This window comes from Micromonospora arborensis, assembly GCF_003205615.1.
GTDB lineage: Bacteria > Actinomycetota > Actinomycetes > Mycobacteriales > Micromonosporaceae > Micromonospora > Micromonospora arborensis.
On record NZ_PYBV01000030.1, the window covers coordinates 199,499 to 239,942 of the forward strand.

General features: G+C 69.2%; 42 protein-coding genes (1 of these 42 only partly in view). 23 read left to right on the plus strand and 19 right to left on the minus strand.

Annotated features, from left to right (window positions below; genetic code table 11):
* Positions 1-747: the 5' portion of an NmrA/HSCARG family protein gene (locus tag C7C45_RS23610; protein ID WP_110565884.1), read on the minus strand. It extends 141 nt beyond the left edge of the window; only the first 747 of its 888 coding nucleotides appear in the window; it begins with the start codon at positions 745-747; its stop codon lies off the left edge, out of view.
* 102 nt (positions 748-849) lie between these two features.
* On the opposite strand from C7C45_RS23610, the gene C7C45_RS23615 reads away from it, so the two are divergent.
* Positions 850-1,329, plus strand: coding sequence for a MarR family winged helix-turn-helix transcriptional regulator (locus tag C7C45_RS23615; protein ID WP_110565934.1), 480 nt, complete (start codon positions 850-852; stop codon positions 1,327-1,329).
* Between the two features lie 84 nt (positions 1,330-1,413).
* Here the strand turns inward: C7C45_RS23615 and C7C45_RS23620 are convergent, their stop codons facing one another.
* Positions 1,414-1,965, minus strand: a complete 552-nt coding sequence (locus tag C7C45_RS23620; protein ID WP_280101390.1) for a LuxR C-terminal-related transcriptional regulator — start codon at positions 1,963-1,965, stop codon at positions 1,414-1,416.
* A gap of 85 nt (positions 1,966-2,050) precedes the next feature.
* Between C7C45_RS23620 and C7C45_RS23625 the strand changes: the two genes are divergently transcribed.
* Positions 2,051-2,758 (plus strand): alpha/beta fold hydrolase, encoded by a 708-nt coding sequence (locus tag C7C45_RS23625; RefSeq protein ID WP_110565885.1) that lies wholly within the window; start codon positions 2,051-2,053, stop codon positions 2,756-2,758.
* 97 nt (positions 2,759-2,855) lie between these two features.
* Here the strand turns inward: C7C45_RS23625 and C7C45_RS23630 are convergent, their stop codons facing one another.
* Positions 2,856-4,424, minus strand: a complete 1,569-nt coding sequence (locus C7C45_RS23630; RefSeq protein WP_167454808.1) for an alpha/beta hydrolase-fold protein — start codon at positions 4,422-4,424, stop codon at positions 2,856-2,858.
* A gap of 700 nt (positions 4,425-5,124) precedes the next feature.
* On the opposite strand from C7C45_RS23630, the gene rph reads away from it, so the two are divergent.
* Positions 5,125-7,722: a rifamycin-inactivating phosphotransferase gene (gene rph / locus C7C45_RS23635; protein ID WP_110565887.1), complete on the plus strand. Its 2,598-nt coding sequence runs from the start codon at positions 5,125-5,127 to the stop codon at positions 7,720-7,722.
* Here the strand turns inward: rph and C7C45_RS23640 are convergent.
* From C7C45_RS23640 to C7C45_RS23650, 3 genes are read right to left on the minus strand one after another with little or no spacing between them, the layout of a single operon-like run.
* A complete protein-coding gene (locus C7C45_RS23640; protein WP_110565888.1) occupies positions 7,714-9,018 on the minus strand; it encodes a glycosyltransferase in 1,305 nt (434 codons plus the stop codon). The genes rph and C7C45_RS23640 overlap by 9 nt on opposite strands.
* A 10-nt stretch (positions 9,019-9,028) precedes the next feature.
* Entirely contained in the window at positions 9,029-9,946 is a 918-nt protein-coding gene (locus C7C45_RS23645) for an NADP-dependent oxidoreductase (protein ID WP_110565889.1), read from the minus strand.
* Positions 9,947-10,005: 59 nt separating this feature from the next.
* Positions 10,006-10,644 carry an HD domain-containing protein gene (locus C7C45_RS23650; protein WP_110565890.1) on the minus strand — a complete coding sequence of 213 codons (639 nt, stop codon included), beginning with the start codon at positions 10,642-10,644 and terminating at the stop codon, positions 10,006-10,008.
* 191 nt (positions 10,645-10,835) lie between these two features.
* On the opposite strand from C7C45_RS23650, the gene C7C45_RS23655 reads away from it, so the two are divergent.
* Complete coding sequence (locus C7C45_RS23655) at positions 10,836-11,813, plus strand: GlxA family transcriptional regulator (RefSeq protein ID WP_208641274.1); 978 nt, start codon at positions 10,836-10,838, stop codon at positions 11,811-11,813.
* 352 nt (positions 11,814-12,165) lie between these two features.
* Positions 12,166-12,663 (plus strand): YcxB family protein, encoded by a 498-nt coding sequence (locus C7C45_RS23665; RefSeq protein ID WP_110565892.1) that lies wholly within the window; start codon positions 12,166-12,168, stop codon positions 12,661-12,663.
* A 33-nt stretch (positions 12,664-12,696) separates the two neighbouring features.
* On the opposite strand, the gene C7C45_RS23670 is transcribed toward C7C45_RS23665, so the two are convergent.
* The 4 genes from C7C45_RS23670 to C7C45_RS23685 all read right to left on the minus strand — a co-directional run bounded on the left by C7C45_RS23670 (position 12,697) and on the right by C7C45_RS23685 (position 16,403).
* Positions 12,697-13,518 (minus strand): hypothetical protein, encoded by an 822-nt coding sequence (locus C7C45_RS23670; protein ID WP_110565893.1) that lies wholly within the window; start codon positions 13,516-13,518, stop codon positions 12,697-12,699.
* A gap of 14 nt (positions 13,519-13,532) precedes the next feature.
* Positions 13,533-14,024: a SigE family RNA polymerase sigma factor gene (locus tag C7C45_RS23675; RefSeq protein ID WP_244200527.1), complete on the minus strand. Its 492-nt coding sequence runs from the start codon at positions 14,022-14,024 to the stop codon at positions 13,533-13,535.
* Positions 14,025-14,179: 155 nt separating this feature from the next.
* A complete protein-coding gene (locus C7C45_RS23680; RefSeq protein ID WP_110565894.1) occupies positions 14,180-15,469 on the minus strand; it encodes a vanadium-dependent haloperoxidase in 1,290 nt (429 codons plus the stop codon).
* Positions 15,470-15,584: 115 nt separating this feature from the next.
* Positions 15,585-16,403 carry an MOSC domain-containing protein gene (locus C7C45_RS23685; protein ID WP_110565937.1) on the minus strand — a complete coding sequence of 273 codons (819 nt, stop codon included), beginning with the start codon at positions 16,401-16,403 and terminating at the stop codon, positions 15,585-15,587.
* Here C7C45_RS23685 and C7C45_RS23690 point away from each other — a divergent pair.
* The 4 genes from C7C45_RS23690 (at position 16,402) to C7C45_RS23705 (ending at position 18,181) form a co-directional block, all read left to right on the plus strand.
* Complete coding sequence (locus tag C7C45_RS23690; RefSeq protein WP_110565895.1) at positions 16,402-16,836, plus strand: hypothetical protein; 435 nt, start codon at positions 16,402-16,404, stop codon at positions 16,834-16,836. The genes C7C45_RS23685 and C7C45_RS23690 overlap by 2 nt on opposite strands.
* A gap of 43 nt (positions 16,837-16,879) precedes the next feature.
* Entirely contained in the window at positions 16,880-17,236 is a 357-nt protein-coding gene (locus C7C45_RS23695) for a PadR family transcriptional regulator (RefSeq protein ID WP_110565896.1), read from the plus strand.
* Between the two features lie 89 nt (positions 17,237-17,325).
* A complete protein-coding gene (locus C7C45_RS23700) occupies positions 17,326-17,715 on the plus strand; it encodes a hypothetical protein (RefSeq protein ID WP_110565897.1) in 390 nt (129 codons plus the stop codon).
* Between the two features lie 58 nt (positions 17,716-17,773).
* Positions 17,774-18,181: a hypothetical protein gene (locus C7C45_RS23705; protein WP_110565898.1), complete on the plus strand. Its 408-nt coding sequence runs from the start codon at positions 17,774-17,776 to the stop codon at positions 18,179-18,181.
* Positions 18,182-18,231: 50 nt separating this feature from the next.
* Here the strand turns inward: C7C45_RS23705 and C7C45_RS23710 are convergent, their stop codons facing one another.
* The 6 genes from C7C45_RS23710 to C7C45_RS23735 form a co-directional block, all read right to left on the minus strand.
* Positions 18,232-18,882 carry a response regulator transcription factor gene (locus tag C7C45_RS23710; protein WP_110565899.1) on the minus strand — a complete coding sequence of 217 codons (651 nt, stop codon included), beginning with the start codon at positions 18,880-18,882 and terminating at the stop codon, positions 18,232-18,234.
* Entirely contained in the window at positions 18,873-20,090 is a 1,218-nt protein-coding gene (locus C7C45_RS23715; RefSeq protein WP_110565900.1) for a sensor histidine kinase, read from the minus strand. The genes C7C45_RS23710 and C7C45_RS23715 overlap by 10 nt, the downstream gene beginning before the upstream one ends.
* The gene (locus C7C45_RS23720) at positions 20,087-21,427 is read right to left on the minus strand and encodes an FtsX-like permease family protein (RefSeq protein WP_110565901.1); all 1,341 of its coding nucleotides are present in this window, start codon (positions 21,425-21,427) and stop codon (positions 20,087-20,089) included. The genes C7C45_RS23715 and C7C45_RS23720 overlap by 4 nt, the downstream gene beginning before the upstream one ends.
* Entirely contained in the window at positions 21,424-22,161 is a 738-nt protein-coding gene (locus tag C7C45_RS23725) for an ABC transporter ATP-binding protein (RefSeq protein ID WP_208641275.1), read from the minus strand. Before C7C45_RS23725 ends, C7C45_RS23720 begins: the two co-directional genes overlap by 4 nt.
* Positions 22,162-22,267: 106 nt before the next feature.
* Positions 22,268-22,951, minus strand: a complete 684-nt coding sequence (locus tag C7C45_RS23730) for an NAD(P)-dependent oxidoreductase (protein ID WP_110565903.1) — start codon at positions 22,949-22,951, stop codon at positions 22,268-22,270.
* Between the two features lie 5 nt (positions 22,952-22,956).
* Positions 22,957-23,895, minus strand: coding sequence for an EamA family transporter (locus tag C7C45_RS23735; RefSeq protein ID WP_110565904.1), 939 nt, complete (start codon positions 23,893-23,895; stop codon positions 22,957-22,959).
* A gap of 88 nt (positions 23,896-23,983) precedes the next feature.
* Here C7C45_RS23735 and C7C45_RS23740 point away from each other — a divergent pair, with 88 nt between their 5' ends.
* On the plus strand, positions 23,984-24,517 hold the full coding sequence (locus C7C45_RS23740) for a MarR family winged helix-turn-helix transcriptional regulator (protein WP_110565905.1): 534 nt from the start codon (positions 23,984-23,986) through the stop codon (positions 24,515-24,517).
* Between the two features lie 44 nt (positions 24,518-24,561).
* Here C7C45_RS23740 and C7C45_RS23745 read toward each other — a convergent pair whose 3' ends face one another.
* A complete protein-coding gene (locus C7C45_RS23745; RefSeq protein ID WP_208641276.1) occupies positions 24,562-25,215 on the minus strand; it encodes a DNA alkylation repair protein in 654 nt (217 codons plus the stop codon).
* Between the two features lie 193 nt (positions 25,216-25,408).
* Between C7C45_RS23745 and aroA the strand changes: the two genes are divergently transcribed.
* Positions 25,409-26,692, plus strand: coding sequence for a 3-phosphoshikimate 1-carboxyvinyltransferase (gene aroA, locus C7C45_RS23750; protein ID WP_110565907.1), 1,284 nt, complete (start codon positions 25,409-25,411; stop codon positions 26,690-26,692).
* Positions 26,693-26,874: 182 nt separating this feature from the next.
* On the plus strand, positions 26,875-27,294 hold the full coding sequence (locus C7C45_RS23755; RefSeq protein ID WP_146247391.1) for a permease-like cell division protein FtsX: 420 nt from the start codon (positions 26,875-26,877) through the stop codon (positions 27,292-27,294).
* A 117-nt stretch (positions 27,295-27,411) separates the two neighbouring features.
* Here the strand turns inward: C7C45_RS23755 and C7C45_RS23760 are convergent, their stop codons facing one another.
* Positions 27,412-28,023, minus strand: coding sequence for a hypothetical protein (locus C7C45_RS23760; protein WP_110565909.1), 612 nt, complete (start codon positions 28,021-28,023; stop codon positions 27,412-27,414).
* A gap of 158 nt (positions 28,024-28,181) precedes the next feature.
* On the opposite strand from C7C45_RS23760, the gene C7C45_RS23765 reads away from it, so the two are divergent.
* From C7C45_RS23765 to C7C45_RS23780, 4 genes are all read left to right on the plus strand, one after another.
* The gene (locus C7C45_RS23765) at positions 28,182-28,805 is read left to right on the plus strand and encodes an HIT family protein (RefSeq protein ID WP_110565910.1); all 624 of its coding nucleotides are present in this window, start codon (positions 28,182-28,184) and stop codon (positions 28,803-28,805) included.
* Positions 28,802-29,098 (plus strand): chorismate mutase, encoded by a 297-nt coding sequence (locus C7C45_RS23770; RefSeq protein ID WP_110565911.1) that lies wholly within the window; start codon positions 28,802-28,804, stop codon positions 29,096-29,098. The genes C7C45_RS23765 and C7C45_RS23770 overlap by 4 nt, the downstream gene beginning before the upstream one ends.
* A 32-nt stretch (positions 29,099-29,130) precedes the next feature.
* Positions 29,131-29,514, plus strand: a complete 384-nt coding sequence (locus C7C45_RS23775) for a VOC family protein (protein ID WP_110565912.1) — start codon at positions 29,131-29,133, stop codon at positions 29,512-29,514.
* Between the two features lie 236 nt (positions 29,515-29,750).
* On the plus strand, positions 29,751-30,236 hold the full coding sequence (locus C7C45_RS23780; protein ID WP_280101391.1) for a GNAT family N-acetyltransferase: 486 nt from the start codon (positions 29,751-29,753) through the stop codon (positions 30,234-30,236).
* Between the two features lie 8 nt (positions 30,237-30,244).
* Here C7C45_RS23780 and C7C45_RS23785 read toward each other — a convergent pair whose 3' ends face one another.
* On the minus strand, positions 30,245-31,183 hold the full coding sequence (locus C7C45_RS23785) for an IclR family transcriptional regulator (protein WP_110565914.1): 939 nt from the start codon (positions 31,181-31,183) through the stop codon (positions 30,245-30,247).
* Positions 31,184-31,242: 59 nt separating this feature from the next.
* Here C7C45_RS23785 and C7C45_RS23790 point away from each other — a divergent pair, with 59 nt between their 5' ends.
* From C7C45_RS23790 to C7C45_RS23820, 7 genes are all read left to right on the plus strand, one after another.
* A complete protein-coding gene (locus C7C45_RS23790) occupies positions 31,243-32,490 on the plus strand; it encodes an ABC transporter substrate-binding protein (protein ID WP_167454809.1) in 1,248 nt (415 codons plus the stop codon).
* 76 nt (positions 32,491-32,566) lie between these two features.
* A complete protein-coding gene (locus tag C7C45_RS23795) occupies positions 32,567-33,520 on the plus strand; it encodes a carbohydrate ABC transporter permease (RefSeq protein WP_110565916.1) in 954 nt (317 codons plus the stop codon).
* Complete coding sequence (locus tag C7C45_RS23800; RefSeq protein ID WP_110565917.1) at positions 33,517-34,347, plus strand: carbohydrate ABC transporter permease; 831 nt, start codon at positions 33,517-33,519, stop codon at positions 34,345-34,347. The genes C7C45_RS23795 and C7C45_RS23800 overlap by 4 nt, the downstream gene beginning before the upstream one ends.
* Positions 34,348-34,355: 8 nt before the next feature.
* Positions 34,356-35,537 carry a mandelate racemase/muconate lactonizing enzyme family protein gene (locus C7C45_RS23805; protein ID WP_110565918.1) on the plus strand — a complete coding sequence of 394 codons (1,182 nt, stop codon included), beginning with the start codon at positions 34,356-34,358 and terminating at the stop codon, positions 35,535-35,537.
* Positions 35,534-36,745, plus strand: coding sequence for a fumarylacetoacetate hydrolase family protein (locus tag C7C45_RS23810; protein ID WP_110565919.1), 1,212 nt, complete (start codon positions 35,534-35,536; stop codon positions 36,743-36,745). Before C7C45_RS23805 ends, C7C45_RS23810 begins: the two co-directional genes overlap by 4 nt.
* Positions 36,742-38,259, plus strand: a complete 1,518-nt coding sequence (locus C7C45_RS23815; protein ID WP_110565920.1) for an aldehyde dehydrogenase (NADP(+)) — start codon at positions 36,742-36,744, stop codon at positions 38,257-38,259. Before C7C45_RS23810 ends, C7C45_RS23815 begins: the two co-directional genes overlap by 4 nt.
* Before the next feature lie 324 nt (positions 38,260-38,583).
* Entirely contained in the window at positions 38,584-40,167 is a 1,584-nt protein-coding gene (locus C7C45_RS23820; RefSeq protein ID WP_146247393.1) for an alpha/beta hydrolase-fold protein, read from the plus strand.
* Positions 40,168-40,444: the final 277 nt, after the last annotated feature.

Here is a 40,444-nt window from a genome sequence, read left to right on the forward strand (position 1 = left end):
GAAGTAATCGAACATGGCCGCCAGGTCGGTGGACCGCTGTCGGACCTGGACCAGGGGCACCTGCTGGTGGGTGATCGCGCAGCCGATGGCGGCGGCGAGGACTTCGGCCATCTGGGCGGGGGTGCGCTCGTCGGAGGCGATGTCGATGCGACGGCTGGCGAACTCGGCGGAGCGCTGTAGGACGAGCGCGGCGAACGCGCCGATGTCGGCCGCCGGGATGAGGGTGAGCGGCCGGTGGGCCGGCATTGGCCAGGCGAAGGTGCCCGTGCGCAGGCCGTCGAGGGTCCAGCCGGTGGCGTAGTTGTCCATGAAAGCGGCCGGCGCGATGACCGTCCAGGGCACGCCGGAGGCGCCCAGGTGCTGTTCGACCAGGTGCTTGCTCTCGTAGTGGGGGACGCCGGTGCCGCGGTCGGCGTGCGCGACGGTGGTCAGCACGATGTGGCCGAGGCCAGCGCCTGCTGCGGCGTCGACAAGAGCCTTGCCCTGCCGGACCTCGGTGGCAAGGTCGGTGCCGAACGGTGTGGTGACCGCGAACAACGAGTCCGATCCGGCGAGGGCGTTGTCGAGGGAGGCGCGATCGTCGAAGTCGGCCTGGCGCACCTCGGCGCCGAGGTCGCGCAGGGCTTCGGCGGCTGGCGAGGTGGGCTGGCGGGTGAGTGCGCGTACCCGGTGGCCGGCCTTCAGCAGGGCGCGGGCGGTGGCCCCGCCCTGCGCGCCGGTGGCTCCGGTGACGGCAACGGTGAGCATGAGTTCTCCAGGAGGTAGGATAGCTGCGTGACGCATTAACTGCGTCACGCAGCAGATTAGGTGAAATTGCTGCGTCGCGCAACTAGTTGGGATGTGCCGCGGATGACCGCAACGCGCCGGACCCGGTTGTACGAGGAGTTGTCGATGGCGTCCCGCCGCTATCTCGCCTCGTACGTGCTCTTCAACCAGGCCATCGCCGACCACCTCGGGCTGCACCCGACCGACGTGCAGTTTCTGAGCCTGCTCTCGGCAGCGCCCGAGCCCCGCACGGTGCGAGAGATCGCCGACATGACCGGCCTCACCACGGGATCGGCCACCCGCCTGGTCGACCGCCTCGAACGTGGGGGCTATGTGAAACGCACACCCGACCAGGAGGACCGGCGCCGGGTGCTGGTCACCCCGGTGCCAGAACGCCTCGACCGTGTCACCGCGGTCTGGGACGACCTGGGCCAGTCCTGGCAGGCGATCCTCGAGGACCACACCGAGGAGGAGCTTGAAGTGATCACCCGTCACATGCAGCGAGCCGATGACCTCAGCCACGCCCAGATGCGTCGCCTGCGGTCCCGACCGAAGCCCGCCTGAGGCCACGGCCCGCCAGGGTGCTCGCGAGGGTGTCGCCCAGCGCGAGGACGCGGCCGTCGTTCTCGACCTACCAGGTGAGCGCGATCAGGGGGTGACCAGGCCGGTCCGGTACGCGACGACGACGGCCTGAACCCGGTCGCGCAGGCCCAGCTTGGCCAGAATCCGGGCGACGTGTGTCTTCACGGTCGCCTCCGACAGGTGTAGGCGACCGGCTAGCTCGGCGTTGCTCAGGCCCTGGGCCAGGAGGCCCAGCACCTCCAGCTCACGCGGGGTCAGGGTGCTCAGGTCCCGGTGGATCGCCGGCGGGTCGGTGTCGCGTTGGGCGAACCGTTGTACGAGCCGCCGCGTGATCGCCGGTGCCAGCAGCGCGTCGCCGGAGCGGACCAGCCGGACGGCAGCCACCAACTGCTCCGGGGTGACGTCCTTGAGCAGGAAGCCGCTGGCCCCGGCGGTCAGCGCCGCGTACACGTACTGGTCGAGGTCGAAGGTCGTGAGCATGATGCTGCGGGGTGCCTCGCCAACGCCGGTGAGGATCTGGCGGGCGGCCGTGAGGCCGTCCATGTCCGGCATCCGGATGTCCATCAGCACCACATCGGGCCGGTGTCGATTGCCCGTGAGCGGCGGTGCCAGGACCACATGTTTCACCCTCGCGTAACGGGTATTCAGGCGCACCGGCGCGGCCGGAGGGTGAACAGCGCCACGGAGTAAGGGAGTTCGCGTCATGCCCGATCCGCAGCCCACCATCGTTCTCGTACACGGAGCGTTCGCCGAGTCGGCGAGTTGGAACGGTGTGATCGACCGGCTGGGCGCCGCGTACGACGTGGTGGCCGCCGCCAACCCGCTGCGGAGCGTCGCAGCCGACGCCGCGTACGTGCGGGACGTGGTACACGGGATCGGCGGTCCGGTCATCCTCGTCGGCCACTCGTACGGCGGCATGGTGGTCACGCAGGCCGCAGCCGACGAACCGTTGGTGCGGGCTCTCGTGTACGTCAACGGCTTCTGCCCGGACACCGGTGAGTCGGGGCTGTCGCTGTCCGGGAAGTTCCCCGGCAGCACGCTCGCCGACACGCTGGTGCAGTACCCGGTGTCGACCGGCGGTAACGAGGTCGCGATCGGCCAGGACGCATACCACCAGCAGTTCGCCGCCGACGTGTCGACCGACGTCGCGGCGCTGATGGCGCGGACCCAGCGGCCCATCACCGAACAGGCCCTGGGTGACGGGCTCTCCGGCGACCCGGCCTGGCGGTTGCTGCCCAGTTGGTTCGTGTTCGGGGACGCCGACATGAACATCCCGGTCGCCGCGCACCGGTTCATGGCCGAGCGGGCCGACGCGCGGGGCCAGCGCGAGGTCGTCGGCGGTTCGCACGCGATGGTGGTCTCCCGGCCGAGTGAGGTCGCCGAGACGATCATCGAGGCCGTCCGGGCGTGAGCGTCTGACGTTCCGGCGAAACCCGACGCGGGAAGTCGCCCTGGACCGCGGACGGTGGGCCGACGACGGGAGGTCGCCGGCCCACCGTGCCTGCTGGCTACCGAACCCGTAGCTGCTGGTGGACCGCCGCGGCGGGGGCGTAGTTCGGGTCACCGGAGTAGGCGACGTGCACCGGGTACACCCCTGCCGACAGCCCGGTGGTCGGCAGTTTGACGACGGCTGCGCCGCCGGTCAGCGGAACCGCCTGCGTGGTGCCGCCGAAGGTCACGGCGATCTCACCGGTCACCTTCGGAGCCTTCTCGTGCTTGGCCTGTGCACGCACATCGACGTCCAGCGTGAACGTGCCACCGCGTACGACCGACGCGGGTGTGGCTTTCGCCTTCACCACGACTCTGGCCGTGCCCGGAGGCGTGTCGGCGCCCGACCACAGGTAGTCCCTCGCGAAGATCGTGAACAGTTGGCCCGCCGTCATCCCGTCGTGCGCGCCGGGGACCTGGGTCGTCGCGGCGGTGAACCCGTGCGCCCTGAAGTTGTTCGCGATGGCGTTCTGGGCGTCGAGGCTGCCCTCGAAGACACCGTTGCCGAGGAACACGAGGAGGTCGTCGTCCCCGACCGCGTCCGCGATGTTGTCGTAGTCCGCTGCGGTGAGGGACGGGTTACCGGAGAAGTGTCCATAGAAGCCGAACGTCGTCGGGTAGTTCTTGATGACGACGCCACCGGTCATCCCGCCGTAGGAGAAACCGGCGTAGGCACGCCCCTCCCGCTCGGTCGAGACGTTGTAGTTCGCCTCGATGAGGGGAAGGATCGTCTGGACCAGGTTGTTGGCGGCGTTGGTCTGGTTGTAGGAGGCGAAGCCGAGGCTGGTACCCGTGAAGTGGTTCCCCATGGTGACAACCACGGTGGGCTCGATCTCGCCCCTGGCCGTCATGTTGTCCAGGATGTTCGGGACGTTCGCCGGGACCATGAAGTCGGTCTCGTCACCGAAGATGCCGTGGGCGAGATACGCGACCTTGTACGGCTCGGCGCGGTCAGGATCGTAGTTGGCCGGCAGGTAGACGCCGAGGTAGTGGCCGCTGTCGCCCAGGATCGTGGTGTAGGGGACGTACTGGACGGTGCCCCGCTTCGAGGCGTCCGCCATCGGCAGCTCGTAGGCGGCACGCTCCTTCAGCACCGGGTCGTTCTGCTTCTTGGCGTACGGCACGTACACGGTGTCGAGAACGTCGTTGTTCCGCACCCGGAACGAGGACTCACCCGGGGGCCGAGGGGCCGTCGAGGCGGGATCCCAGATGCGCTTGTTCACCCAACCCTGGGTTGGGTCCCAGACCCGGTACCAGTAGCTGAGGCCTCCGGCGTGCAGCGGGACGGAGACCGACCAGTTTCCCTTCGAGTCCTTCGTCATGTCCCGGAGGAACTCGGTGCCGCCAGCGTGGTAACGCCCCGGCTGCCACTCCTCCGGCTGGTACCGCGTGGTGCCGGTATCGAGGTCGAGCAGCGTCAGGTCGCCGGCAAGGCGTACCTGGGTGGCGTTGGGGTTGTGGTAGACGAACTTCACCGTGTACCCGGTCGGTGAACCGCGATCGGCGATGACGGTCGCACCTTGGGCGGCCGGGGGCCTGCCTGCGGCGGCAGCCGGCGTGGAGCAGATGGTGCCTGCGCCGAGTGACATGATCGCGAGCAACGAGATCGCACGGCTGAGCCTGCGTCTTCCGATCGCTTTCCTCATCTGAGCAACCCCTCTGTGGTCGTGTGGCGTCCGGCGGTGGTCGGTACTCAGTGGACAACGGACTCGCTAAATCGAATTAGCAAGGGGAGTGTGGCTGGGTGCGCTCGTCGATGTCAAGATCCGTCGCCGCCGTCCGTGTCATTTCGGCTTGGTGCCGCTGGAGCCAGGGAGCAGCCGACGGGCGGTGCTCCTGGCCGCCGGGGGATGCTCGCCGGGTGCTCGCGGCAGCCCGAGGTCGACAAGAGCGCTCAATATCTCCCGCGGCGGCCCGCCGATCTTCCTGACCCCGACCGATCTCCGCAGTGCTCCTGGCCCTGGCCGTGGCAGCGCTCGTTCTCGCCGTCGTCCCGGCGATCCACCGAAAACGCGAGATCGTGTTCGCCGAGGAGGAGTAGGAGTCGGTGGCTCCCCGCCTCCTGGGCGTCCTGCGCCTGGGCGGCGGGAGAGGGGGCAAAAGAAAAGGCAGGAGATCTGACTCCCTGCCACTTCTAACATATAGCGCACCGGGGGGCTTGCGGCAAGACCCGGGTCTTGCCGCAGAATCGGCGGCCGGATACGGCACCGACCAAAAACGGGGGTACGACGTGGGCGGGTTTTCAGCCAGTGCGGCGCAGCGGCACGCGGTTGCCGCGGAGGTGTCCCGATGACCGAGCAGTACGTGTTGGATCTTCAAGAGGTTGACGAGACGCAGGTCGCGCTCGTTGGCGGCAAGGCCGCGAACCTGGGCGGGCTGTCGCGGATCGACGGCATCCGTGTGCCGGCTGGCTTCTGCGTCACGACGGCCGCCTTCCGGCGGATCATGGCGGAAGCGCCATCGATAGAGGATCGGCTCGATCAGTTGTCGCGGCTGAACCCGGATGACCGGGAGGCCATCCGCACGCTCAGCGCGGAGATCCGCCGCATCATCGAAGGGATCGCCATTCCGGCCGATCTCGCTGCGGCGATCACCCGTCCGCTCGCCCTGCTCGGCGAGCAGGCCGCCTATGCCGTGCGGTCCAGCGCGACGGCGGAGGACCTGCCGACGGCCTCCTTCGCGGGCCAGCAGGACACGTACCTGAACGTCGTGGGCCCGGCAGCGATCCTCCAGCACGTCGGCCGGTGCTGGGCTTCGCTGTTCACCGAGCGCGCCGTGACCTACCGCCTGCGAAACGGCGTCGACCACCGGAAGACCCACATGGCCGTGGTCGTGCAGCAGATGGTCGTCCCGGATGCGGCAGGCATCCTGTTCACTGCCGACCCCGTCACCGGCAACCGGAAGGTCGCCACCGTGGACGCCAGCTTCGGCCTCGGCGAGGCACTGGTCTCCGGACGGGTGAACCCGGACGTCTTCAAGGTGCGTGACGGCGAGGTCGTCGCCAGGACGCTCGCGGCCAAACAGCGTGCCGTGCACGCCCTGCCGGACGGCGGAACGCAGGAGGTGACGATCGACCCGCAGCGGCAGGAGCAGCCGGCGCTGACGGATGCGCAGGTCGTGCGGCTCGTGCAGCTCGGGCGGCGGATCGAGGCGTACTTCGGCAACCCGCAGGACATCGAATGGTGCCTGGCCGAGGATGACTTCCAGATCGTGCAGAGCCGGCCGATCACCACGCTGTACCCCATCCCCGCTGCCAGTGACCAGGAGAACCGCGTCTATCTCTCCGTCGGCCATCAGCAGATGATGACCGACGCCATGAAGCCACTCGGGCTCTCCATGTGGCGGCTGACGGCCATGACACCGATGCACGAGGCCGGCGGGAGGCTTTTCGTCGACGCCACCCGGCTCCTGTCCTCGCCCACGAGCCGCGCCGGCTTCCTGAAGATGTCGGAGAAGTCCGATCCGCTGACCAGGGACGCGCTGGAGACCATCCTCGATCGCCACGACTTCGTCCCGGCGCTGCCGGACAGCGGTCCCGTCGGGCCGACGGTCGGCGGTGCGCCCGCCCCGATCGAGACCGATCCGGCCATCGTCACCGCGCTGATCGAGCGCAGTCAGGCGTCCATCGCCGCGCTGCGACGCGACATCCAGACGAAGACCGGACCGGCGCTGTTCGACTTCCTGCTTGAGGCGTTCAAGGAGCACAAGCAGGTCCTCAGCGATCCCTTGAACATCCAGGCGATCATGGCGGGGATCGACGCCACCACCTGGCTCAACGACCGGCTGGGGGAGTGGCTGGGCGAGAAGAACGCGGCCGACACCCTCACGCTGTCGGCCCCCGGCAACGTCACGTCCGAGATGGGACTGGCGCTGCTCGACGTCGCGGACGTGATCCGCCCGCATCCGGAGGTGGTCCGGTTCCTGGAGCGCGTCGAGGACGACGGCTTCCTGGATGAGCTGCCCAAGTTCGAGGGCGGGACCGAAGCGCGCGACGCCATCGAGGCCTACCTCGGCCGGTACGGCATGCGCTGTGTCGGCGAGATCGACATCACGAGGCCGCGTTGGCGCGAACGCCCGACCACGCTGGTGCCCGTGCTCCTCGACAACGTCAGGACCTTCGAACCGGGCGCAGCCCAGCGGCGCTTCGAACAAGGACGGCAGGAGGCACAGAGGAAGACGCAGGAGGTGTTGATGCGACTGCGCGCACTGCCGGACGGGGAGCAGAAGGCCGACGAGACCAAGCGGATGATCGACCGCGTCCGGACCTTCATCGGCTACCGGGAGTACCCGAAGTACGGCATCATCAGCCGCTACCTCATCTACAAGTCGGCCCTGCTCCAGGAGGCCGAGCGCCTCGTGCAGGCCGAGGTGCTCCCCGCGACGGAGGACGTCTTCTACCTCACGTTCCAGGAGTTCCACGACGTCGTGTGCTCGAAGCAGGTGGATGCCACGCTCATCCAGCAGCGCAAGGACACGTTCCGGTCCTACCAGGCGCTCACCCCGCCTCGGGTGCTGACATCCGAAGGTGAGGCCATCACCGGGGCGTACCGACGCGATGACGTGCCAGCCGGCGCCCTGGTCGGCCTACCCGTCTCCGCCGGGACCGTCGAAGGGCGTGCCCGCGTCATCCTGGACATGGCCCAGGCCGATCTCGAACCAGGCGACATCCTCGTCACGGCGCACACGGATCCGAGCTGGACGCCCCTCTTCGTCTCCATCGCAGGCCTGGTGACGGAGGTTGGCGGACTGATGACACACGGCGCGGTGATCGCACGGGAGTATGGCCTGCCGGCTGTCGTCAGCGTCCTGGACGCCACCCGGCTGATCGCCGACGGGCAGCGCATCCGCGTGCACGGGAGCGACGGCTACGTCGAACTTCTACCGTGACCCACCACTCGCGTCGACGATCTCGGCGATCGCGTCGAAGGGGTCGTGCTGGCCGATCTCCTTGGCCATGATCCCCGCCTGGGAGCGGTAGCCGGGGTCGTGCAGCACCGCCTGCACCGCGGCGCGCAACTCGGTCGTCCCCGGGGTGCTGGTGCGCAGGTTGATGCCGGTGCCGCTCCACTCGACGCGGGCCGCGACCTCCGGCTTGTCCTCGCTGGCACCGGCGACCACGAGTGGCACTCCGTAGTGCAGGGCGGTCTGCACCCCGCCGTACCCGCCGTTGGTGACCAGCGCGTCGGCGTGGGGGAGTAGCCGGTCGAACGGTACGAAGCTGGCCAGCCGCACGTTGTCCGGCACGTCGGTCAGGGACTGACGTACCAGGTCGGGGCCGTCGTCGCGGACGGTGGCGGCCACCACCAGGACGTCGAGGTCGGCGAGGGCGCGCACCGTGGGGATGACCAGTTCGTTGAGGTCGGTGTTGGCGACGGTTCCCTGGGTCACGACCACCACCAGCCGGCCGCCGGACAGCTCGGACCACCATTCCGGCTGGGTGTAGTCGCTGCTGGACGCCGGAGGAAGCGTCCCGACGAACCGTAGGTGCTCCGGAAGGTCGTTGCGGGGGTACTCGAAGCTGGGCACGGTCAGTTGCAGGTAATGGTCCGTACGGCGAAAGGGCGCGTCGAAGAGGTAGTCGGGCATCGTCACGCCCAACGACGTGAGCGTCGCCTCGCCGAACCTTTGCAGGTCGGCAAAGATCTGGCGTACCTCAGCGTTCATCGCTCGGTTGCCGGCGCGTGCCTCCTCGCCGGGTGTAGGCAGCATCCCCGTCCCGAACGGGGGAGTGTCCTCGCTCTGGATCAGCAGGGGGACGGTGCCGAGTGTCACCAGCGTCGGGCGTTCCTCCCGCGCGGTGCGGAGGTGGAGTACCGGTATCGACCAGAACCCGAGCTCACCGAGCACCACATCCGCGGGGAACGTCGCCAGCAGCGCCCGTAGACCCCGCACCTGCGCGGGCAGTTGGCCGAGGAAGAAATTCTCGAAGTCGAACGACAACTGGGCGGGCCCTGGCGGCAGCGTGGCCCGCGCCGGGAAGAGGGTGTCCAGGTTGCGGTCGTCGAGGTCGGCTTCCGGCGGCAGCGCCTGGAATCGCGCCCCGATCGCCAGAGCGCGCTCCTCGAACCGGGATCCGGTGTACACGACCACCTCGTGACCACGCCTGACCAGGTCCGCCGCGACCGTGAGGACCGGGCTCACGTGCCCCTGGAAGGGGGTCGCTCCCACTACTACCTTGGCCATGCACGTCTCCTCATTGTCGAACCTGAATGATCGTCTTGCCGGGCGTGCGACGGTGGCGGGCGAACGCGGAGGGCGTCTCGGACAGCGGTCGCACGGCGCCGACGATGGGCTTGAGCCGTCCGCTCCGGAGTCGCTCGGCGAGGTCGCTCAGTCGGGCACGTTCAGGTTCGACGACGAAGAAGATGGCTCGCCCGTCCTTCGGCTGCGTGGTCGGCGGCATGGCGATGGTGACGACGGTGCCGCCCCGGCGTACCAGTTCGGTCGACAGTTCGAGGATGTCGCCGCCGATGACGTCGAACACCACGTCCACCTCGCCGACCTGCCGCAGGTCGTCGGCGTCCAGGTCGACGAAGGTCTGTGCGCCGAGGGTGAGCGCGACGTCGCGGTCGTCGGCCCGGCCGGTGCCGATCACGTGGGCGCCCACCTCCCGGGCGAGTTGGACGGCGATCGAACCGACGCCGCCCGCGGCGCCGTGAATGAGGACGGTCTGGCCGGTCGTGAGGTGGGCGTGGTCGAACAGCCCCTGCCACGCGGTCAGTCCGGAGATGGGCAGCGCGGCCGCCACGGTGTGATCGATGTCGGCCGCGAGGGGGGCGAGGTTGCGAGCCTCCACCGCGGTGTACTCGGCCAGGGAGCCGTTGCGTGCCCAGTCGGTCAGCCCGAACACCCGCTGGCCCACGGTGAGGCCGGTGGTTCCGTAGCCGAGTTCGACCACAACTCCGGACAGTTCGTGCCCGGGGATGCTGGGTGTCCGGTCCCGGCCGCCGCGATCGGACCACGTTGCCGGCCAGTCGAGTTCCCCGGGAGTGAAGCCTGCGGCATGGACGCGCACGATGACGTCGTTCTCCGCGGCGTGTGGGTACGGCATGTCGGTCAGGGTGAGCCCGCCGACACCCGCGTTACGGTCGCTTACGGTAATCGCTCGCATGCTCGAAGCCTCTCAGGAAAGTGCGTCGGCTGGCCGTTGTTGTAGCGGCCCGCCTCCGATCAGCTCGGCCAGGGTGATCCGACGATGCGCTCGACCGTCGTCACGCGCCGCAGGCCGGGGAAGAAGTGTTCGAGCACGTCGGAGTTCACGGTGCCGTTCGTGGTTTCCGGGCGGTCCTTCAGCCCGGCGACGTTGGCTCGCAGAAACTCGTTCTTGAAGTCCCCTCGTGGATGGCTGGCGAGAATCTCGGCGAGCTGATCGTGCTCCAGTCCGTCCAGGCCGAGGCCGAGCACGTCGGTCAGGACACCGAGGTACGTGGTCGCGATCTCGGGGCCCATCCGGTCGGGGATGCCGGGCGTCGTGTGCAGTGCGATCGCGGTCCAGACGGTCTCGACGGACGCCGTCGAGAAACCCCGGCCCAGGAGGAACTTGCGCGCGTGGTCGGCACCATCAATCTCGAAACGCTGCTGAACGTCCGAGAAGGGAGTAAGAAGGCCGCTGTCGTGAAACATGGCCGCCAGGTAGAGCAGTTCCGGGTCCGGTTTCACGCCAAGCTTGCCCGCGTGAATCAGGCCGAAGAAAAAGACCCTGCGGGAGTGGTGGTAGATGAGCGGCAGGGTGGTTTCCCGGATGTGCCTGGTCGCTTCGGCGACCGCCGCTGTCTCAGGAATCTCCAGCCCCGCGATGACCTCGGGCATGTGCTTTCACCTTCCGGAAAATGTGCGACCGTTTCTGCGACCTCCATGCTGCCCACCTGTCGTCGTCTGCTGCCGCCTTCGTCCGGCCAGGAATCCCTCATATCCGGACAGGGTGAAACCGTCATCGTGAGGTGAGCAACCGCCGGCGGGGTTCCCCGCCTTCTCCGGTAATGGCGTGCTACCAATAAACGGTGGTGAACGCCGGCACCCATCGCGTCGCGATCTTCGTCTACGACGGGGTGACGCTGCTGGACATCGCCGGTCCGGCCGAGGTGTTCAAGGAGGCCAACCGGTTCGGCGCCAACTACCAGCTCGTGCTGCTGTCGCCGACCGGCGCGGACGTCACCTCGAATCTCGGGGTCCGGATGGCGGTCGACGGCGCCGCCTCCGGCGAGCGGCCCTTCGACACGTTGCTGGTGGCCGGCTCCGACCACTATCCGCGCAACCAGGTCCCCGCCGACCTGGCGGACGCCGCACGGATACCGGCGGCTGTGGCGGGCAGGGTCGCGTCGGTCTGCACCGGGGCGTTCGTCCTCGCCGCCGCCGGCGTTCTCGACGGCAAGCGCGCGACCACGCACTGGCAGGTCGCACACGAGCTCGCCGCTCGGTATCCGACGTGCCGTGTCGAGGCCGACGCGATCTACGTTCGCGACGGCACCACGTACACCTCGGCAGGGGTGACGGCCGGTATCGACCTCGCGCTCGCTCTCGTCGAAGAGGACCACGGGCCCAACCTGACGCGCGACGTCGCACGTGCCCTGGTGGTGTACATGCAGCGTGCGGGCGGCCAGTCCCAGTTCTCGGCACCGCTGAAAGGGCCGCCGCCCCGCTCGCCGGCTCTGCGGAGGATCACCGACGCCGTGACGGCGGACCCCCGCGGGGACCACTCGCTCAGCGGACTCGCGAAGCACCTCAACGTGAGCACCCGGCAGCTCACCCGGCTCTTCCACGACGAGTTGTCCACGACACCGGCCCGCTTCGTGGAGAGCATCCGATTCGACCTGGCCAGAGCCCTGCTCGACCAGGGTCACACCGCCACGCAGGCCGCGACCCTCGCCGGGTTTCCCAGCTACGAGAGCCTGCGGCGGGTCTTCGCCCGGAAGCTGTCGATCAGCCCCGCCGCCTACCAACGCCGGTTCAGTACGACCCGTCGCACCCACGCGGGTTAGTGCCCTGATGCGCCGTCCGGCCCCTCATCCGAAGCGGTCAGCCAACTTCGTGAGCTTGGCGACGTACGCCGGCCAGTCGTAGTCGTCGGGGATGCTCGTGCTCTCCCGCCGCAGGCCGATCGCCGTGTCGTGCTGCTCGCGCATGATGTTTCGCGGTGCGGGGCATTCTGGCTTCGCGTTCGCTCAGTCCGTCGAGCTTCCAGACCAGGTCCTCGCGAGTGCCCTGAGGTAGCGGTGTAGCGCAACTTTCGCATCGCTCAGGTCATCCATGCCCGCCAGTCTTCCCTATCCGCGCCGAGCCGTCGTGTGAGCTGTCGCTGCCCGGCGTGGGCGGGGGCACTATCGTTCTGGCGTGCACATCCGTTTTGACGTCCCCGCCGATCCCGCCTACCCAGGCCGCGTGGCTGCTGTGCTCGGCAGCGTTCGGCTGCGCAGGTACGGCTACATCGGCGCGGCGCTGGCAGCGGTCGGGGCGATCGGTTTCCTCGTCTCGCGGGCGTTCACGTGGGGCGAGCGGGCCTCGTCGCTGTGGATGGCGATGATCGTGGGTGGCCTGCTGTCGATGCTGTACCTCCCGTGGGTGCGGTTGCGTGCCCGGCGCCGCTCCAGCCGCTACGCCGTCGAGGGCGCCTACGACATCACCGATGACAACATCATGATGCGCAGCGGCTCGGAGTCCGGCGGCATCGCCTGGGACGGGGTCGCCCAGGTGCGGGACACCCCTGACTTCTGGATCGTGTACGTCGGTCGGATGCCGGCGACCGTGATCCCGCGCTGGTTGATGACCGCCGAGGACGCCGAGACGTTGCGAGCCCATATGGCCGGACGCGGGCTGCTCCGACACCGGTGAACCCGGCCCACCCGTTGCAGACCGCCGGGCCCGTCAGGCCCTGATCCGCTCGGCGACCCGTACGGCGAGGGCCCTGAGTTGCTCCGCGGAGAGCGGGGGCTCCGGCTGCGCGGCGACGGCCTGCTCGTCGACCCCCACCATGTTGCTGACACTCGCGTTGAACACCCGGTTGCCGGGCAGTTGGATCGTGACGATGTGCTGCACACTCCCGTCCCGCTTCCCGGTCAGCGTCTCGGCCTTCGTCCGGAGACCGCCGGGGGTGGTCCCCTCCACGCAGACGCGCTGGTACCGCTGGTCACCGGGGTAGCCCGCCGGCAGCTCGCACGGCCAGTGGTATCCGGCGGGCTCGTTGGGCCCGATGACGTCCGGGGAGATCGACACGCCCAGCGGGCCCCTGCGTCCCCGGTACGACACGCCGGATCCGCCGCTGACCATGTCGTCCCGGCCGTGGTGGGTGAACACCGGCGGCCGCCCGTCCGGCGTGCGGGCCTCGCCGACGTGGTCGGGGATCCAGAACCACGTCGACCCGGCCGCCACCTCACGCAGCGCGGCGTCGAACTCCGCGCTGAGGCGACTCGCGCTGGCCTCGGCGCTCTCGTCGGTGTCGAAGACCAGGCGGAACCCGGGGTCCGCGGCGGTGGGGGTGGGCGCGGCCAGCGGCGGGCCCGGAGCCGGGCCAGGCTCCTGATCGTGTACGGCGACACCGACGCCGACCAGCAACGCCAGGAGCGCGGCCACCGGGCCCCCGATCAGTCGGACGCTGCCCGCGCGCCGTTCGCGCCGGACGATGCCCTCCACATCCACCTGGGGTGGCGGCGGCGTCCCGATCAACTCGTCGAACAACTGGTGACCCATCTGCTGCCTCTTCCTCACGACTGGCCGGTGATGACGGTGCGCAGGTTCGCCAGCCCGCGTGCCGACTGACTCTTGACGGTGCCGGTGGAGACGCCGAGGATCCGCGCGGTCTCCTCGACCGAACAGTCCAGGTAGTAGCGCAGCACCAGCACCGCCCGCTGCTTCGGGGCGAGGGACCGCAGCAACGCGGCGAGCCCTGCACGGTCGGTGACCGTTTCCGGGACCGCCGCGGCCACGTCCGGCAGCGTCGCGCTCGCCTGTTCCCGCCGCTTCCAGGGGCGGCGTCGTTCGTCGAGCCAGGCGCGGGTCAGGACCCGCTGGGCGTACGCGTCGCGGTTGTCCGCCTGACCCGCTCTGCGCCAGTTCCGGTAGAGCTTCGCCACCGTGGCCGACACGACGTCGTCGGCGGTGTGCCAGTCCTGGCAGAGCAGGAACGCACTGCGTCGCCAGCGATCCATCCGGCAGGCGACGAAGTCGTGGAAGTCGTCCTCGTCGGCCCGCCTCACCCGGGTCTTTCCTCTCCACCGACAAGCGTGGATCTGTTCTCGTTCACTGCGCTGACTGTCACGGCCGTACGACGCGGGCGTCGCGCCGCGGGGTTGCACCGTCCGATCAGTCTTTCCGCCCCGCCTGCCGGAGATCTCGTCCGGGCAGGACGCGGCTACCTCAGGGGGCGGAAGTAGTGCCGGACCGCGTAGCGGTAGACATCCGCACCGAGCGTCGCCCCCTCGACGTCGGCGGTGCGGAAGTGGACGCCGCCCCAGACGCGCGCGCCGATGAGCTCGTCGAGCGCTTGCGAGAAGCTGGTGAATCGCCGTGTCGTGCCGGAGTCGACGCTGGACCCACTGAATGCGATGTCGTCCCGGCCGAAGAAGTACCGGTACAACGACATCCGCGCACCGGTGCCGCAGGCGTGGCCGGAGGGGTACTCGGGGAAGGGGGGCGTGCCGAGCAACGACTGCCAGCCCGGGTCGGCCGCCGTCCTCGGGTTACCGTCCGTGTCGGCCAGGTGGATCGCCGTGACCGGACGCCAGTAGCTCCAGAGGTCCTTCTGGCTGAAGCACGCCACTCCCGAGTCGGCCACGATGAGGTCGGTCATCGCGAAGAAGCGGGCGGTCTGCAGGGCGTCCAGCCGTTGGGTGGCGGCGAGCTGTCGCTTGATCTCCCAGGAGGCGGATCGCCGGTCGTGCCACCAGATGGCGGCCTCCGTCTGGTCCGGGGTGCGCGCCGTGCTCGTCGCCGAGCCGACCTCCTTCACCTCGTTCAGGTCACGGGTGTACGCCTGGCTGGTGAGCCGTGGCGGCTCGGGGGAGCCGAACATCGACACCCGGGGCAGGAGGAACGGCCGCATGTGCCCGGTCCAGGCTCCCTGGGACAGGAACAGCGGCGGCGTGGGTCGCCACTGGCCGGGCGCTGTCCCGTTCCGCCACTGCTGGTCCCCGAACGCGCCGTCGTCCTGCCGGGCGGTGACCATCGCGGCTGCGGCTCGTGCCCCGACCCGAACGCCGCCCTGCTTCGAGCGCCCGTCGGGGATCGCGGCGAGAGCTGCGTCGTACTGAGCCCGGAGCCGCTCCTGCTGAGCGGGGAAGAGGGCGGCGAGCACGTCGTGGGCGGCGGCGGCGACGGCGGCGTCCGCCGACTCGGTCCCGCGTGACGGCGGTGCGACGAGGTACGGCTGGTACGGGGTGCCGGCGATCGCGTTCAGCGCGTCGTAGACCGCTCCGCTCACCATTGCGAAGCTGCGTACCTGCTCGTTCGGTTGCTGAGCTGCGACGTCCCAGATCGCCGTCTGGGCGTTGAGGTCCCAGGTGACCACCGGATTGGCCGAGCCGGTGATCGCGGCGGCGGGCGCTGGCCCGGTCATCGTGGTGGCGACCAGCGAGCCGAGCGCGATGGCTGCGGGAATCATGCGTGACCAGATCGCACGGCGGGTGTGGATGCGGCTCGTCATGATCTCCCCGTCGGTAGGTTCGATGCGTTCTGTCGAATGCACACGGCACACGAAGCGGAATCGATGACGCTCGATCGTAGCATCGTCGAGCTGATGACCGGGTGCCACGCGGGCCTCAGTGCACGAGTTGCCCCAGTCGGAGCTGACCTGGCTGGACAACGTCGGCATAGGTCCCGAAGCAGGCCGCACGGCCCAGCCCCGCCACGGGGACGCGGTAGTGCCGGGCCAGGGTGCTCAGCACCGAGCGGTCAGCCGGCAACTCGGCCTGGGCCAGCCCGGGAATGGCGCACCTGGGCGTGGGCAGGACGACCCGGAGCACGACATCGCCCAGGCGTAGTTCCTGCCCGGGTTCGGGGTCACGCGGCGCGTCGATGACGAGGTTCGGGCGAAACCGCTCCGCGGCCACACGGACACCTCCCATCCGCTCGCCCAGCAGGGACAACGCGCCAGTGGTCACGATGTGGACGGCGCCGAAGTCGACGAACCGGCCGACCCGCCCCGCACCCGCGATCGCCGTGATGGTTTCCTGGCCAGGCCGGGCAGCGTCCATCCAGTCCGGCACCATGCCGGCGTCATCAGGCAGCGTGCGGTGCAGCCTCGCGTCAGGCGGCAGGTCCCGGCTCAGACGCACCGGGCGGCCCAGGTGCTTGCTGAGTGCGACATCCGCCGCGTCGCTTCCGGCTCGCACCGACGTCCCGTCGACGTGCAGCGTCACCATGGTCTCCGGGCCGTTGTCGCGCATCGTCGTACCGACATCGAGCAGGCGGCCCCACCGTCGTGGCTGTTTGGCGCTGCCGACCGTCCCGTCCAGGGGATCGATACAAGCCCACGTCCGATCGCCGCGCAGGCCGGTCCACTCGACATCGGCGGCCTTGAGCGCTTCACCCCGGGCGCTCTTGAGCGGGTAACGCCAGAGCGCGACAACCGTCCACATGACGAGCATGCTGCCTTACCGCCGGCTCCCCGTGGAGGTCGACATGGTGACCCGGGGTGCGGCCCGTTGGAGAATGCCCTGCGTGGCGAACACCGACGCACGACGGCGCTGGCGGGAACAGCAGTTCGCGGAGCAGCGTGGACGGCTCCATCCGGATGTCGCCCAGGGCGACCTTGAGGGGTTCGCGTTGGTGCGCCCGGACGGGTCCCTGACGGCTGAGGTCGTCCACGTGCAATGGATGGACAGCCACCCGGCAGGTCCCGACACGCACGTGATGGTCTCGTTCGCAGACGGGCGGAACGTGGAGTTCGCATTCGATGTCCCGGTCGTGAAGGTCCGAGCGCCCGACCTGCAGTTGGTGAGCAGAGACGACGTGCGTCGGGCAGCGCCGTCCGGGTGGGGAGTCGACGCCGAGCGCTGGGACGAAGGCTGACTCGCCCCTTGACGTATATCCGTCACGGATATAGTGTCGGTTCATGGCGAGCACCAGAGATGGCGGACCCCTCACCCCTGCGGTGCTGCACATCCTGCTCGTGCTCTCGACTCAGGACCGCCATGGCTACGGGATCATGAAACAGGTCGAGTCCGACTCCCGGGGAAAAGTCAAGATGGGGCCAGGAACGCTCTATGGCTCGATCCGCCGGATGACCGAGGCGGGCTTGATCCGCGAGAGCGACAAGAAGATCGACCCGAACCTGGACGATGAGCGCCGCGTCTACTACGGCATCACCGCGCTCGGTCAACAGACCCTCGCGGCGGAGTTGCAGCGATACCGCCAGGTCGTCGCGGTCGCCCATGAGCGATCCCTCATCCCCAAGGCAATGGGCATCTGACCATGGACGCACAGACACGATATCGGCGCTGGTACCGGAGGCTGCTCGGTCTCTATCCAAGGCCGTACCGCGAACGCTTTGCCGACAGCATGGAGCAGACGTTCACCGACCTCTGCCGTGAACGGACCGCGACCGAGGGCCGTGGGCAGGGTGCCTTCATCCTCTGGATCTTCACCGAAACGTTCGCGGGCATCATCCGGGAGCGCGCGACGGACCTTGCGAGGTTGACCATGGTCAGGAACGCCACAAACGTCTTCAGGATCGTCAAGTACCTCGCGCTGGCCACCGGTGGGTTGATGGTGGCGGCAACCGCCACGGTCATGGTGCTGGCCCGCGGCACCGGCGAAGACATCACGGGTGTCGTCGCGCCGGCGTTGCTGCTCACGCTCCTCTCGGCGGTGGCCGCCGTCGTCGCGGCCATCCTGCAGGGCACGAGCGATCGCCGCCGGCCACCGGGGAGTTCACCAGCCTGGAAGTAACCGTGCCGGGATGCCTGGGCAGGTAAGCCCTATTTGAGCGAGCACGCCGGAGGCCGCCATGAGTTGGGATGTTCTTATCTTCCACGCCCCGGCCGACGCCGGGTCGGTCGACCAGATGCCGGAGGACTTCGATCCGCCGCCGTTGGGCACCGGGCCGGACGTCCGGCGGCGGTTGAGGGACAACCTCCAGGACCTCGACCTCTCGGATCCCGAGTGGGGGCACCTGGTCGGCCCGACGTGGCACATCGAGCTCAACATCGGGTCGCACGACCCCGTTGATTCGATCATGTTGTACGTGCGGGGAGGCGGCGACGACGTTCTGGCCGTTGTCGCGCGGATCGTCGCCTCGGTTGGTGGTCGCGCTCTCGACGTCTCGACCGGCGAGTTCCTGACCGGCGAGCCCACTCAGACCGTTGGCTGGCACGGCTTCCAGCAGTACCGGGACCAGATTCTGCGCGGCAGCTGACTCCTGCGGGTCCGGCTCGCGTCGCGCCCGGGCGGCCGGTGCGGGTTGGCTCAGCGCGTCGTGTTCAGGTAGCGCAGCACGGCGAGCACTCGCCGGTGGTCGGTTCGTGCCTGGGGCAGGTCCAGCTTGGTGAAGATGGCTGTCACGTGCTTCTCCACGCTGCGCGGGGCGAGGTGGAGCGACTCGCAGATGGCGGCGTTGGACCGGCCCTCGGCCAGCATCCCCAGGACCTCACGTTCCCGCTCGCTGAGGCGGGCGACGCCCGCGTCCACCGCCGGCGCCGCCAGCAACTGCCGCACCACCTCCGGGTCCAGTGCTGTCCCGCCGGCGGCCACCCTTCGCAGCGCGTCGACGAAGTCGTCGGTGCTGACAATGCGGTCCTTCAACAGGTACCCGACCCGCCCGGGGTGCTCGGCGATCAGTTGCCGCGCGTACCGGGTCTCCACCCACTGTGAAAAGACCAGGACGCCGGTGTCCGGGTGTTCCGCCCGGATCGCCAGTGCCGCCCGCAGGCCTTCGTCCGTGAAGGTGGGTGGCATCCGCACGTCGACCACCGCCGCGTCCGGCCGGTGCTCGCCGACCGCCGCCCGCAGGTCGTCACCATTGTCCACCGTCGACACGACAGTGATTCCGTGATCGGTCAACAGCAACCTGATCCCGTCGCGCAGCAACGGGTTGTCCTCGGCGATCACTACTCGCACGGCATCTCCACGGTGATGGTCGTCGGCCCACCGGACGGGCTGTCCACCCGCAGCGCGCCGTCCAGCGACTCGGCCCGCCGGACCAGCCCGGCCAGACCCGTACCCGTGCTTCCGGGTTTCGCCCCGCCGCGCCCGTCGTCGGTGACGGTCAGGCGCAGTGCGCCACCCAGCGCGCGAAGGTCCAGCCGGATCCGGCTGGCCCCGGCGTGCTTCGCCACGTTGGTGAGCAGTTCAGCGGCGCTGAAATAGAGCGCCGACTCCATTTCGGGCGATGGCCGCAGGGGCAGGTCCACGTGTACGTCGACGGGTACCGCGCTGCGTGCGGCCAGGGTCTCGATCGCGGTGCTCAGGCCGGCGTCCAGCGCGGGTGGGTGAATGCCCCGCACGATGTCCCGCAGCTCGGTCAGCGCCTCCACCACCGTGCCTCGGGCCTGTGCCACCATCGCCCGCAGCTCCGGCTCGCCGGCGCGCCGCTCGATGCGCGACAGCGCCACGCCCAGCGCGACCAGCCGGGCCTGCGTACCGTCGTGCAGGTCGCGCTCCACCCGCCGCAGCAGCGCGGCCGCGTCCGCCCGCAGCGCGGCCCGGTTGGCCTCCAGCGCCGCTATCCGGGCTCGTTCCGGGCCCGGCTCCAGCAGGGCCCCCACCAACCCTCGGTCCAGCCACACGATGAGCCGGAAGTACCACGGAAACACCAGCAGCGCGGCCAACCCCTGCACGGCCAGACCCCAGGGACCGCCCCAGGGGGGATCCTGTGGGAACCGGTGCATCCACACGGGATAGGTGATCCCCAGCAGCCCTCCGGCGATGAGGACCCCACCGAGGTACGCGGCCGCGGCCATCAGCGGCAGTCGGGCGAAGCAGTACGCGAGGGCCTTCCAACCGCTGACATCCGTCAGCACCGCGCGGGCCCAGCGCACCGGGCCCGGTCCGCGGCGGCGTACCGGCGGTGGGTTCGGCCAACTCCAGCCGAGGAACAGCCGGGCCGGCCCACGGAAGTACCGTACGGTCAGCCGGGCCAGCACCAGCACACCGGTCAGCAGCGGCAGCCCGATCGTCAGCAGCGACAGCGCGGAGAACACCAGCCCCAGCAGTGCGATCGCGAACGTCGGCACGGCCAACACGGTGCCGGTGACCGCGTACCCGACCTCTCTCCAGGTGCGGGCGGCCACCGGCGCGCGCAGGACGGTGCCGACGACCGATCTCACGGGTCCACCGCCAGCGACTCCACGGCCGGGCGGCGCATTGCGACCAGCGCCGGCACCACGGTGCCCAGCAGGACCAGACCGATCACCGTGGCCAGGCCGACGGTCAGCTGCCCGGTTGGCAGGTACGGCTTCCACGTACCCAGCATGCCGTGCAGCATCGGCACCACGGTGACCATTGCGACCACCGTACCCACCGCCAGAGCGGTCACGGTCACCATCAGGGCTTCGCAGACGACCACGGCCAGCGCCCGCACCCTGCTCGCGCCGACCAGCCGGGTCACCGCAAGCTCCCGGCGCCGGGCCAGCAACACGGTCACCAGCGTGTTCACCGCAGCGACCGCAGCGAAGGTGACGTAGACGGCGGTCCCGGAATACTCCGTCCACACCTCTGCCGGTGACTCGGGCGCGCCGTGCACATGCACGGACGTGGTGTGCGTGACCACCTTCACCATGGCGAACGCGATCGCGAGGACCAGTGGTACCAGGGCGCCGGACAGCGCCTTGGACCGCACCGCGAGGTTGTCCGCAGCCAGCGCCCCGGTGCCCCCGAACAGTCGCGCCAGCGGGGCGACCAGCCGCAGCAGGACCGGACCGAGGAAACCGGCTCCAACGCACATCGCCAGCATCGTGAAGAAGCTCGACCCGTCAGCCTTCGCCGGGTCGCCGTTCGCGATCCGGATCGACAGCAGTACGCCGCCAGTCACGAGTACGACCCCGATCACGGTACGCACAAAGCTGAGCTGTCGCCGCGGGACGGCCGTCTCGGTCAGCGCGGCGGCGGGGCGTACTCGTGCGGGGCGCATCGCGGCGACCAGCGCACCGACCAGCGACGCCCCGACGGTGATGCCCAACGCGGCGGGCAGCGCCGCGGCCGAAGGGTGGAAGGTCACGCCGGGTGGGATCACCCCGTGCCCGGTGAGCCCCGCCAACCAGGCGCGGGCGAGCAGGGCACCGAGCGGCACCCCCAGCAGGGCCGCCGGCACCGCCACCACTGCGGCCTGGGCCGCCACCGCGCGGCGCACCCGCCCGGGAGTGGCACCGACCGCCCGCACCAGCGCGATGTCCCGGCCCTGCCGGGCGATCGACGACGTCATGGTCAACCCGACGATCAACGCGGTCAGGTACACCGACATCACCACGAACAGCGCGGCCATCTCGGGGAGGCTGCTCTCGGTCAGCGCCTGCCGGGCGGCCGGGTCCAACCGCGCGCCGGACATTGAGGAACTGGCGCCGAGCGCTCCGGACGCCAGCGCGGCGGCCAGGCACTGCGTGACGAACGGGCCAGCGAACGCCCACGGCTGCTTGCGCAGCGCCTGCCTGGTCAGCCCCGCGTTCACCGGGCCACCACCGGGTCACTCACGGTGGCGGCCAACCGCTCCGCGATGGTCGTCGGATCGGGCGTCGGGCCGTCCGCCACCACCTCGCCGTCGCGCAACAGGATGAGCCGGTCGCTCCAGGCCGCTGCCATCGGGTCGTGGGTCACCATCACCACCGTCACCCGGGAGCGGTCCACCCCGCTTCGAAACAACCGCAGGACCTGCCCACCGGTAGCCGGATCCAACGCCCCGGTCGGCTCATCCGCGAACACCACGGCGGGACGGCCGGCCAGCGCACGGGCAATGGCGACCCGCTGGCGCTGGCCACCGGACAACTCGCCGACCGGCCGACCAGCCAGCCCGGACAGCCCGACCTCGGCCAGCACCTCGTCGAGCGGGCGCGGGCGCGGACCGCCCAGCCGACGGGGCAGCAGCACGTTCTGCCGCACCGTTAGTTCCGACAAGAGGTTGTACGACTGGAAGACGAACCCCACCCGGTCGCGGCGCAGCCGGGTCAGCGCACCTTCGCGCATCCGCGTGACATCCTGGCCGACCAGCCGGACCCGGCCCGACGTCGGCCGATCCAGCCCGGCCGCACACTGCAGCAAGGTGCTCTTGCCCGACCCGGTCGCGCCCATCACCGCCACGAACGTGCCGGCCGACACCACGAGTGAGACGCTGCGAAGAGCGGCGACCGGCCGGCGGCGCGAGCCGTAGATGCGGGTCACCCCGTCAAGTTCCACCACGTTGTCCATGCGTTCCAGCCTCGGCGCCGGCGGCGATACGGACATCCGGGTGGCCCGAACGGTAGAGGTGCGGTTATCCGTACCGCCCCGACCCGGCAGCCGCGCCGGGCGCCGGCTACCGGTCCGCAGCTTCGGTAGGTGACGCGAGACGCTCCGACGTCCGCGCCACGGTGAACCTGGTACGCCGGTGGCGGGGCCGTTCGACCTCGTCCAGCAGCGCCACGGCGAAATCCTCGCTGGAGATGGTGGAGGTGCCCGCCGAGTCGACCAGTAACTCGTCGGCACCGAGTCGGTAGGAACCGGTGCGCTCACCTGGCTGAAGGATCGCGGGAGGGCTGAGGTAGGTCCAGTCCACCTCGGTGCTCGCCCGGAACACGGCGAGTTGGTCGTTGCAGGCGAGGGCGATCGCTCGCCAGGCCGGCGGTACGTACGCCGGATCGTCGACCACCAGCCTGCCGTCCGAGCCCGGCACGGTGAGACTGCCCGCCCCGCCGACGGCGAGCAGCCGTACGCCGGTGCGGGACAGCCCGGCGAGCAGCGCCTTCGCGACGGCCGCGAGTTCGTGCTCGTACCCGGTCGCTGGGCGGGTCGCGGTGACCACGACGTCCTGGCCGGCGCTCAGCTCGACGACGCTTTCGACGTCGGCGGCGTCGCCGACGCGGCGGATCGCGGCCGGCGGCAGTTGGGTGAGCCTGCCCGGGTCCCGTACGACGGCCGTGACGTCGTGGCCACGGCTCAGGGCCTCCGCGACGATCCGACTCCCGGTGTTGCCGGCGGCCCCGAAAACGGTGATGCGCATGATTGTCAGCTCTTTTCTGCGAGTCGGGCGAGGGGTTGCTTGGTCGGGTCCAGTTGTGCGGCGGAGATGGAGACCAGGGCCAGGCCGAAGCCGAGGAGTTGGGTCGCGGTGAGGGACTGCCCGAGGACCAACCAGCCCAGGACGGCGGCGACGATGGGCGACAGCAGTGGGAGGAACGACATGGCCGTGACGGGCAGGTGCGCCAACCCGGTGAACCACAGCGTGTAGGCCAGGCCGGTCCCGACCAGGGACAGCCAGGCGTAGCCGCCCAGGGCGGGCGCGTCCAGCCTGGGCGGCAGGCCCTCGACGGCCAGGGCGAGTGGGGCGATCAGCAGCCCACCGGCGGTGAGTTGCCAGCCGGTGAAGGCCAGCACGCCGACACCGGGAGGTCGCCCCCACCGCTTGGTCAACACGGTCCCGGCGGCCATCACGGCGGTGCCGGCGAAGCCGGCCGCGAGTCCGATCGGATCGAAGCCCAGCCGGCCGCGCAGAACCATGACCGCGATCCCGACCACACCGACGAGACCCCAGCCGAGACGCCACCGGCTCGGCCGCTCTGCGAGCAGGGCCACGGCCAGCCCGGCGACGATGAGCGGTTGTGCCGCCGAGAGCGTGGCCGCGACGCCGCCCGGCAGCCGGTACGCCGCCACGAACAGGAGCACGAAGAACGCCCCGATGTTGAGCGCGCCCAGCGCGGCCGCGCGCCACCACCAGACGCCGTCGGGCAGCCGTCTGGCGAGCAGGAGAGCGATGAGCCCGGCCGGAAGCGCGCGGAGCACGCCGGAGAGGAGCGGCCGGTCAGGGGGCAGCCACTGCGTGGTGACCAGATAGGTGGTGCCCCAGGTCACGGGTGCGAGCGAGGCGAGCCCGGTGATCGCCCAGTCGCTCGTCGTAACGCGACCGGACGGGACGACGACCTCCCGGCGGGGATGGGTTTCGAGCACGGAAACCTCTCAACGTTGAACTGTTTAAGGCTGAGATAAAATCACGGCTGATATCTTGGCGTCAAACAGTTCAACGTTGAGGAGAGAGATGGCGGACAGCCTGGACCGGATCCTGGACCAGTGGCGGGTCGAGCGACCGGACCTCGACGCGAGTCCCATGGGCGTGGTCGGCCGCATCCAGCGGGCGTCGCGGCTGCTGGAACGCGGGCTGAGCGAACACTTCGCCACTCGGGGGCTACAGACCTGGGAGTTCGACCTTCTCGCCACGCTGCTGCGTTCGGGCTCCCCGTACCAGCTGACGGCGGGCGATCTCGCGGCCACCTCGATGATCACCTCGGGGGCCATCACCAACCGGATCGACCGGCTGGAGGCGCGATCCCTGGTCCGCCGCGAGACCGATCCCACGAACCGCCGTAGCGTCCTGATCACTCTGACGGATCTCGGCCGCGAAGTCGTCGACAAGGCCATGAGCGATCACGTCGCCAACGAAGCACGGCTGATCGGGGCACTGCGCCCGGACGAGCAGGAGCAACTGGCCGGACTGCTGCGGACGATGTTGACCGCGCTCGGCGACACCCCAACGGATGCGCGTCCCCGACGATCAGACCACGGCGCTCCTTGATGTTCGATCGATGCCCTGCTCGGCCGCTTTCACGGATGCCGCGTTCACGGCGCTCGGCGGACCATCTCGCTGATCCAGGTGGGCGCGAACGGCGACGTGCAGCCCGGGGACGTCGGGTAGTCCTTGAGCACCTCCAGGCGTTCGCCGATGTCGATTGCACGAGCACGGTGCTCGGCATGCTCGATCCCGATCTGAGCCAGGCAGTGGTTCATCGCCCACTGCAGGCGACCCGGGGCGTCTTTCATCTCCGTCTCGATGACGTCGAGCAGTCTTGGCAGGTCCAGGCTCTCGGGCTTCTTCGCCACCCGTTCGGTGGTCAGCGCCCAGCCAGCACTCGCCACCACGGGATCCGGATCGACGAGCCAGGCCAGCCGCAGTTCTTCGGCGTACGGGTTCTTCTTCACGACGTAGGTCACGAACCAGTCGTGCACCTTGGATGCGCGCGCCTCACGCAGCATGACGTCCAGCTCGTCACGCTCGAACGCCCTGGGGCGGCAGATCAAGATCGCCAGCAGTCTCGCCGCGGTCTCATCCGTGTCCCAGAGCCGGCATGCGAGGTCCTGCTGCGTCTTCAGCCGCTTGGCGAGTGCGCGAAGCTTGCCGAGGTTGACACCGTGATCGTCACCGTGTCGCGCGTTCACCTCGCGGATCTTCGAGTCCTCAAGGCCGGCGAGTTCGGCCATGACCTCGGCCACCATCGCGTCGGTCACCGTCGTCGCGACCACCGCAACCTCCCACCCATCACGTGTGACGTGCACCTTACCGACGGATGGGCCACCTGGGAGGTCGCGGCCGGCGGAACAGGAGGCGCTGATCCGGCCGATTAATCTGGTGGGGCCATGCCCGGCGAGGCTCGACCGCCCTCATGAAACAGGCATAGGAGAGCGTTGCATGAGTTCTGCACCCCGCGAGGTAGTCGCGCGCGTCCCCGGCTCGAAGTCGATCATGGCGAGGGCCTTGCTCATCGCGGCTCTGGCCGAGGGGACCACCCGTCTCGTGGCCCCGCTGGCCGCGGCCGACACGGTGGCTTTCGCCACGGGCCTCGACAGCCTCGGATTTCCGGTGACCCGCGAGCCCGAGGTGTGGACCGTGACCGGGGATCCGGCCGGTCCGCCCACCACGGAGGCGACGGTGTGGTGTAACGACTCGGGCACCGCGGCGCGGTTCGTTCCGGCCCTGGCAGCGTTGGGGCGCGGGCGCTATGTGATCGACGGCAGCGCGCAGATGCGGGCACGACCCATGGCGCCCCTGCTGACGGCACTTCGGGGCCTCGGTGTCCGGATCGACGCCGCCCCCGGGGACAGCCTGCCGTGGGTCGTGCACGGCGCACACGTCGCCGGCGGCACGATCGAGGTGGATGCGAGCCTCTCCAGCCAGTACCTGTCGGCACTGTGCCTGTCGGCGCCGGCGATGCGTAACGGCCTCAAGGTGCAGGCACGCAATCCCGTTTCCGCGCCGTACGTCCATCTCACGTTGGCGATGATGCGCCAGTTCGGGGTCGAGTCCAGTTGGGAGGACTCCACGATCACCATCCCGCCCGGCACCTACCGGGCTCAGGAGTATCGGATCGAGCCGGACGCGTCGACGGCGTCGTACTTCTTCGCGGCTGCCGCCGTCACGGGAAACACCGTGACGGTGCCGGGCCTCGGCCGGCGGTCGCGCCAGGGTGATCTCCGGTTCGCCACGGAGATTCTGCCGACGATGGGCTGCCGGGTCGACGTCGATGACGACAGCGTCACCGTCACCGGCCCGGCACAGCTGCGGTCACCAGGCACGGTGGCCATGCGCGACATCAGCGACACGATGATGACCCTGGCGGCCATCGCGCCGTTCGCCGATGCGCCGACCCGTATCACCGATGTGGCGAACTGTCGGGTCAAGGAGTCGGATCGCATCGACGCGATCACCACCGCGCTCACTGCCTGCGGCGTATCCACCCGCTCGGGTCCCGACTGGCTCGAGATCGACCCGGGGACTCCGACGGGAGCGCTCGTGCAGACCCGCTCGGATCACCGGATCGCGATGAGCATGAGCGTGACCGGCCTCCGTACGCCGGGAATCGAGTTCGACGAACCGTCCTGCGTCGACAAGACCTTCCCGCAGTTCCACGAGGAATTCGCCGCCCTGGCTCGCGGCTGGGACCTGCCACTCGACTCGGGACGTAGCCGCGTCTGAGGACCACCCGGTCGCGGGCACCACCCGGAACCGCAAGTGCTGCTTTACTGTGCGCCGTGTCGGAGTCGTACTCTTTTTCGTCCCTGCCCGAGCCGCTCCCCGCGGAAGGCCCGCCCGCGACGTCCGAGCCGCCGGCCGTGCCTGCACCGCCCGCTCCCCGCAAGAGGTCGTGGATTCCGCTGGTGCTCGTGGGTGGAGTGGCGGCGATCGTCGGCGCACTCGTCGCGACGGCGGTAACCCTTGCCGTCACACGGACCCAGCCCCACGAGTACGTCGTCAGCGTTTTCCTCAAGCAGGACGCGACCGACGAGCAGAGGGCCGCTGTCGAGTCGGCGCTCGACGCCCTGGAGCCGGTGGAACGTAAGTTCGAGAGCCGGGAACAGGCGTGGGAGAACTACCGGAAGCTTTTCCAGGACCGTCCGGATCTGCTCGCGGCAGGCTCGCTGGAAGCGATGCCCGAGTCGTTCCGGGTCAGGACGAAGAGCCGGGTGTTCGACTGCGGTCTCCTGCTGGGTGTCCGGGACCTGGCCGTGGTGGACAAGATTCAGGTGATCCAGCGGCCCACCGACGACGAGGCCGGTGCGGAGATTGCCTGCGGCTGAGCTGTCGTCCAACGTGTCGTCGCGGTGGCCGATGGGAAGCGCTGGTTCGGGAAGCGGGACGCGCCACGGCGGGGCCGCCCTCTCGCCCCGCCGTGGTCCGGTTGCCCCGTGGTCAGGTCAGTCGCCGTCCGGCGGCGCCGTCAACTCGGCGTGCCGCACCGTGTAATCACCGCGGCTCACGGTGGCGAACGCGGCCGGCGCGAGGCAGGTACCGATTCGGGCCGGGCCCCAACTGCCTGCCTCGTCCTGGTCGAAGCTGGCCGACCAGGTGAAGCCGACGCGGTCGCGGCCGCGACCGCCGTCCTGGACGCTGAAACCGACGCGCTTGCCGAGGTGTTCGCTGGCCATCTCGTCGGCGCGGGTGACGATGCCGGTCAGGGTCGCGTGGCCAGGGCTGGTGATCATGCAGTCGACTGCGGCTTCGAACCGCACGGTGATGTTCTGCGTGGCCAGCCGGTGTGCGACCCACACCGTGCCTGTCGCGTCGGCAGGCGAGCTCACCTCCTCCCCTCCCGGAAGCACGATGGTGCGGCTGTACGGCGCCGACCGGACGTCGAAGGCGAACGAGCGCACGTCCCCGTCCTGCCCGTATGGCAGGACGAACTCCGCCGATCCGGTCACCCGTGCGGGACTGCGGTCGGCGGCCCCGGCCGCGGCCCCAGTCGCTGTCGCCGTCGCCGTAACTAGCATCGCCACCGCGGCGATGCCCCATCCGAATGCTCTACGCATGGCCGTCCTCTCGATCCGGGCCGCTTCGCCGCGGCCCTGCGTGAGGTCTACGGTGGACGATCTGAGCGCAGGATCGATCCCGCCCGAGGGGGGATCCGATCCCTCGCCGCCGGGAAGTGGTACCCCGGCCCGGATCTTGTCGGACTAGTCTTCGCCGCATGGCTTTGCGACCGGACGAGTTCTATGACCACGCAGTCGCCGCCGCGGACGGCGAGCGCCGGCTTCCGTTGGCGGACATGACGGGATGGGACATCAGCCCTTTCGACCCGGCTGGGCTGCGCGTGGCGCCGTTGCGTCCGCCGGTGCTCCCGGAGCCCGCGCGTCACGGCGAGGATCCGTCGGACTGCGATGCCTGCCGCGACCGGGACGAGGGGATCTGGTTCAACGAGCACTGGCGGCTGGCCCGGATTTCGGGAGTGGGCGTTCCACTGCTGCTCATGCTGTATCCGCGCGACCACTACGACATGGCGGATCTGCCTGACGAACTGGCCGCCGAGTTGGGATTGTTGAGCACCCGCATCGTCCGCCACATCCAGGCGTTGCCGCACGTCTCGCGGGCCCACGTCTATCGAGTCGGAGATGGTGGCGCGCACCTGCACGTGTGGTTCTTCGCCCGACCCGAGGGGCAGACCCAACTGTACGGGTCGTGGCTGGTCATCTGGGACGACCTGCTGCCGGAGTACCCAGCGGACGTCGCGCAGGCGGACGCCGAGACCGTGGCGGACGCGTTGGTCGCGAGCCACGGCGGTCACCGGTCGTCCGTGTCAGGAATTTCGGCATGACGGAGACGGCGTCGGCGCTGACCGAGATCCGCGCTCGGATCGACGAACTCGACGGTGAGCTCGTCGGGCTGCTCGCCCGGCGGGAAGCTCTGGTTCGGCGCGCGGCCCCGCTCAAGGGCGACCGGCAGGCGGTCCGTGCGCCGGACCGGGTGGCCCAGGTGGTGGCCCGGGTGCGGGCGCTGGCGACCGAAGCCGGCGCGGACCCGGACCTGGTCGAGCGGATCTACCGGGGCATGATCCAGGCCTTCATCGACCTGGAAACCGACGAGCACCAGCGGCTCACCGAAGCCTGATTGCTCCGGCCCGGCTCGCGTACGTTGTTGCCATGGCGACCTTCTGGACTCTGGGTTTCGATGCCGACGATCCTCAGCGGATCGCCGCCTTCTGGGCGTCGGCGCTGGGCTATGTCGAGGAGCCAGGCTTCGACGAGCCCGACGGTGCGTCCATCATCGACCCTGCTGGCCGCGGCCCGGCTATCGCTTTCCTCAGGGTGCCTGAGGGGAAGTCCGCCAAGAACCGGGTGCACATTGATATCCGGGTCGCCGGTCCGGGGCCGGGTGACCTGGCCGAGCGCGCTCGACTGATCCGACAGCGAGTGCCCGAGCTGGTTGCCGCCGGCGCGACAGTGGTCCGCGAGGAGTGGTACGGCGACGTCCTCGGCCACGTTGTCATGCAGGACCCCGAGGGCAACGAGTTCTGCGTCGCCTGATCTGCCCGCGGCGTCCCGAGCCGGGCGGAGAACTCCGCCGGAGAAGAATCGTCAAATGGCTATTCCTGCGAGTGCTTGAATCAGAAAGAGACACTGGGGCGGAAAACTCAATCGGAGCCCTCGATGAAAGTGACCCGACGAAGAATGTGGCAGCCCCCGTGTAAAGATGTCGTGTGGGCTCTGCATCGACAAATGATCCGACCGCCTCTCCTCTCCTGCTGACCGGGGAGGGAGTGGTGCTGCGGGAATGGGCTGACTCCGATATACCGTTCATGCCGCGATTGTTCGACGCGGAGGACATGGCCGCGAACACCGACATCCCCTCTCCGTTCGACGCGGACGCCTTCCTGGCCAGAATCCGGCAGCGCCGTACCCAGCGCGTCGTCGATCTGGCCGTGACGCGCGACGGGGGTGAGCCACTGGGCCTCGTCGCGCTCCACGTGGCGAGTGGGGTGTTGGGCTATGCCATCGGCCCGGCACACCGTGGTCGGGGCCTGGCGTCGCGGTCCCTGCGGCTGATGACGGCGTTCTGCCACGAAAAGCTCGGCTTCTCCCGGCTGCGGCTCGGCATCGTGCAGGGCAATGTGCCCTCGCAGGGCGTCGCCGAGTCCGCCGGGTACGTCCGTGGCGACGACGCCCTCGTCGAGAGGGTGAACGGGCTGGGGCAGCCGAAGCTGCTCGAAACGTGGTACTGGACCGCGCCGGCGACATCCGGGCGGTGACGGACGGCTTACGTCCCGATCGTCCGTGGCTCGGTCGACCGATCGTCGGCCGGGGTCGATCCGATGTCATCGGAGTCGTCCAGGCTCGCGGAGGACGCGGGTGTGTGGCCGAGTTCGTACGAGATCCGGTTCGCGGTCTCCAGGAGGAGCGGAAGGTTGCTCTTCAGCTTGTCGAGGCTTGCGATGACCTCGATGGCCGTAATCGAGGCGGCGGCGATGACCTGCCCTCGCGAATCCCTGATCGGCGCGGCTATGCACATGACGTAGGCGTCGTGCTCGCCGTCGTCGGTGGCCCAACCGTGTTGGCGGATGCGGGCGAGTTCGGCTTCGAGCGCTTCGTGGTCGGCGAAGGTGGTGGCGGTGAACCTCTCGAAGACGACGTGGGAGAGGAGCCGGTGGCGTTCCTCCGGCGGGAGGTAGGCCAGGATCGTCTTGCCGACGGCGCTCGCGTAGATCGACACCGCGCGCCCCACCCGGGACGGCAGCTTTACGGCGTCGAACGCCGGACTGTCCACCTTGTCGATGTAAATGATCTCGTCGCCGGTCAGTTGCGCCAGGTGCACGGTGTGGCTGGTCTCGCGTTGCAGCGCCCGCAGGTGGGCGGCGGCGAACTGGCGCAGGTCCATCGAGCCGAGCGCAAGCTCGGACAGCTCGATCACCCCGCTGCCGAGCACATAGGTGCCCGCGCCGGTCCGGCGCACGAAGCGCGCGGACTCCAGCGTCTGCAGGATCCGCAGGGCTGTGGACTTGTGGACGCCGAGCACGTCTGCCGCCTCCGTCAGCGACAGTGGGTGCTCCGCCGATCGACGGATGAGGTCGATCGCGCGACGAATCGATTGCGCCAAGGCTCTGTCTCCCCTCGCGCGACGGATACGCCATCGCATCCGTTGCAATATATGCAATATAGTAGACGCGATGCGCAACCGCCACTTGACACCGTTGCACATGGCGCTACGATCGTTGCAATTTCATCCAGATGACGCTGACTCGTAACAGTGGAGTAACGATGGGTAACCAGCGCGCTTATTTCGGCCTCGCCAGGGCGACATGTGCCCTCGGCTTGGTCGCCACTCTCTTGACCGGTTGTGGCTCCGACGACGGCTCCAGTGGGGGCGTCACCAAACTGACCTTCGCCGCCTCGACCTTCGGCGACCCGGGTCGTGGCCCCCTGCTGACAAAGTGGCTCGACGAGTTCAACCAGAGCCAGGACAAGGTGCAGGTCTCCGCCGCCGCGGTGCCGTACCCGACCTTCGGCCAGACGGTGCTCACCCAGATGGGCAGCGGCAAGGGGCCGGACCTGGTCCGCTTCGACATGCCTGAGTTCGAGGCCGCCTCGGACGCCGGCCTCGTCGCGCCGCTGGACAAGCTTGTCGATGTCAGCAAGTACGACCTGCTCAAGCAGCCGGACCAGTTCATGGTCCACGACGGTGTCCGGCACGGCATCATCTTCGAAGCGTCGAACTACGCGATGTTCTACAACGCCGACCTGATTCCGACGCCGCCGACCACCTACGAGCAGTTCGCCTCCACCGCGAAGTCGCTGACCAAGGGCGACGTCTTCGGCCTGGCGTTCCGCCAGACCGAGGCCGAGGAGGCCGGCGTCTGGCAGGACATCTTCAACTACGTCTACGGCTTCGGCGGCGCCTGGTCCGACGGTAAGAACCTGACGATCAACTCGCCCGAGAACCTCAAGGGCCTGCAGGCGTTCAAGGACCTGTACGACGCGAACGTGATCCCGCGCGGAGCGGACGCGGCGACGTTCCGGCGGATGTTCGCCGAGGGCAAGGTCGGGATGGAGCTGAACAACGGCGGCTACGTGACCGCCACGCGCGGCCAGAACGCGAAGCTGAACTTCACCGTCGCACCCATCCCGTTCCCGGTCCGCAAGCAGGGCGCGATCCTGGCGCCGATCGTGGTCAACGAGGCGAGCGAGGGCAAGGACGAGGCCGGCACCTTCATCAAGTGGGCGCTGGAGCCGCAGAACCAGGTCAAGCTGCAGGAGATCCTCGGCGCGAGCAGCGTGGCCACCGCCACGCAGCGCAGCGCGGAGACGCTCAAGGCGACCCCGTTCCTCCCCGTCTTCGACGGTCTCACCGAGACCAGCCTGCCGCAGATCGTGCTGGGGTTCGAGGCCAAGACGCCGGACATCCGCAAGGTGGTCGTGCAGAACGTGGTCGCGGCACTGCAGGGCAAGACCGACCTCAAGTCGGCGCTGGACCGCGCCCAGCAGCAGGCGACCGAACTGGTCCGCTGACAGCTCGACACGGCGACGCTGCCGGCGCGACGATCCGTGCGCCGGCAGCGTCCTTCCCCCCGAAGGATCAAACCCGATGACTGTGGTCGAGCAGACCGGAGCACCGAAGACAACACCCCGGGCCGGGGCCCGACGGCGACCCAGCCCGCTGGGCAGCAAGTGGACGCCGTACCTGTTCCTGGCCCCCGCTGCCCTGTTCATCCTCGTCTTCCAGGCGGTACCCCTTCTACAGGAGGTGTACCTCAGCTTCACCCGGACGAGACTGCTCAACCCCACCAAGAGCGAGTGGGTCGGTCTCGACAACTTCAACCGCATCTTCGGCGACCCCGAATTCCACCGCACCCTGCTGATCACCATCGTCTACGTGATCACCTGCGTCGTCGTCGCCATCGGCGCCGGGCTCGTCGTCGCGCTCCTGCTGAACAAGAAATTCCGGGGCCGCGGCGTGGCACGGGCACTCGTGACCGTCCCCTGGGCCGCTCCGGGCATCGCGGTCGCGCTCATCGCCACCTGGATGCTGAACGCGCAGTACGGCATCGTGAACCGCTTCCTCGACGCCGTGGGTCTCGGTGTGCCGGGCGGCTCCATCCTGGACAGCCCGCGCTACGCGCTTCCAGCGGTGCTCGCGACGACCATCTGGCAGTTGTTCCCGTTCACCTCCGTGGTGCTGCTCTCCGCGCTGCAGTCCGTACCGCAGGACCTCAACGAGGCCGCGACGGTGGACGGCGCGGGACGATGGGCCACCTTCCGCGCCGTCACCTGGCAGGTCATCAAGCCCACGGTGGGTCTGCTGGCGCTGCTGATGACGATCTGGTCGCTGCGGCGGTTCGAGCTGATCTGGCTGATGACCAAGGGTGGACCGGTCGGTGCCACCGAGACGCTCGTCATCGACCTCTACTCGCAGGCATTCGACTCGAAGGAACTCGGATCGGCGGCGGCCATCGGCATGGTCGGCGTCGTCATCTCGCTCATCGTCATCATCGGCAGCCGCCTGGTCGCCCGTGCCGTGGAGAAGGGGGACGTCCGATGAGGCGCTTCCGTTTCGGTATCACCGCACGGATCGTCGCCGTGCTCGCCGTGCTGGGTGTAGCGGTGTTCCCGCTGTACTGGATGTTCGTCACCGCGCTGTCCAGCAACAGCGACCTCTTCGCCGACAAGCCCCGACTCACGCCGGACCTCGGCCAGTTCGGGGTCTTCGTGGACGCGCTGGCCGAGGGTAAGGCGGCCGGGTGGCTGCTCAACAGCCTGATCATCGCCGTCGGCACGATGGTCCTCTCCGTCGGCCTGGGTATCCCGCTCGGCTACGCGCTGTCCCGGTTCTCGTTCTGGGGCAAGGCCGTGGTGACAGTCGTGCTGCTGTTCACGCAGATGCTTCCCGAGGCGCTGATGGTCGTCCCGCTGTTCGCGCTGTTCCGCCGTTTCGAACTGCTCGACTCGCTGGCCGGCCTCATCCTGGTGAACTCCGCCTTCGTTCTGCCGATCGTCGCGCTGATCCTCAAGGGCGCCATCGACGGCATCCCGAAGGAGTTGGAGGAAGCCGCCCGTGCCGACGGCGCCCGGCCGTTGACCACCCTGCTCCGCATCAACGTGCCGCTGATCGCGCCGTCGATCGCGGCGACCGCGGTCATCGCCTTCTTCCACGCCTGGAACGAGTACGTGTTCGCGGTGACGTTCATCTTCAATCCGGACCTGCAGCCGGCGTCCGTCGGCATCGCGAACTTCATCGGTGAGTTGGGCACGCCGATCCAGACGGTGATGGCCGTCGCCTTCCTGTTCACGCTGCCCGCCGTCGCCTTCTACCTGTTGGTCCAGAAGTACGTCGTGTCCGGCATGACCGCCGGTGCGGTGAAGGGTTGAGCCGAAGAATGAAGATCGTCTCCATCGACACGCTTGTCGTCGACTTCTACCGCACGAACCTCGTCATCGTGCGCGTCCACACCGACGAGGGGATCATCGGGCTCGGTGAGGCCACCCTGGAGGGTAAGGAACGCGCCGTCCAGGGAGCGATCGCCGAGCTGGCCGAGGCGGTGGTGGGCCTGGATCCCACCCGCATCTCGAAGATCCTCTACGAGACCGCGCGGGACTGGTACTGGCGCGGCGGCCCGGTGATCATGACCGCGTTGAGTTCGCTGGAGATGGCCCTCTGGGACATCTCGGCGCGCGAGCTCGGCGTACCGGTCTCCCGACTTCTCGGCGGCGCGACCCGGGACCGGGTCCGCGCGTACGCGAATGGTTGGTTCTCCGGCGCCGTCACCCCGGAGGACTACGCGGCGGCCGCGGGCAGGACGGTGAAGTCCGGGTTCCGCGGCCTCAAGTGGGACCCGTTCGAGAACTACGACCTCACCATCACCACCCAGCAGCTGGACCGGGTGCTCGCGCAGATCGACGCGGTCCGCCGCGAGGTGGGTCGCGATGTCGAACTGTTCATCGAGGGGCACGGCCGCTTCGACGTCCGGCACGCGATCAAGATCGCGAAGGAGATCGCCCAGTTCGATCCGGTGTGGTTCGAGGAGCCGTGCCCACCGGACAACCTCGACGCGCTCGTCGACATCCGTCGCTCGTCGCCGGTGCCGATCGCGGCGGGAGAGCGGTGGTTCGGCCGGCAGGGCTTCGCGCCGGCGCTCGCCCGTCAGGCGGTCGACTTCGTCCAACCCGACGTGACGCACGCGGGCGGGATCGCAGAGTTGGCCTTCATCTCGACGCTCGCCGCGACCAGCTACGTGGGCTTCGCGCCGCACAACCCGAGTGGTCCGCTCAGCACGGCCGCGACGCTGCAACTCGGTGCGACACTGCCCAACTTCCGGTATCTGGAGATCATGGCGACCGACGTGCCCTGGCGCCCCGAGATCACCAACGAGCGGCTGGTGCTGACCGACGACGGCGACGTGCTCGTCCCGACCGGGGTGGGGCTGGGCATCGAGCTGGATCTCGCCGCGATCGAGCAGCACCCGTTCACACCGCATCCGCTGCAGATGTTCCGGGACGCCGTCTACGACATCCGTCCCCGGGACGAGCGGTCCTTCTTCAACCTGGGGAGCGGCTCATGACGGTGCCACAGCCCCGAGGGCTGGCCGCCGACGCGGACTGGTTCGGGACCGGTGCCGAGGCGCTGCCCGACGATGCCGACCACAGCGTCCTCATCGGCCGGATCTGGGACCCGTCCGTCGACGGCCCCGCACCCGTGGTCGTCCGAGGCGGCGAGGTCATCGACATCAGCCACCGGTTCCCGACCGTCCGGGACATCTGCGAGCTGCCCGATCCCGCCGCGACGGTGGCCGGGCTCGACGGCCCGCGGGCGGGCGGATTCGGGGAGATACTGGCCAACACGGGTGCCGCGAACCGGGACCACAACCGGCCCTGGTTGCTCGCACCGGTCGACCTCCAGGCGCTCAAGGCCGCCGGGGTGACCTTCCCGGTCTCGTTGATCGAACGCGTCATCGAGGAACGGGCCCGGGGAGACCTGGCGCTCGCGGCGGACCTCCGTCGCCGGATGCTCGCCGACATCGGTGCCGACCTGCACAGCCTGTCGCCGGGCTCCGCGGAGGCGGAGAGGCTCAAGGATCTGCTGGTCGCCGAGGGCATGTGGAGTCAGTACCTGGAGGTGGGGATCGGGCCGGACGCGGAGATCTTCACCAAGGGTCAGATCCTCTCGGCCGTCGGCACCGCCGTTCCGGTCGGCGTGCTTGCCGCGTCGACCTGGAACAACCCGGAGCCCGAGGTCGTGCTCATCGTCCAGTCCAGCGGTCGGGTCGTCGGCGCCACCCTCGGCAACGACGTGAACCTGCGCGATGTCGAGGGCCGCTCGGCGCTCCTGCTTCCCCTGGCGAAGGACAACAACGCGTCGTGTGCCCTCGGTCCGCTGATCAGGCTGTTCGACGAGCGGTTCGGCCTGGCACAGGTGCGTGAGTTGGAGGTGGGTCTGGAGGTCCACGGCGTGGACGGCTTCCGCCTGGAGGCGGTCTCCGAGATGACCCAGATGTCGCGCGAGCCGGAGGCGCTGGTGCGGCAGCTGATCGGCCCACACCACCACTATCCCGACGGCGCTGCCCTGATGCTCGGCACGATGTTCGCCCCCATTCAGGACCGCGACCGCCCCGGTGAGGGCTTCACCCACAAGGTCGACGACGTGGTACGGATCAGCTGCCCGTCGCTCGGCACCCTGGTCAATCGTGTGCGGCATGCCGAGGAGTGCGAGCCTTGGCAGTTCGGCGTCCGCGATCTGATGAGCAATCTGGCGAGGAGAGAACTGCTGTGAACGTGGTGAACACGGTCGATCCGCGCGACGCCCGACGTCGCGCGACGGATCTCACCGAGACGGACGAGTCTCGGCTGGAGGCGGTTGCCGGCCAGGCGTCCCGGGCGGCGCAGTGGCTGGCCGGCCTGGGACGACTCGGCAGAGCCGACCTGCTGGACGCGATCGCGGCGTCCCTGGAGTCCCGCCGCGTGGACCTGGTCGCGGCCGCCGAGGCGGAGACCGGGCTGAGTCACGCGCGACTCGACGGGGAGCTGACCCGATCCGCGGTCCAGTTCCGGATGTTCGGCGATGTGCTGCGCGACGGTGGGTACGTCGAGGCGGCCATCGACCACGCCGCCGACACACCGCTCGGGCGCGGCCCGGACCTGCGACGGATGCTCGTACCCCTCGGGCCGGTCGCGGTCTTCGGGGCGAGCAACTTCCCGTTCGCCTTCTCGGTCGCCGGCGGCGACACCGCTGCCGCGCTCGCCGCGGGCTGTCCGACCGTCCTGAAGGCCCACCCGTCGCACCCGCTGACATCGCACGCCTCCGCCGAGGCGATCGAGGCGGCCATCCGTGACCTGGGCGGGCCCGATGGTGTGATCGCGACCGTGTACGGGGAGGAGGCGGGCCGTTCGCTGGTGCGCCACCCCGCGATCCGCGCGGCCGCTCTGACCGGCTCCGTCGGCGCCGCCCGCGCCATCCAGGCGGCCATCGACGAACGGCCCGATCCCATTCCGCTGTACGCCGAACTGAGCAGCGTGAACCCGATCGTCGTCCTGCCCGGTGCGGCAGCCGACCGGGGCGACCAGATCGCCGAGGGGCTGTTCGCCTCCTTCACGGGGTCGGGCGGTCAACTGTGCACCAAGCCGGGGCTGGCGTTCATCCCGTCGGACCCGGACGCTGACCACCTGGTCGACACGCTGCGGGAGAAGGTTGCCGCCGCCGGCGGTGCGGTGCTGCTCAACGAGCGCATCCGGGACGCGTACGAGGAACGGGCTGCGGCATTCGAGCGGGCGGGCGCTCAGGTGTCGGCGCGGCCGCAGGTCGAGCCCGGCGCGGGCTTCACCGTCGCACCGATGCTCCTGGAGGTCGGTCTGTCGGGCCTGACCGCTGAGATCGCCGAGGAGTGCTTCGGCCCGCTCATGGTCGTGGTCCGGTATCACGACGTCGCCGAACTCGACGCCGTGTTGGCGACCGTCGCACCGTCGCTGACCGGTTCCATCCATCGCGGACCGGACGACGACGCCGACGTCGTACGCCGGTTGGTCGACGTGTTCGCCGCCCGCTCGGGGCGCATCGTCTTCGACGGCTATCCCACGGGGGTCCGTGTGTCGTGGGCGCAACACCATGGCGGGCCCTGGCCGTCGACCAACGCCGTGCACACCTCGGTGGGCGCCACGTCGATCCGGCGATTCCTCCGCCCTCTGGCGTGGCAGGACGCGCCGAATTGGATCCTTCCGGAGGAACTGCGGGACGAGTACAAGGCCATTCCACGGCGAGTTGACGGGAAATTGGAATCAGGGGTGGCGTAGCGCGTCGGTAGGTCACTCCCGCCCGGCCTTCCTGGTCGCGACCGGTCGATTCGTGGTCGCGACCAGGAAGGCCAGAGCTGTATCTGCGCGCCAGCGATTCGGGTGCGCCGCTGAATCGCGCCCTAATTGATGCCCGGATAATCCGTCGAAATAAGTGTCCCGTCCCGCCTTGACCGTCCCTAATGGATGATTGTATTTTCGACGGGGAGCGATGTTAACGCTCACATCGTGGCATCGCCCGAGATTGGTATTCGTTCGCCTCACCATCGAATTGTCGGTCGGCCCGCTGCTGCGACCCGACCACACCGAAGAGGGAGCAGGTACATGCCCGTCGCAATTCCCCGTCCCCTGACGCCGGCGCCGAGGCGTCGGCTGATGCTCGCACTGCTCGCCGCCGTCACCGTCGCGGCCGGAACGGTCGCCGTCCCCGCGGCGTCGGCCGCGCCGCCCGCACCGCCCGCACCCCTGGGCCCGACCGTCACCCGCACCGACAAGGCGCCGACCGGGTACACCGTCACCTTCCGGTACCGGGCACCCGCGGACGTCCAGCAGGTCCACGTCTACGGCGACTGGTTCTACTCTCGACCGGAGAACATCACCTGCCAGGACTGCGGCGACGCGCGACCCCCCGCCGAATGGCAGCCCGGCGACGTCGCGGCCACCCCGTGGCACATCCAGGCCATGCAGAAGGGCCCCGACGGGGTGTGGACGTTCACCACTCCGCTGCCCGCGGGCACCTTCCGCTACGCGTTCACCCACGACTGCGCCAACGAGCTCGCCACCGGCTGCACCCTGTACGACGACCCCGCGAACCGGTGGCAGATCCAGCCGCAGTACCCGGGAGCGCCCGGCGCGGTCCGCAGCACGATCTTCGTACCGGAGAACAAGAAGTTCCCGACGTACGACACCGACTACCAGGCGCCGGTCACCAAGGTCGGCCGGCTGGAGTCCCGGCGGTACACCTCGCCGCTGTCGACCAACCCGGCAGGCGTGCACGACATCGTCGTCTACCTGCCGAACGGCTACGACCCCAACCGGGCCACGCCGTACCCGACGCTCTACCTGAGCCACGGCAGCGGTGACCACTCGACGGCCTGGACGATGCAGGGCGTGGCCCACCTCATCCTGGAGAACGCGATCAAGGACGGTGCCGTCGAGCCGATGGTGATCGTGTCCACCGACTTCAACGGCCTGCCCGGCGGCAACGAGGGCTACGTCAACGAACTGCGGAACAACATCTTCCCGTTCGTCGAGCAGAACTACCACGTCTCCACCCGCCCGCAGGACCGCGCGTTCGCCGGCTTCTCCGCCGGTGGCAGCCGGGCATACACCCTCATGTACGACCACACCGACCTGTTCGGCTACCACGCCGCCTGGAGCGCGGGCGGACCAGCCGCCACCCCGGCGCAGATCGACAGCATGAAGGCGGTGGCCGGCGGCATCATGATCGGCGCCGGGCTGCAGGACCGCCTGGGCAACATCGCCGAGAACTCGCAGCGCAACGCCGCCGCCCTGCGGGCCGCCGGGGTCGAATTGGACGAGTACAACGTGCCCGGCGTGCACACCTGGCACGTCTGGCGCCCGCTGCTCGACCACTACCTGCGGACCCTGACGTTCCGTTCCACCACCACCGGGCTCGACGTCACAACGGCACCGGCAGGCGCCTCGCACAACATCAAGGTCGCCGCTACGGCGACGGTTGGTGCCGTCAGCACCACCACCGCCGCTCCCTCCGGCACTGTCGACTTCTACGCCGGTGACACGCTCCTCGGGTCGGCATCGGTGCACAACGGTGTCGCCCGGCTGAAGAAGACCGTCCATGGTGAGCTGGACGGTCCGGTCGTCGCCCGCTACCAGGGTGACAAGCTCTTCAACGAATCCGAGAGCGCGCCGGTCGCCGGCCGGTAATTCCAGGTCTCACGGCCTAGACGAGTAAGACGGGGCTGCGGGCGCAGCGAAGGACGCTCGCCATCCGTTTTGGCTGTCTGGCCCGTCGATGTTGAGCGATATACCTCAGAGGTATGAATATGACTCTGAGGTATATCGCTTACTCTCGCATCCGCCCTGACGGAGGCCCCCAACCAGGGTTAGGAATTACTCGTCTAGGAGCGTCGGTCAGCTGTGCACGATCGTGTAGACGTCCCGGCGGCGCAGCGCGTACTCGGTGGCGACGTCGGTGATGGCG

Coding starts and splice junctions, on each gene's coding strand:
- C7C45_RS23615 (WP_110565934.1), top strand. CDS start 850: ATGACCGCAACGCGCCGGACCCGGTTGTACGAGGAGTTGTCGATGGCG.
- C7C45_RS23625 (WP_110565885.1), top strand. CDS start 2,051: ATGCCCGATCCGCAGCCCACCATCGTTCTCGTACACGGAGCGTTCGCC.
- C7C45_RS23630 (WP_167454808.1), bottom strand. CDS start 4,424: ATGTCACTCGGCGCAGGCACCATCTGCTCCACGCCGGCTGCCGCCGCA.
- rph (WP_110565887.1), top strand. CDS start 5,125: ATGACCGAGCAGTACGTGTTGGATCTTCAAGAGGTTGACGAGACGCAG.
- C7C45_RS23640 (WP_110565888.1), bottom strand. CDS start 9,018: ATGGCCAAGGTAGTAGTGGGAGCGACCCCCTTCCAGGGGCACGTGAGC.
- C7C45_RS23645 (WP_110565889.1), bottom strand. CDS start 9,946: ATGCGAGCGATTACCGTAAGCGACCGTAACGCGGGTGTCGGCGGGCTC.
- C7C45_RS23650 (WP_110565890.1), bottom strand. CDS start 10,644: ATGCCCGAGGTCATCGCGGGGCTGGAGATTCCTGAGACAGCGGCGGTC.
- C7C45_RS23670 (WP_110565893.1), bottom strand. CDS start 13,518: ATGGGTCACCAGTTGTTCGACGAGTTGATCGGGACGCCGCCGCCACCC.
- C7C45_RS23680 (WP_110565894.1), bottom strand. CDS start 15,469: ATGACGAGCCGCATCCACACCCGCCGTGCGATCTGGTCACGCATGATT.
- C7C45_RS23690 (WP_110565895.1), top strand. CDS start 16,402: ATGACGAGCATGCTGCCTTACCGCCGGCTCCCCGTGGAGGTCGACATG.
- C7C45_RS23685 (WP_110565937.1), bottom strand. CDS start 16,403: ATGTGGACGGTTGTCGCGCTCTGGCGTTACCCGCTCAAGAGCGCCCGG.
- C7C45_RS23695 (WP_110565896.1), top strand. CDS start 16,880: ATGGCGAGCACCAGAGATGGCGGACCCCTCACCCCTGCGGTGCTGCAC.
- C7C45_RS23700 (WP_110565897.1), top strand. CDS start 17,326: ATGGAGCAGACGTTCACCGACCTCTGCCGTGAACGGACCGCGACCGAG.
- C7C45_RS23705 (WP_110565898.1), top strand. CDS start 17,774: ATGAGTTGGGATGTTCTTATCTTCCACGCCCCGGCCGACGCCGGGTCG.
- C7C45_RS23725 (WP_208641275.1), bottom strand. CDS start 22,161: ATGGACAACGTGGTGGAACTTGACGGGGTGACCCGCATCTACGGCTCG.
- C7C45_RS23730 (WP_110565903.1), bottom strand. CDS start 22,951: ATGCGCATCACCGTTTTCGGGGCCGCCGGCAACACCGGGAGTCGGATC.
- C7C45_RS23740 (WP_110565905.1), top strand. CDS start 23,984: ATGGCGGACAGCCTGGACCGGATCCTGGACCAGTGGCGGGTCGAGCGA.
- C7C45_RS23745 (WP_208641276.1), bottom strand. CDS start 25,215: ATGGTGGCCGAGGTCATGGCCGAACTCGCCGGCCTTGAGGACTCGAAG.
- aroA (WP_110565907.1), top strand. CDS start 25,409: ATGAGTTCTGCACCCCGCGAGGTAGTCGCGCGCGTCCCCGGCTCGAAG.
- C7C45_RS23760 (WP_110565909.1), bottom strand. CDS start 28,023: ATGCGTAGAGCATTCGGATGGGGCATCGCCGCGGTGGCGATGCTAGTT.
- C7C45_RS23765 (WP_110565910.1), top strand. CDS start 28,182: ATGGCTTTGCGACCGGACGAGTTCTATGACCACGCAGTCGCCGCCGCG.
- C7C45_RS23770 (WP_110565911.1), top strand. CDS start 28,802: ATGACGGAGACGGCGTCGGCGCTGACCGAGATCCGCGCTCGGATCGAC.
- C7C45_RS23775 (WP_110565912.1), top strand. CDS start 29,131: ATGGCGACCTTCTGGACTCTGGGTTTCGATGCCGACGATCCTCAGCGG.
- C7C45_RS23785 (WP_110565914.1), bottom strand. CDS start 31,183: ATGTGCAACGGTGTCAAGTGGCGGTTGCGCATCGCGTCTACTATATTG.
- C7C45_RS23790 (WP_167454809.1), top strand. CDS start 31,243: ATGGGTAACCAGCGCGCTTATTTCGGCCTCGCCAGGGCGACATGTGCC.
- C7C45_RS23795 (WP_110565916.1), top strand. CDS start 32,567: ATGACTGTGGTCGAGCAGACCGGAGCACCGAAGACAACACCCCGGGCC.
- C7C45_RS23800 (WP_110565917.1), top strand. CDS start 33,517: ATGAGGCGCTTCCGTTTCGGTATCACCGCACGGATCGTCGCCGTGCTC.
- C7C45_RS23805 (WP_110565918.1), top strand. CDS start 34,356: ATGAAGATCGTCTCCATCGACACGCTTGTCGTCGACTTCTACCGCACG.
- C7C45_RS23810 (WP_110565919.1), top strand. CDS start 35,534: ATGACGGTGCCACAGCCCCGAGGGCTGGCCGCCGACGCGGACTGGTTC.
- C7C45_RS23820 (WP_146247393.1), top strand. CDS start 38,584: ATGCCCGTCGCAATTCCCCGTCCCCTGACGCCGGCGCCGAGGCGTCGG.